The 57,671-nt window shown below is 73.0% G+C and carries 41 protein-coding genes (2 of these 41 running past the window's edge); 16 read left to right on the forward strand and 25 right to left on the reverse strand.

The window, feature by feature from the left end; genetic code table 11:
- The 8 genes from ABZ865_RS24750 to ABZ865_RS24785 all read right to left on the reverse strand — a co-directional run.
- Positions 1–1,386: the 5' portion of a DUF4157 domain-containing protein gene (locus tag ABZ865_RS24750; protein ID WP_361234222.1), read on the reverse strand. 5,229 nt of this gene lie to the left of the window's left edge; the window shows 1,386 of its 6,615 coding nt (coding positions 1–1,386); the start codon lies at positions 1,384–1,386; its stop codon lies beyond the left edge, outside the window.
- Positions 1,383–1,667: a hypothetical protein gene (locus ABZ865_RS24755; RefSeq protein WP_361234224.1), complete on the reverse strand. Its 285-nt coding sequence runs from the start codon at positions 1,665–1,667 to the stop codon at positions 1,383–1,385. Before ABZ865_RS24755 ends, ABZ865_RS24750 begins: the two co-directional genes overlap by 4 nt.
- Positions 1,658–3,622, reverse strand: coding sequence for an ATP-binding protein (locus ABZ865_RS24760; protein WP_361234227.1), 1,965 nt, complete (start codon positions 3,620–3,622; stop codon positions 1,658–1,660). Before ABZ865_RS24760 ends, ABZ865_RS24755 begins: the two co-directional genes overlap by 10 nt.
- Before the next feature lie 36 nt (positions 3,623–3,658).
- Complete coding sequence (locus tag ABZ865_RS24765) at positions 3,659–4,585, reverse strand: DUF4255 domain-containing protein (protein WP_361234230.1); 927 nt, start codon at positions 4,583–4,585, stop codon at positions 3,659–3,661.
- 96 nt (positions 4,586–4,681) lie between these two features.
- Positions 4,682–5,440 (reverse strand): hypothetical protein, encoded by a 759-nt coding sequence (locus tag ABZ865_RS24770; protein WP_361234233.1) that lies wholly within the window; start codon positions 5,438–5,440, stop codon positions 4,682–4,684.
- Positions 5,433–6,152 carry a hypothetical protein gene (locus tag ABZ865_RS24775; RefSeq protein WP_361234236.1) on the reverse strand — a complete coding sequence of 240 codons (720 nt, stop codon included), beginning with the start codon at positions 6,150–6,152 and terminating at the stop codon, positions 5,433–5,435. The genes ABZ865_RS24770 and ABZ865_RS24775 overlap by 8 nt, the downstream gene beginning before the upstream one ends.
- Before the next feature lie 33 nt (positions 6,153–6,185).
- Positions 6,186–6,710 carry a phage tail protein gene (locus tag ABZ865_RS24780; RefSeq protein ID WP_004003113.1) on the reverse strand — a complete coding sequence of 175 codons (525 nt, stop codon included), beginning with the start codon at positions 6,708–6,710 and terminating at the stop codon, positions 6,186–6,188.
- 34 nt (positions 6,711–6,744) lie between these two features.
- The gene (locus ABZ865_RS24785) at positions 6,745–8,604 is read right to left on the reverse strand and encodes a phage tail sheath subtilisin-like domain-containing protein (protein ID WP_361234239.1); all 1,860 of its coding nucleotides are present in this window, start codon (positions 8,602–8,604) and stop codon (positions 6,745–6,747) included.
- 580 nt (positions 8,605–9,184) lie between these two features.
- Here ABZ865_RS24785 and ABZ865_RS24790 point away from each other — a divergent pair.
- The 6 genes from ABZ865_RS24790 to ABZ865_RS24815 all read left to right on the forward strand — a co-directional run bounded on the left by ABZ865_RS24790 (position 9,185) and on the right by ABZ865_RS24815 (position 24,507).
- Positions 9,185–10,039, forward strand: a complete 855-nt coding sequence (locus ABZ865_RS24790; RefSeq protein WP_361234242.1) for a DUF4132 domain-containing protein — start codon at positions 9,185–9,187, stop codon at positions 10,037–10,039.
- Positions 10,036–15,036 (forward strand): hypothetical protein, encoded by a 5,001-nt coding sequence (locus tag ABZ865_RS24795; protein ID WP_361234245.1) that lies wholly within the window; start codon positions 10,036–10,038, stop codon positions 15,034–15,036. Before ABZ865_RS24790 ends, ABZ865_RS24795 begins: the two co-directional genes overlap by 4 nt.
- A 196-nt stretch (positions 15,037–15,232) precedes the next feature.
- The gene (locus tag ABZ865_RS24800; protein ID WP_361234248.1) at positions 15,233–16,402 is read left to right on the forward strand and encodes an AAA family ATPase; all 1,170 of its coding nucleotides are present in this window, start codon (positions 15,233–15,235) and stop codon (positions 16,400–16,402) included.
- Between the two features lie 5 nt (positions 16,403–16,407).
- Positions 16,408–20,145 carry a DUF5682 family protein gene (locus ABZ865_RS24805; RefSeq protein ID WP_361234251.1) on the forward strand — a complete coding sequence of 1,246 codons (3,738 nt, stop codon included), beginning with the start codon at positions 16,408–16,410 and terminating at the stop codon, positions 20,143–20,145.
- Entirely contained in the window at positions 20,142–21,950 is a 1,809-nt protein-coding gene (locus tag ABZ865_RS24810; RefSeq protein WP_361234253.1) for a hypothetical protein, read from the forward strand. Before ABZ865_RS24805 ends, ABZ865_RS24810 begins: the two co-directional genes overlap by 4 nt.
- Positions 21,951–22,344: 394 nt before the next feature.
- Positions 22,345–24,507: a SpoIIE family protein phosphatase gene (locus tag ABZ865_RS24815; RefSeq protein ID WP_361234256.1), complete on the forward strand. Its 2,163-nt coding sequence runs from the start codon at positions 22,345–22,347 to the stop codon at positions 24,505–24,507.
- A gap of 162 nt (positions 24,508–24,669) precedes the next feature.
- Here ABZ865_RS24815 and ABZ865_RS24820 read toward each other — a convergent pair whose 3' ends face one another.
- Positions 24,670–25,854 carry a type III polyketide synthase gene (locus ABZ865_RS24820; protein ID WP_361234259.1) on the reverse strand — a complete coding sequence of 395 codons (1,185 nt, stop codon included), beginning with the start codon at positions 25,852–25,854 and terminating at the stop codon, positions 24,670–24,672.
- 821 nt (positions 25,855–26,675) lie between these two features.
- Between ABZ865_RS24820 and ABZ865_RS24825 the strand changes: the two genes are divergently transcribed.
- A complete protein-coding gene (locus ABZ865_RS24825) occupies positions 26,676–27,566 on the forward strand; it encodes a hypothetical protein (RefSeq protein ID WP_361234262.1) in 891 nt (296 codons plus the stop codon).
- Between the two features lie 28 nt (positions 27,567–27,594).
- On the opposite strand, the gene ABZ865_RS24830 is transcribed toward ABZ865_RS24825, so the two are convergent.
- The 5 genes from ABZ865_RS24830 to ABZ865_RS24850 all read right to left on the reverse strand — a co-directional run bounded on the left by ABZ865_RS24830 (position 27,595) and on the right by ABZ865_RS24850 (position 34,811).
- Entirely contained in the window at positions 27,595–29,610 is a 2,016-nt protein-coding gene (locus ABZ865_RS24830; RefSeq protein ID WP_361234265.1) for a vWA domain-containing protein, read from the reverse strand.
- Positions 29,607–30,908: a hypothetical protein gene (locus ABZ865_RS24835; protein WP_361234268.1), complete on the reverse strand. Its 1,302-nt coding sequence runs from the start codon at positions 30,906–30,908 to the stop codon at positions 29,607–29,609. The genes ABZ865_RS24830 and ABZ865_RS24835 overlap by 4 nt, the downstream gene beginning before the upstream one ends.
- Positions 30,908–32,794 carry a hypothetical protein gene (locus ABZ865_RS24840; protein ID WP_361234271.1) on the reverse strand — a complete coding sequence of 629 codons (1,887 nt, stop codon included), beginning with the start codon at positions 32,792–32,794 and terminating at the stop codon, positions 30,908–30,910. The genes ABZ865_RS24835 and ABZ865_RS24840 overlap by 1 nt, the downstream gene beginning before the upstream one ends.
- A gap of 6 nt (positions 32,795–32,800) precedes the next feature.
- Entirely contained in the window at positions 32,801–33,784 is a 984-nt protein-coding gene (locus ABZ865_RS24845; protein ID WP_361234274.1) for a hypothetical protein, read from the reverse strand.
- A 604-nt stretch (positions 33,785–34,388) separates the two neighbouring features.
- The gene (locus ABZ865_RS24850; protein ID WP_361234277.1) at positions 34,389–34,811 is read right to left on the reverse strand and encodes a secondary thiamine-phosphate synthase enzyme YjbQ; all 423 of its coding nucleotides are present in this window, start codon (positions 34,809–34,811) and stop codon (positions 34,389–34,391) included.
- Positions 34,812–35,023: 212 nt separating this feature from the next.
- Here ABZ865_RS24850 and ABZ865_RS24855 point away from each other — a divergent pair, with 212 nt between their 5' ends.
- On the forward strand, positions 35,024–36,139 hold the full coding sequence (locus tag ABZ865_RS24855) for an NAD(P)-binding domain-containing protein (RefSeq protein WP_361234280.1): 1,116 nt from the start codon (positions 35,024–35,026) through the stop codon (positions 36,137–36,139).
- Positions 36,140–36,151: 12 nt separating this feature from the next.
- Here the strand turns inward: ABZ865_RS24855 and mltG are convergent, their stop codons facing one another.
- Both mltG and ABZ865_RS24865 read right to left on the reverse strand, forming a co-directional pair.
- Complete coding sequence (gene mltG, locus ABZ865_RS24860) at positions 36,152–37,060, reverse strand: endolytic transglycosylase MltG (protein WP_361234283.1); 909 nt, start codon at positions 37,058–37,060, stop codon at positions 36,152–36,154.
- Between the two features lie 202 nt (positions 37,061–37,262).
- On the reverse strand, positions 37,263–39,065 hold the full coding sequence (locus ABZ865_RS24865) for an ABC transporter ATP-binding protein (protein ID WP_361234286.1): 1,803 nt from the start codon (positions 39,063–39,065) through the stop codon (positions 37,263–37,265).
- A gap of 113 nt (positions 39,066–39,178) precedes the next feature.
- Here ABZ865_RS24865 and ABZ865_RS24870 point away from each other — a divergent pair, with 113 nt between their 5' ends.
- Positions 39,179–39,628: a MarR family transcriptional regulator gene (locus ABZ865_RS24870; protein ID WP_361234289.1), complete on the forward strand. Its 450-nt coding sequence runs from the start codon at positions 39,179–39,181 to the stop codon at positions 39,626–39,628.
- Positions 39,629–39,699: 71 nt separating this feature from the next.
- Here the strand turns inward: ABZ865_RS24870 and ABZ865_RS24875 are convergent, their stop codons facing one another.
- Both ABZ865_RS24875 and ABZ865_RS24880 read right to left on the reverse strand, forming a co-directional pair.
- Complete coding sequence (locus ABZ865_RS24875) at positions 39,700–41,337, reverse strand: peptide-N4-asparagine amidase (RefSeq protein ID WP_361234292.1); 1,638 nt, start codon at positions 41,335–41,337, stop codon at positions 39,700–39,702.
- 81 nt (positions 41,338–41,418) lie between these two features.
- Positions 41,419–42,183 carry a L,D-transpeptidase family protein gene (locus ABZ865_RS24880; RefSeq protein WP_361234295.1) on the reverse strand — a complete coding sequence of 255 codons (765 nt, stop codon included), beginning with the start codon at positions 42,181–42,183 and terminating at the stop codon, positions 41,419–41,421.
- Positions 42,184–42,469: 286 nt separating this feature from the next.
- On the opposite strand from ABZ865_RS24880, the gene ABZ865_RS24885 reads away from it, so the two are divergent.
- From ABZ865_RS24885 to ABZ865_RS24900, 4 genes are all read left to right on the forward strand, one after another.
- Positions 42,470–44,284: an ABC transporter ATP-binding protein gene (locus ABZ865_RS24885; RefSeq protein ID WP_361234298.1), complete on the forward strand. Its 1,815-nt coding sequence runs from the start codon at positions 42,470–42,472 to the stop codon at positions 44,282–44,284.
- Complete coding sequence (locus tag ABZ865_RS24890; protein WP_361234301.1) at positions 44,281–46,098, forward strand: ABC transporter ATP-binding protein; 1,818 nt, start codon at positions 44,281–44,283, stop codon at positions 46,096–46,098. The genes ABZ865_RS24885 and ABZ865_RS24890 overlap by 4 nt, the downstream gene beginning before the upstream one ends.
- A gap of 435 nt (positions 46,099–46,533) precedes the next feature.
- Entirely contained in the window at positions 46,534–47,004 is a 471-nt protein-coding gene (locus tag ABZ865_RS24895; RefSeq protein WP_361234304.1) for a DUF5709 domain-containing protein, read from the forward strand.
- A 42-nt stretch (positions 47,005–47,046) separates the two neighbouring features.
- Positions 47,047–47,310 carry a type B 50S ribosomal protein L31 gene (locus ABZ865_RS24900; RefSeq protein ID WP_361234307.1) on the forward strand — a complete coding sequence of 88 codons (264 nt, stop codon included), beginning with the start codon at positions 47,047–47,049 and terminating at the stop codon, positions 47,308–47,310.
- A 62-nt stretch (positions 47,311–47,372) separates the two neighbouring features.
- Here ABZ865_RS24900 and ABZ865_RS24905 read toward each other — a convergent pair whose 3' ends face one another.
- Positions 47,373–48,167, reverse strand: coding sequence for a metal-dependent hydrolase (locus tag ABZ865_RS24905; protein WP_361234311.1), 795 nt, complete (start codon positions 48,165–48,167; stop codon positions 47,373–47,375).
- 145 nt (positions 48,168–48,312) lie between these two features.
- Between ABZ865_RS24905 and ABZ865_RS24910 the strand changes: the two genes are divergently transcribed.
- A complete protein-coding gene (locus ABZ865_RS24910) occupies positions 48,313–50,826 on the forward strand; it encodes a DUF3516 domain-containing protein (RefSeq protein ID WP_361234314.1) in 2,514 nt (837 codons plus the stop codon).
- Positions 50,827–50,845: 19 nt separating this feature from the next.
- Positions 50,846–51,712, forward strand: coding sequence for an acyl-CoA thioesterase II (locus tag ABZ865_RS24915; protein WP_361234317.1), 867 nt, complete (start codon positions 50,846–50,848; stop codon positions 51,710–51,712).
- 31 nt (positions 51,713–51,743) lie between these two features.
- Here ABZ865_RS24915 and ABZ865_RS24920 read toward each other — a convergent pair whose 3' ends face one another.
- A complete protein-coding gene (locus ABZ865_RS24920; protein ID WP_361234320.1) occupies positions 51,744–52,742 on the reverse strand; it encodes a DUF6397 family protein in 999 nt (332 codons plus the stop codon).
- 124 nt (positions 52,743–52,866) lie between these two features.
- Positions 52,867–53,280 carry a roadblock/LC7 domain-containing protein gene (locus tag ABZ865_RS24925; RefSeq protein WP_361234323.1) on the reverse strand — a complete coding sequence of 138 codons (414 nt, stop codon included), beginning with the start codon at positions 53,278–53,280 and terminating at the stop codon, positions 52,867–52,869.
- 92 nt (positions 53,281–53,372) lie between these two features.
- Between ABZ865_RS24925 and ABZ865_RS24930 the strand changes: the two genes are divergently transcribed.
- Complete coding sequence (locus tag ABZ865_RS24930; protein ID WP_361234326.1) at positions 53,373–53,801, forward strand: PPOX class F420-dependent oxidoreductase; 429 nt, start codon at positions 53,373–53,375, stop codon at positions 53,799–53,801.
- A gap of 10 nt (positions 53,802–53,811) precedes the next feature.
- Here the strand turns inward: ABZ865_RS24930 and ABZ865_RS24935 are convergent, their stop codons facing one another.
- From ABZ865_RS24935 to ABZ865_RS24950, 4 genes are all read right to left on the reverse strand, one after another.
- Complete coding sequence (locus ABZ865_RS24935) at positions 53,812–54,414, reverse strand: ATP/GTP-binding protein (RefSeq protein WP_361234329.1); 603 nt, start codon at positions 54,412–54,414, stop codon at positions 53,812–53,814.
- 277 nt (positions 54,415–54,691) lie between these two features.
- Positions 54,692–55,105 carry a DUF742 domain-containing protein gene (locus ABZ865_RS24940; protein ID WP_361234332.1) on the reverse strand — a complete coding sequence of 138 codons (414 nt, stop codon included), beginning with the start codon at positions 55,103–55,105 and terminating at the stop codon, positions 54,692–54,694.
- Positions 55,106–55,124: 19 nt separating this feature from the next.
- Positions 55,125–55,562: a roadblock/LC7 domain-containing protein gene (locus ABZ865_RS24945; protein WP_361234335.1), complete on the reverse strand. Its 438-nt coding sequence runs from the start codon at positions 55,560–55,562 to the stop codon at positions 55,125–55,127.
- On the reverse strand, positions 55,559–57,671 hold the 3' portion of the coding sequence (locus tag ABZ865_RS24950; protein WP_361234338.1) for a nitrate- and nitrite sensing domain-containing protein. It continues 410 nt past the right edge of the window; the window shows 2,113 of its 2,523 coding nt (coding positions 411–2,523); the start codon falls outside the window, past its right edge; the stop codon is at positions 55,559–55,561. Before ABZ865_RS24950 ends, ABZ865_RS24945 begins: the two co-directional genes overlap by 4 nt.

Here is a 57,671-nt window from a genome sequence, read left to right on the forward strand (position 1 = left end):
CTTCAACTGCCGTCCGGACACGGCAGCTTCGGCCGCGCCCGGGCGGTTCTTCGCCGCCGACTCCTCCCTGCTCGCGGCGGGCGCCTCCTTGCGCTCGGTCTGCTCCCGACCGCCCTCGTCTCCCCTGCCCCCCTTGTCTCCCCCGTCTCCCTGCCTGCTGTTTTCCGCGCCCTCTCCCCGGCTCCCCGAGTCCGCGGACTTCCGCTCACCCTGCTGCCCGCCACCCGAAACCCCACCGGAGGGGGCCGACGACTGCTCCTGCCGGGATCCGGACGCCCCCGCACCCGACGCGGGCCCCTGCGCCGTACCCCGCCCGGAGCCGGACCCCCGTGCGCCGGGCGCCTCCTGCTCCGCGCCGCGTGGCGCGCCCCCGCCCTGCGGAGTACTCCCGTTCTCTCGCGTCCCGCCGTTCTGCGGCGTGCTGCCTGCCGCACCCTCCTCGTCGGTCTGCTCCTTCTCGGGCCCCGGCGCGAGGCCCGGCCGGTCCTGCTCCGCCCGTTGTTCCGAAGCCGTCCGCCGGGCGTTCTCGCGCTCGGTGCGCAGTTGGTCCGCCGCGTCCGGCTCGGTCTCCGGGGCGTCGTGCGCGTCGCGTTCCAGGTCCTGGGCGTGGTCGTCGTACGCCCCGATCTCGTCGACGAGGTCGAGCACGCGGTCGTGCTCGGGTGCGAGCAGCCGGTTCTCCAGGCGGACGAGGACGCTGTCGAGCAACTCCTCGGGCAGCCGAGCGAGTTGCTTGCGGGTGCGCTGGGACAGGTCTTCGGGGTCGCCGCGCAGTGAGCGCACGACCGAGTTGGCGAGGCGGTCGACGAGGGTCGCCGGGTCCATCGCCTCCGCGCGGTTGCGGTCGGCGTCCACGGTGGCGTACCGCAGCCAGCCCGGGGTGGCCTGGCCCTCCTCCACCTCGGGATCGGACTCGGTCCGCTCGGGCCGGACGAGCTCCCGGGCGGCCGACTCGGCCTCCCGCTCGATGGCCTGCTGGGGCAGGCTGACGGCGCCCGTCTCCCGCCCGGCCCGCAGGGCGCCGAGGCCGTGCGGGTTCTGCACGGTGTGCAGCAGTTCGTGGGCGAGGAGGCGGCGGCCCTCGTCGGTGCCGGGCTTGAAGGCGCCCTCGCCGAAGAGGATGTCCTGGCCGACGGCGACGGCGTCCGCGCCGAGCAGCTGGGTGAGCAGGCCGGCGTCGCGGCCGGTGTGCAGGCGTACCCGGCTCAGGTCGTGCCCGAGCTGCTCCTCCAACTCCCGGCGCACACCGGGGTCGAGGGGCTGTCCGGCGCCGCTGACGATGTTCTTCGGCTCGGGGGCGCGGGACTTGGCGGCCCGCTCCTTGCGCTTGCGTCGGCGCTGTTCGGCTGCCTGCTCGGCGCTCGCCTGCTGGGACCGGTCGCTCACGGTGTCACCTCCCCGTGGCCGCTGAGGCCTTCGTGCACCGCGCGGGCCAGCTCCTGCCCCAGGCGGCGCGCGGACAGCCCGGCCGGCAGCGCCGCGAGGCCGCTCAGCGCGTCGACGGTCACGGCGCCGTTCGCCGCCAGCGGCACGCCGTGCAGCCGTACCAGGCGGGTCAGTTCGCGCTCGAAGGCGGCGGAGACGTGGGCGGGGTCCGCCCGGAAGCCGTCGAGCACCAGTTCGCCGATCTCCACGCGTATCGCCGAGGGCCGTCCGCTCACACCCATCCGCGCACCTCCGCCGGGGTCAGCGAGCGCTCCAGCTTGAGGTACTCGGTGCGGGCGGCCGCGAGCATGTGCCGCATCTGCAACGGGTCGCCCTCCTCGGCGGCGAGGAACGCCCCGGACAGGGCGATGTTGCGGATCGAGCCGCCGGCGACGGTGAGCCGGGCGAGGAGGGCGGGGTCGATGTCCTTGACCGGCGCCTGCGGTGGCAGCACCCGGCGCCAGATCTCGGCGCGTTCGTGCTCGGCCGGGAAGGGGAAGTCGACCACGAAGCGGATGCGCCGCAGGAAGGCGGTGTCGAGGGCCTGCTTCATGTTGGTGGTGAGGATGGCCAGGCCCCGGTAGGCCTCCATCCGCATGAGCAGGTAGCTGACCTCCAGGTTGGCGTACCGGTCGTGGCTGTCCTTGACCTCGCTGCGCTTGCCGAAGAGGGCGTCGGCCTCGTCGAACAGCAGCAGCGCGCCGCCACGTTCGGCGGCGTCGAAGACCCGGCGGAGGTTCTTCTCGGTCTCGCCGATGTACTTGCTGACCACCTGGGAGAGGTCGACCACGAACAGGTCGAGGCCCAGCTCGCGCGCCATGACCTCGGCCGCCAGCGTCTTGCCGGTGCCGGATCCGCCCGCGAACAGCGCGGTGACGCCGAGGCCGCGGCGCAGGGTCGCGGCGAAGCCCCACTCCTGATGGACGGTCGCCCGCTGCCGCACGTGCGCGACGATCTCCCGCAGCACGGAGGTCTGCCGCTCGTGGAGCACGAGGTCGCCCCAGCCCGCCTGCGGCTCGATCCGGCGGCCGAGTTCGTCCATGCCGATCCGGGCCTCGTCCAGCCCGGCCCGCCAGGCGAGTTGGGCGGCGTCCAGCTCGTCCTCGTGGGGCAGCCGGCGGCGTACGGCGGCTGCGGCGGACCGTACGACGTGCGGGGGCAGCTGGAACTGGGCGACCAGGGCGCGGAGTTCGGTGTCGCCGAGGTCGGTGATCTCCTCGAACACCTGGGACCAGAGTGCGAGTTGTTCGTCGTCGTCGAGCCGGGGCACGGGCACGCGTACGCCGTGCGGGCGCTGGGTGCGCAGCGGGTCCTCGCCGGACACGACGACGGGTACGGCGGCCCCGGCCAGGAACGCCTCGGTCGCGGCCCGCTGGTCGCGGTCGAGTTCGCCGGCCTCCACCAGCAGGGCGGCGGGCAGCAGGATCGCCTCCCGCTGCCACAGCCGGGCCAGCCGGTCGCGTTCGGCGGGGTCGGTCGGGGCGTCCTCGGCGCTCATCGCGTACAGACCGAGCCCGCAGCGGGCGGCCGCGGCCGCGGCGATGTCCGCCCGGCTGCGCAGATCGCCGCCGGTCACCTCGACCAGCAGCGGCGCGTCGGGGTCCCGGCCGTCCTCGGTCCAGCCCTCGGCGAGCCGGCTCGCGGCCAGGTCGTACGAGGGCGGCAGCGTGTCCGGTGCCGGGGTGCGGCGCAGCCGGCCGTGCAGCCGGGTGTCCAGGTAGGGCGAGCCCAGCAGGAAGTGCAGGATGCGTTCGTCCAGCCGAAGCCGGGAGGCGGTCAGCCGGGTCTCGTCCTCCAGCTCCACGATCCGCCAGCGCCGCAGCGGTGCCACCGGGGTCAGGGCGCTCCAGTGCGGCCCGTCCAGGGCGGCGAGCGCGAGGGAGAAGGTGGGGTACGCGCGCTGCGGGTCTCCGGAGGCCGCGGCACAGCGCGCCGCGGTCGTCGGGTCGAGTTCGTCGGCGGCGGTGAGCAGGACGAGGTCGCGCTCGAAGGGGGTGAGGCCGAAGCAGGTGACGAGGGCGTCGAGAGGGGTGGCGGTCTCGGGCACGGGGACGACGGCGGTGTCGGTGTGGGTGTCGGCGGCCTGCTGCTCGGTGGCGCGTGCCGCGTGGGCGTCGACGCGGGCGAGGACGCGCCGGATCCCGGCGGTCAGCTCCGCGCTGCCCGCCTCCGTCGCACTCGGCTCGTACGTACCCATGTGTTCACCTGCCCCCGTCGTGTCGCCCATGCCGTCTCAGTTCTCCGTGCTCTCGCCGCCGCCCCGGCGCTCCGTCCTCCGGGCGGCGGGCGGCGTGGATCGGGCGGTCCGGGGCGTGCTCTTCCGGGTGCGCGCCGGAGCCTTGGCCTCGGTATGGGCAGTGGTCTCGGCGACGCTCTCGGTAGCGGTCTTCGCCGTGGTCTTGGCAGCGGTCTTCGCAGCGGTCTTGGCAACCGTCTTGGCCACGGCTTTGGTGGCCTTGGTCCGAGCGGGCTCCTCAGTGGTGACCTCAGGCCCGTCGGCGGATGGCTCATCAGGACGCGGCTCAGCCCCCGGAGGGACCGGTGCCCCCGGCGCCCCGAACGGCAGCACCCGCACCTCGGGCCGTTCGACCGGCGTCGCCGGGACGGGCGTCTCGAGGCCGTCGATGAACACGAGGGAGGCCTGGTAGACCACCGACAGGGCGTACGGGGTCTGGTAGAGCATCCCCCACAGCTTCGACGTCTCGTCGACGTCCATGACCGTCGGCGTGAACCGCACCCGCTGGGCCGCCTCCGCGAGGTTGCTGCCCGCCAAGTAGGGGCGTTCACCAGCGAGTTCGATGACGTCCTCGGGCAGGACCGGTATCTCGTGCAGCGTGCGCACCACCGAGCCGATGAGCCGCTGCCCGACCAGCTCGGTCTCGTCGCCGTACGCGCTGATCACGTAGTGCAGGTCGAGCGCGGCGGCGGCCCGGCGCACGAGCCTCCCGTCCGGCGCGCGGGTGGGCAGGTCGTTGTTGCGCTGGGAGGAGTTGGGGGTGACCTGGTACAGGAAGACGGAGATGGTGGGGTCCGTGGGCGGCTCGGCGGGCGGCTTGCGCGGCTCCACCTTGACGGCCATGTCGATCTCCGGCTGGAGGTGGGACTCGATCAGCAGGGCGAGGGCCTGGCTGACATGGGCGATGGCGAGTGCGTTGCTCATGACGTCAGTTCCTCGGTTCCTTTCGTGTGACCACTCGTCCGGCCCTTCGCGCGGCCTCTTGTCTTGCCTCTCCCGCCGCTGTCACTCCCGTGCGGCTCACTCGCGCCCCCGGGCCAGGTAGTCCGCCAGGCTGAGGGCCGCCCCCGGCCGCTCCGTGGGCCGCGCTGGCTGCCGTGCGCCGCCCCGCGACGGCGCCTGTCCGGCCGTGACCTCCAGCCGTCCGATCTGCACCTGCACCACCTGCTCGGGCGCCCGCCCGGGCCGGCGTGCGGCGGCCTGTCGTACGGCGTCGCGCGCCGCCGCCGTGTCCGCGGCGCTGGGACGCGGTGCCGCGGACACGACGGTGGGGGGAGCGGCGTCCGTTCCCGGGAGGGTGGGTACGGACGCCGCCGCCCGGTCAGCGCCCGGCTCCGGGCCTCCCCGCCCGGACATGCGCGCACCGGTCCGGGGACCCGCGGACGGCCTCGGCGCGAGGGGCGCGACGGGGCGCAGCAGCGGTGCCTCGGGCAGGGGCCGCGGGGCCGGGCGGGCCTGCGGTTCGGCGGGTGCTCGCTCCGTGTGGACGACGGTCCGCTCCCGTTCCGTGTGGTGGCGGACCTCGGCCGGGGCCGGCCGGGGCTCGTCCCGGTGCGGTGCGGGTGCGGGTGTGGCGGTGGGCCACAGCGCGGAGTCGGCGGCCTCCGGGTCCGGGGTGCGGGCCCGCACCGCCTCGACGCGTTCGAACGGTCCGGGCAGCCGGGGCCGTACCCGGACCGTGTCCGGTCCCGGGGCCGCGTGCCGGGCGATCAGCCGGTCGAGGAAGTCGGGTTCCGCCCCGGACGCCCGGGAGGAGTCGGACACAGAGGAGTCAGACATCCGCACACAGCTCCAGGTAGTAGCGGCGCCGCAGCGGGCTGAGCGCCAGGATCTCCGGCTCGCTCCAGCCGTATGCGGTGGCGAGCAGATGGACGTCGAGGAGCAGGTCCCTGGCCCAGGCGTCCAGTTCGGTCCACAGGTACGAGGCGATGTCGAGGTCGGCGCGGGTGGCCGTACCGCACTCGGGGCAGGCGATGTTGAGGGTCACGTCGGCACCGGGGTCGGCCGCCTCGACGGCCTCGGCGATCCGCCGCCGCACCGGCGCCGGAAGGGCATCGGCGGTCTGTGCCGTCCCGTGGTCCACGGCCGAGACCAGGCAGCGGGCGAGCAGCGCGGCACGCGGGTCCGCGGCCCGGGCCGCGGCCGTCAGGTCGGCGGCGGCGGGCAGCCGGAAGACGATCTCCCAGCCGCCCTCCGCCAGCCGTACGACCGGCTCCTCGGGTGCGCTCAGCGACCGGGCGAAGTCCCCGGCGTCCAGCTCGAACTCCATGTCCGCGCCGCACGCCCCGCACTCCAGCCGTACCTGCATCCGCTCCCCGAACAGGGCGCGGCGCAGGGCGAACAGGTCGGACTCGCGTGCGCCCACGGGCAGCGCCGAGACGTCGGTGTCCGGGCGCGCCGTGCGGTGCAGCAGCAGGGCGCGCCCGGCGGGCGCCTCGGCGAGCCCCGCCTCCCAGGTGGCCAGCAGCCCGGCCGCCCCGGTGATCGCCATGTGTTCCCCCCGGTCTTCTCAACTCACCCTGAATCAGGCCGGGTTGAGGAAGGAGGGCTCCTCGGGCTCGGGCACCTCGTAGTCCCGTTCCCAGCCCTCGCACTCGAGCTTCAGCGACTGGATGGCCACGGCGTTGGCGTTGGCGTCGAGTTCGCCGAGGACCTGGTACTCGCTGGGCCAGGTCCGGTAGAGCTTGTGCGAGACGGCGACCTGGCCGGCCTCGTTGAGGACCTGGATGACGATGTCCTTGCGGAAGTCGGCGAGGGACACCTCGGAGCCGAGGCCCGCGCCGACCTGCCAGACCTTGTTGGCCCAGCGGTCGAACTCGGGGTCGTGGGTGACCCCGCGCTCCAGCGTGATGCCTTCGAACTCGGAGCGGCCGGGCGACTTGCGCGGGGAGGAGGGGTCGCCGCCGTGCCGGTGCTTGACGACCTCGGTGGTGCGCTTCAGCGGACTGATCTTGCTGATGCCGGCGACCGTACGACCGTCCCACAGGACCAGGAACTTGAAGTTCTTGTACGGGTCGAAACGATGGGCGTTGACGGTGAACTCTGCCATCGGATTCCTTCAGCTCTCCAAGATTCCCGTGGGCCTACAGCTCGAACTGGCCGGACGTCTGCTGGATTTTGACGATCACGAACTCCGCCGGGCGGACCGGTGCGATGCCGACGAGGACGTTGACGACGCCGTTCTCGATGTCCTCGGCGGTGGTGGTGTCGCTGTCGCACTTGACGAAGTAGGCCTCGCGCGGGGTGCCGCCCTTGAAGGCGCCCTGCCGGAACAGCGTGTGCAGGTACGAGGAGGCGGCGAGGCGGATCTGCTGCCAGAGGTTCTCGTCGTTGGGCTCGAACACGACCCACTGCAGGCCGCGTTGGAGGCTCTCCTCGATGTGCAGGGCGAGCCGTCGTACGGGCACGTACTTCCACTCGCTGTCGAGCGCGTCGGAGCCTTCCAGGGTGCGGGCGCCCCAGACGGTCGGGCCGGTCAGCGGGAAGGTGCGCAGGCAGTTGACGCCGAGCGGGTTGAGCAGTCCGGTCTCACGGTCGGTGAGGCCCACGGTGAGGGAGTGGACGCCGGCGAGGCGCGCCTCGGTGCCGGCCGGTGCCTTCCACACGCCGCGCTCGGAGTCGGTGCGCGCGATGACGCCCGCGACGGCGCCGGAGGGCGGGAAGGAGCGCAGCCGCCCGGTGAGCGGGTCGGTGAGCTGCAGGTGCGGGAAGTACAGGGCCGCGTGGTTGCCGCGTACGGCGTCGAAGGCGGCGAGTCCGGCGCGTGCCGAGTCCACGCTCACCCAGGTGCCGGGGGCGTCCACGAGCAGGAAGATCCGCCGTTCCTGACACAGCCGCTGGGCGGCCGAGACGACGGTGACGGCGTCCTCGGTCTTCTCGTACGACGCCAGTTCGGGCAGGACGAGGAGGTTGACGTCGGCGACCTGGCGCAGGGCCTGGATGCCGGTCTTGTCGGCCTCGGAGCCGATGAGGTCGCGCGGTCCGGGGGCCTCGCCGTCCTCGCCGCCCGCGAGCGGGAAGACGGGCGGGTTGACGGAGGCCTCCAGGCCGAGGTCGTTGGCGCACTCGCCGAGGAAGCGGACGACGTCCTCGGGGTCGGTGGAGCCCGCGACGACCTGGATGCGGCGGCCGAAGGCGGTCACCTCGGCGCCCGCGAAGGCGTGCTTGCCCGGGGCGTCGGGCAGGGCGCGCAGCTTGCGTTCGAGCAGCAGCGCCAACTCGGCCACGGAGGACGGGGCTTCGCCGTCGCAGTCGGGGTCGTAGAGAGTGAACTCCCGCTCGACGTCGCCGATCTTGACGGTGAGGTCGACGGACAGGTCGGGCAGGTGGTGGCCGAACGGCTTGGAGACCGTCCCGGAGGGGTCGGGGCGGCCCTCGCCGACGACCTCGACGCGGATCAGGCGGGAGCCGGCGTTGATGACCGTGGGCGCGTAGCGGTCGTCGGACGGGTCCGTGGACAGGCCGGTGAAGCTCTCGCGGGCCTCGCCGCGGGCGTCGTACACGCGCAGGTTGAAGGTGTCGTCGGGGCAGGTGGTGTCCTGGTCGACGGCCAGGCGCAGGCCGTTGCCCCACACGCCGGGCTCCTTGGCGTGCACCTGGAGGACATCGCTGTCGCTGTGCCCCTCGGTGGACCTGAGGGTGACGCAGGCGGCCTTGCCGCTGCTGGCCCTGGTGACGCGGACGACGACGGCGACGGTGCCGCCGTTGCCGAAGAACTGGTGGACCGCGTAGCCGACGGCGCTGCGAGCGCTCAGCCCGCCGAAGCGGCGCTCGAACTCCGCGAAGCTGGTGACGCGTACCGGCTCGTTCAGCGGACCGCGCCGGGTGTGGCCCACGAAAGCGGTCACCGACGTGGTCAGGGTCGAGATGGTGCGGGTGCTGCTGGGAAGCTCTTCGACGTAGACGCCGGGGTACGTCGGCTTGGCGGCGCTCACCGCGCTCATCGGCTTTCCCCCTCCTAATCCCTGTCTCGGGCACCGGACGAAGACACCAAGAGACAGACAGCGGAGGGACATGTTCCGGTTCGGTGCGGCGGGCGCCCGCCGGGCTGGGCGGCAGCGGCCGGGCGCACCGCATCAGTTCCCCCGTCGGCGCCCGGGCGGTCGGTGCCCGGGTCAAGCAGTGCGCTTGCGACTCCTGATGCTCAAGTGCTCAATCCACCTTGTTGTGCGGTGAGTTGGACCTGCAAGGCGGGTTCCGGCCACGCAAGGCGAAGCTTTGGTGAAGGCTGCCTCGCGACATTCACACATCGCGCCCGCGCGCCCCGGACAGGGGGCGCACGCCTCCCCCACGGGGGGTCTCCGCACCTCGCGCGACCCGGTGCCCGGCGTGCGCGCCGTGCCCCGGACGCGCACCCCGGCCGCCCGCACGCGGCTCCGGGCCCCCCGAAGCCTCCCCGAGTCGTACACAACCCGTCGTGGCCGGTTCCGCCGGGGTGCGTGTCCGCCGGGGGAGCGAAAGGCGTTGTCAGTGGCCTCGCCTAGAGTTCCCGTCACTTGATCACTGCGGTGCGGGGAGGCACGTATGGGGTGGGTGTCGGCCGGCGACTACGAGGTCGCCCTCGACGGCGGAAAGGTGGTGTGCCGCAACGCGGCCGGGCGCCGGCTGAAGTCCGTGCCGCCGAAGCTCGCCGACGACCCGGCGGTCGTGGGCCTCAGGCAGCTCACCGAATGGCTGGAGCGGCACGAGCGGCAGTGTCTGGCCGACGTGGAGCGGTGGATGGTCCGCTCCCTGCCCGTGCCGCTCGACGTCGTCACCCGGGTGTGGCCCGACCCCGCCTGGCAGGCCGCCCTGCGCGACCTCGTCGTCACCGGTGCCGACGGTCGGGTCGCCGGATTCCTGCGGGACGCCGACTCCGGGCGCGGCCTTGGCCTGGTCGACCTCGACGGCGACACCGTGCGCATCGCACCGGGCCTGGTCCGCATCCCGCACCCGGTGCTCCTCGACGACCTGGAGGAACTGCGGGAGTTCGCCGTCGAGCTGGGCGTGGAGCAGCGCGCCCAGCAGCTGTTCCGCGAGGTGTGGCACCGCCCGGCCGGCCTCGACGCCGAGGGCACGTACGTCGAGGAGTACGCGGGCGGCTCGTACAAGGAACTCCGCTTCCTGCACGGCCGGGCCGCCCAGCTCGGCTACCGCGTGCGCGGCGGGCACGCCGTGTGCTCCGTCCTGGAGGACGGCCGCGGCGTCGAGGCCCGCGTCTGGGTCGGCGACTACGACGGCTGGGCCGAGACCGAGACCGGCCCGCTGGTGTGGACCGACGCCACCGGGCGGACGCTGAAGCTCGGTCAGGTCGGGCCGGTCGCCTGGTCGGAGGGCATGCGCATGGCCGCCGCGCTGTACGCCGGGCGGGACATCCAGGACGAGGAGCAGGCGGCATGACGACGTACGACGAGACCACCCTGACCGCACTGCTGGACGCCGGCGCCGTCCTGCCGCCCTGCAGCACCGCGCGCGAGGACGCCGACAGCCTCACCGTCCGCACCTACACCCACCCCGCCCTGGACGACCGCCCGATCGTGCGCCTGGTGCCGGGCACCCTCGGCGAGGCCGAGGACCTGGCCCTGGAGTTCCTGGGCCTCGCACGCGAACCCGAGGCGCCCGAGGTCGGGCAGGTCCGCAAGGAGACCCTCGGCTTCCCGGCCTGGGCGCTCGTCAACGACCCGGCGAACGGCCACCACGCCCTCGCCCTGGTCAAGGACATCGAGCGGCTCGCCCGGCAGGCCAAGTCCAAGCCGGGCAACGCCAAGGACGGCTTCGAGGTGCTCGGCGAGCGGCTCGGGCGGGCCGTGCCGCACTTCCTGCCCACGTTCTACGAGCAGGCCGCGCGGGTCTTCCTCCAGCACGAGAACACCACGTACGCCGCCGCCTTCTTCGGCAAGGCCCGCGAGGCCGAGCGGGTGCACGCGCTCGCGGTGGACGAGGAGCGGCAGCGTGCGGTGTTCCTGGAGTTCGCCTTCGCCGGGGCACTGACCGTCAAGGCCCTCAAGGAGCATGTCAAGGACCTCGCCCGGCGCCTCGACCCGGCCGCGGCCTGGGCGCAGTTCCGGCAGCTGACGGTGGAGCGCTGCGCGGCCGGCATGCCGCCGTACGCCTCGCTGCCGCAGGACGCGCGCGGGCTGATCAAGGCGGCGGGCCTGGACCGGGTCACCGAGGAGTGCGCCCTCGTCGCCGACCTGCTCGCCTCGCCCGCCGCGGTCCGGGCACCCGCGTCCTTCTGGAACTCCTACCGCGCGACCCTCACGGTCCTCGGCGAAGAACGGCCGGCCGTCCGGGCCCGCCTGCTGGAGATCATGCCGGCCGGGCTCGGCCGGGACGTCGAGGACGACGAGTTCTGGCTGACCCTGCTCGCCGAGTGCGGAGCCGAGCGGCTGCTGACCGACGCGGAGGCGGCCGGGGAGGCCGAGGAGCACGGCGTCGATCCCGCCGACTGGCTGACCCGGTGGGCCGCGTTCCGCAAGCACGGCGGGTCCTTCTCGCGCCGCTCGCCCGCCACCCTGGCCCTCGTCGCGCGCATGGCCCCGGGGCTGCGCGCCGCCGGGCGGCCCGTCGACCTGTTCGCCGGCCGCTGGCACGCCGGAGCCGACCTCGACCTGCTGGACCTGTGCGCGGCCGAGGGCATCGCGCTCACGGTGCCCGGCGCGGACGTGAACGTGCATCTGCCGCTCGCCGGCTGGCTGAAGGACACCGCCGCCGGCCGCCGGGACCTGGTGGCCGTCGCCGCCGACCCGCGCTTCCGGCGCCTGCTGCACCAGGCCGTCGGCGCGCTCGGCAACGAGTCACAGGCGTCACAGCTGCTCAAGGACGTCGCCGGACACCCCGTGCTGTCCGGCGTGCTGCGCGAATGGCTGGAGCGGCATGCCGAGTACTACACGCGCGCGACGGGGCTGCCCGGCGCGCGTGCCGCGCTCGACCGGCTGCGCCCCTACCGGACGACCGCCACCGGGACCGCGCCGGACGCCGTGGCCCGCGTCGCCGGACACGCCGTGGCACCGCTGCTCGGCCGCACCCTGCGCGCCGGGATCCTGGACGAGCTGGGCTGGCCCGCCCTCGACGAGGCGCTGACGCTCCTCGACACGGAGACCAGGAAGGGCGAGGACGACACGCTGACCGTCCACGAGGCCTGGCCCGCGCTGATCCTGCAGCGCCGGCACAAGGCGGTCGTGGTCGGTCCCGAGAAGGTGCTCCTGGAGCACGACCTGCGCCTCCCGGTCGAGCTGGACCGCTGGCAGCGACCCCGCTTCCACCACGTGGACGGGGAACTGCTGGTGATGTGGCGGCAGGGAGGCAAGCAGTACGGCTACTGGTCGGCCCGCCCCGCCGAGGTGTTCGAACTCGGCGGCGAACAGCTCCCCTCCTACTGGTCCGGGAACAACGCCGACACCCCCTCGATCCCGCTGCCCGGCGGCGGCCGCGCCACGGGCGGCCGCACTCTGCACGCCGGGGACACGGTCCTGCCGCCGAGCCGTGCCGTGATCGGCGACGGCACCTCTTTGTGGCGCCAGGGCAGGCAGGGCCGGGAGACGCTGTGGCTGGAGTACGACCCGGCCACCGGCACGCACGGCCGCGCCTCGCTGCCCGCGCTGCTGCGGGCCGGCATCCGCGAGGACGCGAGTCTGCTGCCGGCCCAGAGCGAGGTGCTGCCGCTCCAACCGGGGCTGGAAAACAGCCCGTTCGGCACCGACGGCACGGTGCTGGGGCGCTGGGTGCGCCTGGAGGGCAAGGGCGACGAGGCCCGGCGGGTCGCCGGCACGCCCGACGGGCGCACCGTCTCCATGCCGACCGCCCACCACGGCCGGTCGGGCGCCATGCCGCTCGGGGCGCTGCGGCTGCCCGGTGGCGCCGAGCCGGTCGCCGCGCAGATGTTCCGCCAGATCGGCCTGTTCGCCGCCGACGACACTTCTGACGGCGGCGAACTGGGCCGGGTCACGCCCGGCGAGCCCGGCCGGGAGTACGCCGCCGGGACGCGGCTGGTGCCGCCGCCGCCCTTCTGGCACGCCCTGCGCCCCCGCGACGAGCAGGGCTCGGCCGTGCTGCGCGCCCTGACCGACGAGCAGGCGGCCGAACTGCTGCGCGTCACGGCCCTGGCGCTGGCCGGCTGGCAGGAGGCGCTGGCCCAGGCGGGCGCGGACGAGGCTGCCAAGGCCGCCGTACCGCCCGCCGACGAGGTCGCCCTCGAGGCCGTCGCCAGGGCTCTGCCCGAGCTCACCGACGGCCGGCTGCTGGCCGGTGTCACCTCGCTGGTCCGCGTGGCGCTGCGGATCACCGAGTCGGCCACGGCGTTCGCGAACCCGCCGGAGGAACGGCCGCGGCAGCCGCGCAGCCGCACCGAGGGCATGTACGCCGACTACAGCCCGGAACACGGCGACGACCGCAGCCTGCACGACGCCCTCTCCGGGATCGTCGGCCTGCACGGCTGGTGGTACGGGCAGCGGTGGACCGTGCTGCGCCAGATCCGGGCGGTCAACCACGTGCTGTCCGGCAGGCCGGCCGACGGCAAGCCGCTGCCGGGCCGTGAGCGGCTCGGAGCCCTCTCCGACGGCTGGCACAGCGAGGAGTACACGATCCCCGAGATCGGCATGGTGTGGCCGGACGTCCTCGGCGTCCTGCGGGCGCTCGCGCACCGGGCGGCCTCGCCCGCCCTGACCGACGCCCGACGGGAGCCGCTGCTCCTGCTGTTCGAGGCGATCACCGAGGGACCGCTCCTCGCCGCCGACGGCACGCTCCGGCAGATCCTGCTGAGCGAGCCGCACGACCGGCAGCAGCGGGCCGGCCAGGTGCTGCGCCGGGACGGCCGCACGGTGGTGATCCTCGGCTGCCAGAGCATCGACAGCCGGCGGGACCGCGTGAACTGGCTGGCCCTGGACCACGACCCGGCCGGCGCGTTCGGCGCGGTCGCCCACTTCACCCTCGACCACGAGGTCCGGTATGAGCCGGGCATCACCGCCGACGACCTCGCCACCGTGACCCGGCTGATCCGGGACAAGGGCGCCGCGCCCTGGCAGGCCGAGGCACCGCAGGCGCTGGTCGCCGCCACGGGCGGTGGGCTCGGCCCGCTCCAGGCCGCCGCGCTGCTCGCCGGCCTGCTGCACGAACCCGGCGCCGAGGCACTGGCCGTCACCGGGCTGAAACCCCGCCAGAACGAGGCCGCCGTCGCCCGCGTGAACGGCCTCGGCCAGGAGGATCGGAACGCCCTCCTCGGCGCCCTGCTGCCCACGGACCCCGCCGGCCTGTGGACCTCCGGGCCCGACACGCAGGCTGCGGGCCGGATCTGGGCCGAGCGCCTCGGCTCGCTGGTCCGCGTACCGGAGGAAGTCGCCGCCGACCTGGTGGGAACGGGCGCCGGATACGCCGAGGACGTGCTCAACCCGGCCCGCACCCCCTGGCTCAGCCGCACCACGGTCGTACGCCCGGACAAGGACGGCCGGCCCGTCCCGGAGGACCCCACCGCGGTGCCCGGCCAACAGGTGCTGTCCGCCGTCGTGAACGGCCTCGCCGCACTGGCCTACGTCCTGCCCTACGGTCACCCGCTGCGCGCGCACCTGCCCGAGGGGCTGGCCGCCGTGCGCCGCCGGATGGCCGACCCGGAGCTGCTGCTCGACCTCGGCGTCGACTGGACGGAGAAGGGCGCCTCGACCGCCGCGGCACTCCGCGAGGCCCACGGCCTGCCCGAGACCGGAGGGGCCGACGCCCACGGCATGACCCGGGTCGGCGAGGCGATCGTGCTGTACCCCCACTACCGCGAGGCGGAGACGGTCCGGATCCGCCCGGCCGCGGTCACCGGCCCCGAGGACCCCGTGTTCGGGCTGCTGGAAGGCCTGGTGGGCCCGGAGCGCCGCACCAGCCTGGGCGCGCTGCGCGCCCTGCTCGACGCACCGCTGACCCGCGCCGTCGAGGCCGGTACCGACGACGGCCGCGAGGGCTACGCCCAGGACCCGACCGTGAGCGTGCCCGCGCTCGTCGCCGAGGTCGCGGCCGCGCAGGGCCTGAGCGAGGATGCGGCCGCGCTCTACCTCCAGTTGCTGGCCCTGCCCGACCCGACGGACCGCAACTGCGCCCGCTGGACCGGCTGGAAGCCCGCCCGGACGAAGAAGGCCCGGGCCGAGCTGGCCGCGACGGACCTGGTCGTGGAGGCGAAGCGGCCGCGCGCCGGGCGCACCCTGTTCCTGCCCTGCGGCTGGCACGACCTGAAGTCGCCCGCGCTTCCGGTGGAGACCTGGAAGGAGGGCCTCTACCCGCTCGTCGACCACCGTCGCGCCCTGCCCCTGCTGCCGGTGCCCGAGCTGTTCGCCCGCGCCTGGGACCGCGTCCGCACGGGCGACGCCCCGGCGTACGAGGAGCTGACGACGCGGGCGACGCGGAGGGGGCGCCGCCGATGAACCCCGCCTCGCCGACTGCTGCCTGGGGCAGTGGGCCTGCTCGGGCCGGTGACGCTGCCCCGGCTCCGGCCGCTGCCCCAGCTCCGGCTGATGTCGTTGCGCCGACTCCGGCCGGAACCGCAGTGCCGCCGCTCCCCGCTCGTACCACTGGGCCGGCCTCGGCCCGTACCACCGTGAACGTGAAGGACTCCCGCCGATGACCGCCGCCCTCATCCCCGACACGAGCCGCCAGATCGTCCCGCCCGAGGACCGGTACGCCACGGAACTGGCCTTCCTCGCCGCCTACGACACCGGCCCGCGCCCGCCCGCGTGGCGGCTCACGCCCCGCGCCGTCGTCACGTTCGTCATGGGCAGCGCCGGCCAGGCGCTGCGGCTGCCCGACGACGCGGCGGCGCCGGAGGACGTGCCGCGGCGCCTGGAGATCACCGGCAAGTTCGTCGGCGACCGCGCGCTGGTGGAGCGGTGTGTCGTCACGCTCGCCGGTGAGCGGGGCCTGCTGCTCGTCGGCGAGCCCGGCACCGCCAAGTCGATGCTGTCCGAGCTGCTGTCGGCCGCCGTGTGCGGGACCAGCGGTCTGGTGGTGCAGGGTACGGCGGGCACGACCGAGGACCAGCTCAAGTACGGCTGGAACTACGCCCTGTTGCTCGCGCAGGGGCCCAGCCGGCAGGCGCTGGTGCCGTCGCCGGTGCTCACGGCGATGACGCGGGGTGCGATCGCCCGGGTCGAGGAGGTCACCCGGTGCCTTCCCGAAGTGCAGGACTCCCTGGTGTCGTTGCTCTCCGAGCGGCGCATCGCGGTACCCGAACTGGCGGGCGGCGACGACGGGTTGGCGCACGCGGCGCCAGGGTTCAACCTCATCGCCACGGCCAACCTGCGCGACCGGGGCGTCTCCGAGATGTCCGCCGCGCTCAAGCGCCGCTTCAACTTCGAGACCGTCGGCCCCATCGCGGACCTCGACGCCGAGACCGCGCTGGTGCGCAGCCAGGCCCGGGCGTCGGTGGAGCGGACCGGGGCGCCGTTCCAGGTCGACGACGCCGTGCTGGAGGCTCTGGTCACCGCGTTCCGTGATCTGCGGGAGGGCCGGTCGGCGGAGGGCTGGGAGGTGGAGCGGCCGTCCACCGTGATGAGCACCGCGGAGGCCGTGTCCGTCGCGGGCGCGCTGGGGCTGGCCGCCGCGTACTTCCCGGGTGACCGTGACGTCCTCGGCCTCCTCCCGGGCCATATCCTCGGCGTCGTACGCAAGGACGACCCGGCGGACGCGGCTCGCCTGCGGGGCTACTGGGACGGTCCGGTGCGGCGCCGGGCCGAGCAGGGCTCCGCCACCTGGCGCACCCTGTGGGACCTGCGCACGGTGCTGGAGGGCTGAACACCGTGTCCCACGCATCCCCCGAAGCGGCCGTGGCGGCCCTCACCGACCCGGCGGCGCCCTACCTCATCGGCGTACGGCACCACGCGCCCTCGCTGGCCGCGGCGATGCCGGCGCTGCTGGACGCCGCCAAGCCGGACGTCCTGCTCGTCGAACTCCCCGCCGAGCTGCAGGACTGGCTGCCCTGGCTGGCCCACGAGGAGACCCGTGCGCCCGTCGCCCTCGCCGCGGCACCGGTGGGCGGGGCCGGGGGCAGGGACGGGGGCATCGGCGGGAGCGTGGGGCCCGCGTTCTATCCCTTCGCGGACTTCTCCCCGGAGCTGGCGGCCGTGCGGTGGGCGGCACGGCACGCGGTACCGGTCATCGCCTGCGACCTGCCGCTGGCCGACCGGGCCTGGACGCGGGACGAGCCCGGGCCCGGCGGCGGTACCGGGCACGACTCCCGGGCGGAGACCGGCGCACCACCCGGCCGGGACACGCCGGTTGCCGTCGACCGCACGCCGACCGGGCGGCGCCTGGCCGACACCCTCCGCTCCGGCCTCACCGGCCGCCCAGGGGACGACCTCTGGGACCGGCTGGTCGAGGCCGCCGCTCCCGGTTCCACGCCGGAGGCACTGCGGCGGGCCGCGCTGCTGACCGGGTGGGCGCTGCGCGAGGACGCGGCGGCCGGGGGCGGCGTACCCGGGCTGGACCTGCGACGGGAGCGATGGATGCGCTCCTGCCTGGCCGCCGCCACCGCGCACGGGGAGCGTGCCGCCGTGGTCGTGGGCGCCTTCCACGCCCCGGCCCTGCTGGCACCGGCGGACCTTGCGGGAGCCGAGGGCGCCGGGGGTGGCAGGGCCGCGTCGGCGGGCCCGGCCTGGACGACGTCCCTCATCCCCTACACCTACGCCCTCCTGGACGAGCGTTCCGGATACCCGGCCGGTATCCGGGACCCCGAGTGGCAGCACATGGTCCTGGAGGCGTCCGGTGATCCGGCGGCGCTGGAGGAGGCGCTGACGCGGGCGGCCGTGCGCGTGTGTGCGGCCTTGCGGGGGCTCGGGCATCCGTCGGGGCCCGCCGACGCGCGGGAGATCACCCGCCTCGCCGGTGATCTGGCCCGGCTGCGGGGGCTGCCCGCGGCGGGCCGGGGCGAGTTGGTGGAGGCCGTGCAGACGGTGCTCGCGCAGGGGGAGCCGTACGGGCGGGGCCGGGCCGTGGCACGGGCGATGGAGCAGGTGCTCGTGGGCACCCGCGCGGGGCGTCCGGCGCCGGACGCCCCGCGCAGCGGGCTCGCTCCGGCGGTCGAGGCCGAACTGGCCGCGCTGGGGCTGCCCGGCCCGGCGGACTCCGGCCCGGGCACCGCCCGCGACCTGCGCCTGGACCCGCTCCGGTCCGGCCTGGACCGCCGCCGCGAACTCCTGTTGCGCCGCCTGACGGTGTGCGGGGTGCCGTACGCGCAGCCCAAGGAAGTCGCCGGCGCGGGCGGGGCCGAGGCGCTGACGTCCCGTTGGGAGGTGCGCTGGACGCCCGCCACGGCGGCCATGCTGACCGCGGCCGGGGTCCGTGGGGTCACCCCGGCCCAGGCGGCCGAAGGCCTGCTGCGCGAACGGCTGCGCGCGGAGCGGGACGAGGGCGGCCCCACGGCGGCGCAGACGCTGCGCGGTCTGGAGCAGGCGGCCGAGTGCGGCCTGCCCGGGCTCACCGACGAGCGGCTGGACGACACCGCCGGCGTGCTGCCGAACTGTGGCACGCTGCCCGAACTCCTCGCCGGTCTGGCCCTGTTGGACCGGCTGAGCGCCGGTCACATCGCCGGGCTGGACGCCTCGGACGACCGTACGGCGCGGGCGGCGGCCGTGGCCGACCTGCTCACCGCCGCCGCTGTGCGCCAGGTCGACGGCCTCACCGGCTCCGAGGACCCCGCCGACGCCCACGCCCTGCTCGAACTCGCCCACCGCGCGGACCTGCTGGGCGGCATCCGGCTCACCGACGCGCTCGCCCGGCTGGCCGCCGACGGTTCCCCGCTGATGCGCGGCGCCGCCGGAGCCGTACGCGTGCTGCTGGGCCACGAGGATCCGCGGGTTCTCGGTGACCGGGTGGCGTCCTGGGTGGACGGGGCGGCGGACGCCGAATCCCGGTCGGCGCTCACCGCACGGCTCACCGGACTGCTCACGGCTGCCGGGCAGTTGCTGGAGTCGGCCGGCCCCGCGCTGGAACCGCTGCTGGGCCGGGTGTCCGGCCTGTCCGACCGGGACTTCCTGGACCGGCTGCCCGCCCTGCGCGGCGGCTTCGACACCCTCAGCCCCGCCGCGCGCGAGCGCCTGCTGTCCACCGTCGAGGAGCGCCTGGACGACCGTCACCTGGCCGACACCGGCACCGTCGACCCCGTGGCGCTGGCCACCTGGACGCGCGCGGACCTGGCGGCGCGTGACGTCCTCGGCCGGCTGGGACTCCTGCCGCCGACACGCCCGACCGATCCGACCAGCACGACCAGCACGACCGGCGCAACCGATCCGACCAGCACGACCGGTGCAACCGGCCCGACCGGCGCGGCCGACACGACCGGGGCAACCGGCCCGACCGGCACGACCGGGGCGGCAGAGGCAGTCGCGCCCGACGCCGACGGTCCCGCCACTCCCGCATCCGACCCGAACCGCCGTCTCACTCCCTCCGACCGCTGGCGTCTCGTCCTGGGCCGCCGCACCGATCAACTGCCGTCCCACGCCCACTCTTTGGCGACGGCACTCGACGAGCTGTACGGCAACGGGCGCGGTGAGGGCTCCCGAGGTGATCTCACCGGCCCCGGGCGTGGTGGCGGGCGGCAGGCGTCCTATCCCGGGGTGCGCGAGTGGTCCGAGGAGCTGGCGGCGCTCTTCGGGCCGGGAGTCCGGGAGGAGGTGCTGGCGGCGGCCGCCGCGACCGGGCGGGCGGATGTGTTCGCGGAACTCGACGCGGACACCGTACGGCCCTCGGTCGACCTGCTCCGCTCGGTGCTGCGACACGCCGGCGGGCTCCCGGAGGCCCGGCTGGCCGCGCTGCGTCCCCTCGTCCGGCGCCTGGTCGACGCGCTGACCCGGCAGCTGGCCACCCGGCTGCGCCCCGCGCTGCACGGCACCGCGCTGCCGCGCCCCAGCCGGCGCCCGGGCGGCGGCCTCAACCTGCCGCGCACGTTGCGGGCGAACCTGGCGACCGCGCGCCGCATGCCGGACGGCACGGTCCAGGTGATCCCTGAGCGTCCCGTCTTCCGCACCCGGGCCCGCAAGGCGGCCGACTGGCGGCTGATCCTGGTCACCGACGTGTCGGGCTCGATGGAGGCGTCCACGATCTGGGCGGCGCTCACGGCGTCCGTGCTGGCCGGGGTGCCCACCCTGTCCATGCACTTCCTGGCCTTCTCCACCGAGGTGATCGACCTGACCGACCATGTCGAGGACCCGCTGTCGCTGCTGCTCGAGGTCAGCGTCGGCGGCGGCACGCACATCGCGGCCGGGCTGCGGCACGCGCGCGAACTGGTCACCGTGCCCTCGCGGACCCTGGTCGTGGTGGTCAGCGACTTCGAGGAGGGCTACCCGCTCGGCGGGCTGCTCGCCGAGGTCCGCGCGCTGGTCGGAGCCGGCTGCCAGGTACTGGGCTGCGCGAGCCTCGACGACGCCGGCCGTCCGCGGTACTCCACCGGGGTCGCAGGCCAGCTGGTCGCCGCGGGCATGCCGGTGGCCGCCCTCAGCCCGCTCGAACTCGCCCGCTGGGTAGGGGAGAAGATCGCATGAGCCCACAGCTGCCCCCGGTCGCCCCGGCCGTGACCGCCGAACTCGTCGAGGCACTCTCGCCCCGGCTGCGCAAGCGCCTCGACGCGGGCGTCGCCAAGCTGGCGGACAGCCCCACGGTCGTGGACGGCGACACCGTACGCGTCGCCGTGGACGACACCACCCACGTCGAACTCCATGCCCCCGGCGGCACGGTGACCACCCCGGACGCCATCCGCTGCGGCTGCCTCCTGGCCCCGGCCTGCCTCCACCGGGCGGCCGTGGCCTCGGCGGCACCGATCGCGGAGCCGACGGAGGATCCGGCCGCCGACGAACCGGCAGCCGCCGTACCGGCCTCGGAACCGGCCCCGGCATTGGCACCGGAGCCGGAGCCGACCCTAGCCACGGCGAGGGCCGAGGACCCGGAGCAGGCACCGCCCGGCGCGGAGCCCGGGACGGCCGCCGCCACCGTCGCACAACGCACCGCCGCCCAGGCCCTGATGACCGCGGCGAGCGCCGTACTCGACGCGGGTACGGACGGTTCCGGAGCGGTGCTCCAGGCGGAGCTGCTTCGCGCCGCGCACACCGCGCGGCTCGCGGGTCTCCCCCGGGCCGCCGCCTCGGCCGTGTCGGTGGTCACCGCGCTCCGCGCGGCCCGCTCGGCCGACCCGGCGTACCGCCTCGCCGATCTCGTGAGCGCACTCGGCGACGTCCTGGCCGTGGCCCATCGCGTCCCGGACGCCGAGGGCGCCGAACTCACCGAGCTGCGCGGCACCTCCCGGCAGCCGTACCGCCCGGACGGCTCCCTGCGCCTCTACGGCCTCTTCTCCGAACCCGTGCTGACGGCGAGCGGCTACGCGGGTGCCGTCACCTGGACCGCCGACGCCGACGGCCGGCTGTACCAGGTGTCGGACGTGGCACCGGGCGGCGCGGGCCGGGTGGTGGGCGCGGCCGACCGTGCCGTACGCATCGGTGACACGGCCCTGACGCACCGCGAGCTGTCGCGGGCGGGGCTCGCGGTGTCCGGGGCCACGGTCTCGCCGACGGGCCGGCTGGGAGCGGGCGCACGGGTGCGGGCGGTCCGCGCGTCCGGTGTCGACTGGCGCGCGGAACCCCTGGACCGGCTCTGGGCTGTGCCCGTCGCCGAACAGGTGGCCCGCGCCCTGACCGGCGGTCCCGGCCTGCTCTTCCTCGACGTCACGCTGACGGGCACGGTCCGCGAGGCGACGGGCGACTGCCTGCTCGCCGAGTGCGGAGGTGTCGCCCTGCGCCTGACCGTCGCCCACGACCACCCCGCACTCCCCCATCGCGACAACCACCGCCTGCTGGCGGCGGCCCGGGGCAGCCGGCTCCGGATCGTCGCCCGGCTCACCCCGGCCGGGCACCCCCGGGCCACGCTCCTCGCGACCGAGCACCCCACCGCCCCCGGCACCCATGTCGATGTCGGCCTGGACCGCCTCCAGCACGCGGACCTCCCCGCGATGTCCCCGACTCCCGCATCGCCTCCCCTCACCGTCCCCACACCCGACGAGGCCCCGATCCACCTGCTGCGCCGCCGCGTGCACCAGGCGGTGTCGGGCGGCCGCCGGGTGCTGTCCCTCCCCGGCGGCACCACCACCGACGCCCGGCGGCTCGGCCGACACGGGCTGTCGACGGCGGGAGACATCCTGAGCGAACTCCACGCGGCGGCGGCGGAGCGCTCACGCGACGTCTTCGGCCGCCTGCTCCCCGCGGACACGGACCGCTTCGCCCGGGCGTGGCTGGCCGCGACCCGTTACACGGACGAGCTGGACCGCGCACTGTGCACGGCGGCGTGGACGCCGGCGTGATCACGGGGTCGAAGCCGACGACCACGACGCCGGCGAGGTTCCTCAGCTGCTTTCTCGCCCTGCCCGGAGCCGAGGAGGGCGTGGCTGTGGGCTTCAGGGCACTGGGACTGTGACACCGCATCCGCCCAGTGCGACTCACCAGAGCCGTCGGCGCCGGCCCCCGGTGGTCCTGCGGCGGTCGTCGCGTCCTGGCGGGCGACGGCCGGTGGCACAGTGCGCACGGCGCCGCCGGCCGCGGCACTGCTCACTGTCCGCGTTCACGGCGTGATCCGCTGATGTGGGCGAAGCGACTCCCGGTGTTATTCAATGAGGTATGCCGTCCGGGATCTCGGGCCCCGTCGGACGGGTCCGAGTACGGCCCCGGCGCCGCGCCGGGGATTGCTGAGAGGGCCGCATGGACTCCACACCCTCCGCATCGTCCTCTTCGCCGTTCGACCTGCTCAGCGGTGCGCTGGGGCGCTACATCCCGAGCGGCGGAGCGGCAGCGGCCGCCGGTCCCGCCGACGCGCGGGACGACCGCGCCACCGGCCGGCGCGTACCTGATGACGCGGCAGCCGGCCGTCAGGAGCAGATTCTCGGCGTGGTCAACCTGGACCGGGACCTGAGAATCACCCGCAGCAACCTGGACGCCCCCGTATTCGCGGGCGTGGACGCCGCGGCCGGGACTCCTTTCGTCGATCTCCTGCCTCCTGGAGACGTACCGACGGTCACACGGCGGTTGCGGCAGGTCCTGGAATCCGGCGAGGCGCACGTCGCCCGGATCCAGCGCCTGCGGCGCGGCGACGGGTCGGAGCTGGTGGTCTCGCTGAGCATCCTGCCCGCCGCGGCGCCTCAGGAGGGCCTGACCGTCTCCCTGATCGCCATGGCCCGCAGACTCCACCTGTACGCCGCCGAGACCGCGATCGGCTCCTCGCTGGACATCGGCGAGACCGCGCAGTCGCTGGCGGAGTCCCTGCTGGCCTGGGGAGACGTGGCCGCCGTCGACCTCGACTTCGCCGTGTGGACGGGCGAGGGAGTCATCGGGCAGACGCAGCGGCGCATCCGACTGCGGCGGGCGGCCCTGGTGCCGGACCGGGCGTGGCCCGAGGGCTATGCGACTCCGGGCGACGATCTTCCCAGCGACGCGAGTCGCCTTCTCGCGCAGGCGGTACGGCGGGACGACGCCCCGCAGGCCATCGTCATACCCGACCGGGCGGCGGTCGAGCGGGTGCTCGGCTGTCCGCGGCTGATACGTGCCCTGGTTCCCGGCAGCCGGTCGGCGGGTGTGGCCTGCATACCGCTGGTCCTGGACGGCGAGCCGCCCGTCGTGCTGGGGGTGGCCGAGGTCTGGCGGCGGGCGGACTGCCCCTTCCGCGACAGCGAGCTGCTCGACCTGCAGGAACTGGTGGCCAGGACCGTCCATCACGTCGACCTGGCCCGTCAGCACCAGCGCGAGCACACGCAGGTGCTGGCGCTGCAGCGCCGGCTGCTGCCCCGGACCGGCGGCGACACCATCGAGATAGCCAGCGTCTACCAGCCCGCCACCCCCGACAGCGCGGGCGTCGGCGGCGACTGGGTGAACAGCTTTCCGCTGCCGGACGGCCGTACCGCGCTGGTGGTCGGTGACGTCGTCGGACACGGCCTGGGAGCCGCGGCAACCATGGGCCAGCTGAGCATGGAGGCCCGCGCCCTGCTGTCCGCGGGGCTGGCGCCCGACGAGGTGCTGGAGCACCTGGACAAGACCGTGACGGTGCTGGACGACGCGGAGTCCGGGCTGGCGGCCGGCTACAGCGCCCTCGGGTCGACCTGCTGCATCGCCCTCTACGACCCGGTCAGCCACCGCGTGGCGCTGTCCAGCGCCGGCCACCTCCCCCCGGTCCTGGTGTCCCCGGACGGGCACGCGGCGCCGGTCGCGGTCCACCCTCATCCCGGCCTGGGCGCCGAGTTCGCGCTCCGGGAGCCGTTCGACGTGCACACCTTCCCCGCGCCCCCGGGTTCCCTGCTCGCCCTCTACACCGACGGCCTGGTGGAGGATCCGGCCACGTCGATCGAAGAGGGCATCGGCAGACTGGCGGACGCCGTGTCCAGGGTGCACCCCTGGGACGCCCTGCAGCAGGCCGCGCGGCGCGTCGTCTCCGCGCTGGCGCCCGTGTGCCAGCGCGACGACGTGACCCTGCTCCTGGCGCGAATGATCGGCTACCGCAAGGGGGACACCGCGACCTGGCGGCTGCCCGCCCGCGACGACGCGCCCGCCCGCGCCCGCGCGCAGGTCTGCGCGCTGCTGCGGCAGTGGCGCACCAGGGACGACACCCGGGACAACGTGTCGCTGCTGATCAGCGAGCTGGTCACGAACGCGGTGCGGTTCGCCACCGGTCCCATCACGGTTCGGCTGATCAGGGCCGGTCACGGCCTGCTGTGCGAGGTGGGTGACACCGGCAACGGCAGGCCGCGTCTGCGCCGGGGCGGCCTTCTCGACGACGGCGGTCGTGGCCTGCACATCGTGCACAGGCTCACCACCCGGTGGGGGGTGCGGTGGACGGACACCGGCAAGGTGGTCTGGGCCGAAGTCGCGAGGTGACACGGCCGCGGGGCGGGGCGCGGCCGACGTGGGGCGCGCCGCGAGGATACGGGCGGTGTGCGCGTCAGCCGACGCCCGCGACGGTACGGAAAGCGCCCTCACCGGCGCCGTGCCCCGTGCTGCGGGCGGCCCACTCGCCGGTGCGGGGGGCGCTGACTCGCGCTACAGCCACTCCCCCTCCAGGGCGGTGGCGGTGAGGCCCGGTGCCGCCGCGTACAGGACGGCGCGACTGCCCGGCTTCTGCCCGGCGTCGTGCGCCCGCCGCATGATGTCGAACACGGCGGCGCCTCCGCGGTTGCCGCTGGTGTAGCTGTCCCGGCTGTAGTCCAGCAGCCCCGACGGCCACGCGTCGGGCATCGTCTGCTCCATGTACTCCAGCACCCGGGTCCCGCCGGGGTGCGCCAGCAGCAGGTCGGGGTGCCAGGAGTCGGGGTCGTCCTGGTAACGGACGCGCAGCCACTCCCACATGGCGGTGACCGTCTCCTGTACGGCGCGCGGCCCCCGCCGGTCCATCACGAAGTGCGTGCCGTCCGCCCGCGTCTCCAGGCGGTGCAGGTCGTGGGTGCCGGGCAGGGTGTGGTGCCAGGCGGCGTCCAGCCGCAGCACCGACTCGCGCCTCGGGCGGCCCGTGACCACCGCGGCGACCGCGGTGTCCGCGAACAGCAACCGGACGATCAGGGACTCGAGGGTGTCGTCCGCGGGCTGGTAGGTCGTGCTCAGCGCCTCCGCGATCACGACCAGCACCACCCGGTCGGGGTCCGCGGCCACGAGGTCCGCCGCCAGGGCGAGGGAGCGGGTCCCCGCGATACAGGCCCACTGCGTGGCCGGCAGCAGCATCGCGTCGTTGCGGAGCGGGAGCCTGTTGGCCAGGGCGATGTCCAGACCCGGCAGTGCCGGCGTGGTGGAGTGACTGGTGATCAGGCAGTCGATGTCCGCCGCGTCCAGCCCGGCGATCTGCAGGGCCCCGCGCGCCGCGCGCTCCCCGTAGGACTGCACCGCCTCCCAGGCCGGTGCGGTGCGCTCCTGGACGGTCTGCGGCCCGGGTATCGCCTCGAGTGCGGCGATCACGCGGTCCACGTCCTGCTGGCTGAATCCGTCGCGCGCCAGCGCCTCTTGGGCCGACCCGATGCCGACACCCTGTAGGCCGCCGCCCTTGCCGGGCGCGACGGCGGTCTCCAGCGGCAGCATCCACCCACGGGTCTCGATGCCGGTGCTGGCCGCGATGCCGTCGATCCGCGGCGCCCACGCCGCATGCGCGTGCCGGTCGCGCACCTCCGCCACGATCTGGCTGGTCTCCACGGCGTGCTCGCCGTGTATCACGGCAGGAGGGCAGAGGTAAGCGGCCATAATGGGGCACCTTTCCAGGGAAACAGGCAGGAATGTCACGAGTGCTGTGTCATGGGTCACTTTGTGATGTCGCGCCCAAGAGGTTGCCGAAGGGCTCCACTTCGGGAGCCGATGTCCGTTTCGAGCATGGCCACTAAAGGGACATTTCCGCTGTGATGCACATAACTTAGGCAGCTCCGGGAATGCGTGACACGGCACACACCGCCGAGACAAGGGCACTCACAGCACTCCCGCCCGCCCTACCTGACGAACCGTCAGTCAGCTGCAGCTCCCACCGGCAGACCCTCGGGGGACGGGAAAACGCGCAGCGGAGCTCGACGCGGCCTGACGGCGTTCACTACAGAGCCGGTCGCCGAGCGCAACGGTGCGGACTCCTGCACCACAACTTCGAACGGTGTCAGGGCATCTGCGCGTCGCCATCGCCGGACTGCCCACGATCTGAGATCCATGGCACCGCCAACAACCCCTGGGATCACGACGGCGCGAGTTCGTCGGCCACGTCCGCGCCGCTCGCGGCGGCGGAAGTGATGCTCTGCCGGAACGCCGACCCCAGCGCAGGCGTGACCTGCGAAGTCACCACTCCGCATCGCTGCGCCACTTCGCGGGAAACGACCGGTGTTCACCATTCGCCCCGCTTCCGGGACTGTCCCGGACGGTGGATAGGGACATGGCAGCCGGCGCCGCACCGCGGGAGCAATCCGGTCTCACCCGTGGGTTCTCTTGGGCATCATGAGGGGTGCACGGTGGCGGCCTTCGGACCGGAACGGGAAGGACGGGACTTCATGGCGCGGAAACCGCGGAAGTCGGGAACGCAGCAACCGGTGCAGAGAATCGTCCTGCCCGTCGAGCGTGGCGCCACGCCGTCGAGCGGCGGCTCCTCGGCCGCACGCTCGGCCGCCGGTCCCGCGTCGCCGGGCACCCGCCCCCGTACCGGCGTGCCGGCGCCTCAGAAGATCCTGCTCCCGCAGGAAAAACCGCGCCCGGCGGGCGGGCCGCTCCAGCAGCAGACGGAAAGCGTCCGCCCCAAGAAGAAGAAGAAGTCGCCGCGCGTACCCGCCCCCAAGGCGCCTCCGAGCGTGCCCGTCCAGCACACGCCCCTCCCGGGCTCGGCCCCCGACCAGGCACAGCACCTGCGGCGCGTCATGGGCGAGGGCGACCCGCACATGCTTCGGCGCGACATTTCACGACTCTTCAGAAGCGGTCCCGCGCAGACCGCGAAAGTCATGAAGAACCTCACGGCCCGGAAGGACCGCCGACTGCTCGTACGGACCGTCCGCCAGGCCGCCGAAGACCTCGATCGGGCGCTGAAGGTCTACGACCATCTCCGGGTGTGCGGCGTGCACAACTGTGCCGTCGCGGTTCTCTTCGCCGCCGTGGAAGAGCGCCCCGCACGCCTCCCGGACATCCTCGAGCATCTGCGGCAGAAACAGCGGCACGAGGACGCCCGGCGGCTCCGCTCCGCGACCGCCGTCCTCGCGACAGGGCACACGGCTGCCACGATGGACGAGGAGGTGGCCCGGGTCCTGCAGTACACCTCGTACAGGGTCGCAGCAGAAAGGGAGTTGTCCCGCAGCAGGCGGCAGAGGAGAGAACAGGCAGCGCGCGAGAAGGCCGCGAAGGCTCCGTCTCCCGTGCCCGGCACGGGAGACGGACGGTCGACGTGGCGGCGGCTCCTGCGATGGGTCGCCGCACTGTTCCGGCAGCGAGCCTGAGGGAGTCCGGTCGGCCGGTGGCCGTCGGTCACCACCCTTGCTGCACGACACGTACGCCCTCGAGGGCGGCCGGGGGCGCGGACGGCGCAGGGGCGGCGGGCGCGGCCGGCTCGGCGGGGGCAGGAACGTGCTCCCCCTGACCCGGCGGTGGGGAGACCAGCAGTTCGAGGACTTCACTCAGCACCGCCGACAGGTTGCGGAGCAGACCTCCCTGTAGCCGCTGCCAGCCCTCGGCGTCCTCCTCACCCACCGCGTACATTCCGGTGTGCTTCAGAAGCACCTCGCCGACCTGGCGGTTCTGCTCCTCCGTCCGCTTTTCGTACTCCGGGTTGTGGAGGAAGAAATTGCGCAGTCCGTGCACTTCTCCCAACCGCCCGTCCCACAAGGGTTCCACCAGTGCGGGCAAGGGGAGTTTCGCCGCGTACTTCGGGTCCGACTTGGGGAAACGGACGGATTTGTGGATGCGCTCGTGGAACACCTTGTAGGCGGCCGCCAGCCAGGCGGTGAAATCCATATGGCTCACGGCGATCCGTCGCAGCCGTTGCAGGTCGACCGGCGGCGCCGCGTCGAACAGCGCGTAACCGAGCCGGGGCACCGACGCCGCGCAGATCTCCGAGTAGAGCCCGAGGGCGGTCTCCACCTGTGTCTCCCACCGCTCCCGCCGGGACGGGTCGACCACCGCGCGACGGGGCGCGACGGTGACGGCTGCGGGGTCGAGCTGCAGCGCGGGCAGCCGCCTCTGCGCCGGGGAGCCGACGGACCTGGCGACGCCGCTGCCCAGCTCCGCGAAGTACTCCTCGAGCACTTCCACCCCCCCGATGCGGTGCCGGTCGCCGCCGGCGACGTCGACCAACTGCTGCAGCAGTTCGTGGTTGGGGACCAGGTGCTGGGGCGGCTGGAGACGGACCTTCTGCTGCTTGCAGTAGTCCTCCCACCAGCGACCGAAGAGCGTCTGGTCGCTGATCCCCACCGCGTGGAGCCGGATGCCGAGCTCCGTGTGGAGTTCCTCCATCGTCGACACCGGGTCTTCCGTGCCCACGACCGACTCGCCGCTGCGGTCCTCGCTCAGCGGCGCCCAGTGCGCGCCGTCGCTCACGAGGACGATGAGCTTGTCGTTGTCGGGCACGCCGTGCCGGTAGAGCAGCTCCCCCGCCCGGTGCAGGGCCTTTCCGATGTCGGTGGGCTGGTCACCGTGTTTGAGCAGGGTGACGGCACCTCTCAGCTGCTCCAGACTCCGGTCCCCGGGAGCGGTCGTCACCTCGGCCATGCCGTCCCGCCCGGGGAAGAGCACCTGGGTGGTGAGGTCGAACCGGACGAGGGCGAACCGCGTGACCAAGCCGTCCACCTGAGCCCGCGCGTCGATCATCGTGCGCAGGGCCCTCTTGAGAGCTTCCATCCGGGTCACTCGGAGGTCCCTTCGGACACGGAAGCCTTCGCGTACGTCGGGGATGTCATCGGCCCCCATGGAGCCGCTGCAGTCGGCCAGCACCACGATGTCGACAGCGCTCCGCACACCCGGGGCGAACACGCTGATCCTCGTCGCCGCGCCGATGCTCAGCAGTCCGTCCAGCGGCTGCCCGGACCGATCGGTGGCGGAACGCACCCGGAAGGGGTGGCCCCCGACGTCGATCCACTCGTCCGCGTGTCCTTGACCGTCCCCGTGCACGAAGACGTGGCCGGACAGCAGCGTCGAATTCTGTACACGTCGGGTGGCCTCGTCCAGGGAGAGTTCGGCCGGTGATTCCAGCTCCACTGCCGCCGGCACCGCCGCTTCCACGGGGTTCAGACTCCACGGCGCCTCCGCCAGCCCGTACTCCAGGGCCAGCTGTTCCGGAACGACCAGCACGTCCTCGGGCAGCTCGGGGACGGGGACCAGCCGTACGGCCACGGACCGGTCGGAGCCGGTGCCGCGCGGCAGGAGCACACCCGCGGTCTCCGCCGAGACCCGGCGCGCGGACAGGGCCAGTCGGTTGCCGGCCACGAGCCCCTGCCCCGTCGCCGTGATCAGCCGTGTGTTGTCCGGCGCAAAACCGGGGACACTCATTCCCGCTCCAATTGAATGTTGATACCGAGCCGCGTCCGCAGATCCTTGACCACCGCGCCGCCGGTACCGATGAACCGGCTGCGCATTTCCTGGGGGACCCGCACGAAGAGGATGTTGCTCTTGCGCCTGTAGTCGGAGAACGTGACGGCATCCGCGAGCTCGTGCTTTCCGGACTGCTGCAGCAACGTCCGCAACCGTGCGAAGTGCCCGCGTCCTTCTTCGTGGCTGTCGCGGAACCGCTGCACGTCCTCGCGCCGTGACGCCGCCTGCTCGTCGAGCAGGCGGAGAGCGGTCTGCACGAGGTTGCCGCCGTCCCTGGCGCCGCGGCGTCGCAGGTCGTCCTGGAGCCGTACGAACAGGGCGTCGACGGCCCCCATGTCGAGGACGAGCTGGCGGGTGTTGATGAAGATGTGCCGAACGATGCCGATACGCGGCAGGAACGCCGCCCTGCGTCCGCCGTACCGGCTACCACGGCGGGCCTGGGAACGTGCCACGGTACCCGCCACGACGAGGGCGACCAGGGCCTCGGGAGCGGACCCACGCAGATCCCTGTGGTGTCGGCTGCACAGCGCGAGCCCCTTGCTCCGCGATCCGTAGATCTGCCACCGCATGACGTGCTCGCCGCAGACCCGGCGGCCGCAGGCGCGCGCGTCGTCCAGGGTGCGGTGCTCGCAGCGGATGTGCCCCGTGGCCGGGCAACCGGCCCGTTCGCAGGCGGGAAAGCGGTCGGCGTGGCAGTCCACGCAGTAGGCCAGGGAGGCATCGCCGGGGTGCGCGACGAGATGGTCACCGCACCACGCCCGCCCCGACCGGCAGCGCGGGCCCCCGCACCAGCTACGGGCCGGCCGGCCGCACCGGCAGGTGGGTACGTGCCGGGCGCAGGACGCCCGGAGACTGCCTTCCAGGAAGACCGCGTGAGCGTCGCATACTCGGCCGGGTCTCTCCTTGGTGCCGCAGCCGGTGCAGGTGAACGGGGCATAGGTGGTCGTTCCGGAGGCCCGGCACGTGTCGCAGGGGTACCGGACCGCCGGCGGCTCCAGAACCCCACGTACGGCGAAGGGCGTTGCCGCGCTGAAGGGCACAGGCGCCGTGGCCGGGCTGAGGAACCAGACCCCGACCTCTCCTTCCTCGCCGAAGTCGAGCCGCACCCGCGGCCCCGACCGGGGGTCGACCGTCACCAGGACGGGCTCCAGTCGCTCCCACAGCTCCACGTAGCCGTCGGGCGATCCGGGCACCTTCCGGTGGGCCCGCAGATCCAGCATGACGGGCACGGCGGCCGCGACATGTGCCGTGGTCATCAGGTGGCCTCCTCGGTGGCGTCGGTCGTCCTGTCCCCCGCCGGCGCGACCAGCAGGAGCTCTACCGTGCCGCGGCGTTCCTTCGCCTTTCCGGTGTACGTGGTGTCGGTGAGCAGGATGGTTCTGACGCCGCCAGGTGGCCGACCGAGCGCGCGAAGTCCCGCGCGTACCCGCGAGCGGTCGGCTTCGGGTACGTCCCAGTGCAGGAGCGCGAGTCCCGACTCGCCGGCGCTGCTCAGCGCGCGACCGGCCGCGGGTTCGTCCCACGACGACAACGGGCTGTCGCAGCTGACCTGCTGGGCGCGCCGCGGGCGCAACACACGGCGCAGGGCTTTCGCCTCCTCGCGGTCCCGCTGCCGCAACGGCCGGGTGAGATCGAGGACGGTGGCCGAGCGGCAGTACACGCGCAGTGCCTCGACGATCTCGTCAGGCGTCCGGTCGGCACCCGCCACTACGTCGAGGAGCCGCTCGGCGGACAGACCGGCGTGGGGCCTGCTGCGTTTGTCCGAACGAGACGCCGGGTGGCTGGCCGCTGCGTCCGTCCGGCGCTGTCCCGACGTTCCGGTGGTCTTCTGCCGGTCCGGCACGGCACGTGCGGGGTCCAGCTGCTCGGCCAGCCAGACGCGGGCGGCCGAGGTGCTGCCTGCCGCACGGTCCAGGTTGGCGGCGCTGACATGATCCTTGATCAGCCACTCGGGTGACCTCAGCCCCTTCGCCAGCCGGTCGGCCGCGAGCAGGCCGGTGTCCTGCGCGTGCCACCTGGCGAGAAGGTCGTTCTCGTTGCGCACGAAGCCGTCGGAGGACGCGTCGACGGTGAGCTCCAGACCCAGAAAGATCTGGGAGAGCTCGTCGGGGTGGGCATCGAGCTGCCGGAAGTACGGCAGGAGTTCAGCGAGCATCGCCGACGCCGCCTGCCGCGCCGTGACCATCGCGGTCGTGGTCGTACGAGCACCGTTCGGCTTCGCTGGTCCGCCGGCCGACGACCGCTGCTCGACGTCGAACTGTGCGGCCAGCCCGTGGGCGATCGCCCGTGAGCGATTGCGCTCCAGCACGGGCTGCGGGACGGAGCGCACCCGCTGGCCCGTTCGTTCCAGGTCCCGCACCCGCATGGCGATCGCCTGCGCGACGAGTGCGTGCACCATGGTCGAAGAGATCGACATCTGGGCGTCGAAGAGGCGGAGGGCCACGTCGCCCTCCGCCGCCAGGCTCGCCTCACCCAGCGGGTTGACGTCCATCGCCTCGAGCCGGGCCAGCCGCTCGTTGCGCCGCAGCCCGGCCCGTACACGGTCGAGGTGCTGAGACGAGAAGGAGGCGATGTAGCGCGTCGCGACCTGGTCGGTGGCCCGGGAGAGGCGAGCTGAACCCCTGGGCGAGGCACCCGCGGGACCGTGGAGTTGGCGTGCTGTCAGGGAGATCAGGGACGGCGAGTACTCACGGACCAGATTGCAGAGCAGTTCGCGCTGTACGTCACTGACCACTTCGAGGGAGTGCAGGTCCGCGCACAACCCACCCGCCGGGTCGTCACCTCCGCCGGGAACCCAGCCGCTCGGCATCAGGAGACCGCCGGCCTTCCGCGTCTCGTCGGCCACGACGGCGACGGCCTCGGCCAGCGCCCCGGCCACGGCCCTCCGCATGGCCTGGTCGTGCAGCACGATATGTCCCGTGTCGATCCACACCGCGGCAGGGGCCCGGGGGATGCTACGCAGGGTCAAGGGCACACCGGTGGGCAGGACGGGTAACCGGGGCGGCTTGGCCAGCAGCCGTGCCGTGAGCGCCGCCCGGGTCTCCAGGCCGTACTGGTCCCGGTCTCGGGGCCGGCCGGTCACCATGTACCCCTTGGCCAGCCGCTGCCTGAGCGGTCCCGAACGGTAAAGCGAGACGAGCAAGGGAAATCAGTCCTCCGGCCTTCGAAGTTCGGCGGACGCGAGCTCCCGCAGGGCGGGGATCGCGATGAACAGCACGACCGTCATCACGAGCGCCGTGAGCGTGCTGAACAGCAGCGTCTTCGGCCCGGGCTCCCCCCACAGCGCCCCGGCCGCATAGGCGACGGCGAACGGTAGCCCGATGGTGGACAGCAGCCCGACGGCGAGCCCATTGCGCCGGGCCCGGGCGGTCTCCACATAGCGGGCGGCATCGGCGAGCGCTGTCCCGGCCTGTGTGAGGAGTCCTGGCAGTCGGTGCTGTTCCTGGAAGCGCTCGAGGAGCGTGTTGGCGTTGCCGTGCGCGGTGATGTGGGAGGACCACAGCGCCCGCCGCAGTTCGATTTGCTTGCGCTCCAGGTCGAGCAGGCGTCGGGCCTCCGCCCGTCGCGCGGGCAGCCGGGCCAGGGCATTGGCCAGAAAGTTGACGCCCAGCACCTGCAAACGTCCGAGGAGGAACGCATCGAGGTAGATGGTGTGGACGAGCGACTCGGCCCTGGGGTGGAAGCCGGCGTCGTCGCCCGAGTCCGGTGAGATACCGACGAAGGCCGCGCCGTCCCGTAGCACCAGCGCCTGCCAGTCCGCGGAGAGCCGAACTCTCCCGGCGAACAGCCCGTCGTCCTCCGGATCGGGCGGGAAGCGATCGACCGGCGTGGCGGACGCCGACAACCACAGCCATTGGTCGCGGGCACCCCACCCCGCGTACGCCGGCGGCATCACTTCGGGCAGGACTCCGTCGTCGAACGTGACGTGCGACAGGACCCATGCCTTGCGCTCGGATTCGAGGGGCCGGACCCCGGCGGGCAGCAGTCGCGCGTACTCCACGCGCATCGCTGTCAGGTCGCGGAGCCGCGGAAGGTCGTTCAGCGGATCGCCGGACAGCCGCACGTGCAGCACGACGACGGCCCGCCGGGGCGCGTCTGAGGCCAGGACCGGGGGCAGGCGCAGCACCTCCATCGCCTCCACCACGGGTGCGGCGGGCGTCCCGCCGGGAGCATGCGGGAGAGGGGGAACGGAACGGTGCCAGCGGGAAGGGTGACCGATCGCGCCGTAGAGGGACTCTCCAACGCGCGGCTCGAAGTACGTCATCCGCCGTTCCCGGTCGGCCACTCCGGCGGCTAATCGCACCGGCAAGGGGCCCTCCGCCCAGTCAGCCGCCGGTGGTCCGTCCGCAAGCGTCTCAACATCGAAAACGACACACGCCGTCCCCCGTTGTACGGACACGTAACCCCCCACCGTTGGTTCCGGCTCCTGTGACGCATGCTACTGCCGTTTCTGCCATCTGTTCTCCGGATCGGATGGGAGCCGGAGAGTCCGAATCGGCTCGGGACCAGTAGGCGGTTATCGAGGAGCGTTCCGCAGCTGCCAGGTGGGCGGCGGAGGCGAGCCAGGCCCGGGTACAGCCGTCTGCCGAGGGGCCGACGCGGCTGTTGTGACAGAAGAACGGCGCGGCCCGGATCCACTGGCCGGGCACGCTCACCGCATCCGCGCCTCGCCGTTCAGGTTCCGGGTCGTTTGGCGCGGCTGGACCTCGCCTCTACAGTCCCACCGAAGCGAATCCCTAGCCGAAGAAGCTCAGCCGCACCTGACGGTTGGCGTTGTCCTTGTTGGTGTCGACCAGGCACACGGACTGCCAGGTCCCCAGTTCCAGGCGGCCATCGATCACCGGGAGGGTGGCATGGGGCGGGACGAGGGCGGGCAGGACGTGGTCGCGGCCGTGGCCGGGGCTGCCGTGCCGGTGCTGCCAGCGGTCGTCGCCGGGAAGCAGGGTGTGCAGGGCGGCCAGGAGGTCGTCGTCACTGCCGGAGCCGGTCTCGATGACCGCGACACCGCAGGTCGCGTGAGGGACGAAGATGTTGAGGAGACCGTCGCGGCCGGCCGCCGCCTCGCTCAGGAAGTCCTCGCAGTCGCTGGTGAGGTCGACGACCCGTTCCTGGGTCCCGGTGGCGACATGAAGCACTCGCGTGGTGAAGGCATCTGACATGCACTCCATCCTGACCCATACGCCGTGCTTCAGCGGACTTCGCGGGACCGTTTCCTGAAACGCGGGGCGCTCGCCTCGCCGGGCCGAACCGCGCGACTCGCGGACGACCTGATCGGTGACGGTTGGCGCTGCCGTCGGACACGCGGACGACCGATGCCCGGACGGGACGACCTCTCGGGAAGACCGACGCCCGGCCCGCTGTTGGTGCAAGCGTGAACGATGTACGCGAGGTCGAGGTAGTCGTCATAGGCGCTGGACAGGCAGGACTGTCCAGCGCCTACCACCTGCGGCGCACCGGTTTCGAACCCGGCCGCGACTTCGTGGTGCTGGACCACTCCCCCGGCCCGGGCGGCGCCTGGCAGTTCCGCTGGCCGTCACTGACGTACGGCAAGGTGCACGGCATGCACGCGCTGCCCGGCATGGAGCTGACGGACGCCGATCCGGCGCGGCCGTCGGCGGAGGTGATCCGCGAATACTTCGACCGGTACGAGCGCACCTTCGACTTGCGGGTACGGCGCCCCGTCGACGTGACGGCCGTACGGTCCGCGGGCGAGGGCGGGACCGAGGACGACGCCGGCGACGTCCGGGCCGGGCGGCTGCTCGTGGAGACCTCGGACGGCATCTGGTCCGCCCGGGCCCTGATCAATGCCACCGGCACCTGGGACCGGCCCTTCTTGCCGCGCTATCCCGGGCAGGAGGACTTCCGGGGGCGGCAGCTGCACACCGCGCAGTACGCCGGGCCGGAGGAGTTCGCCGGGCAGCGGGTCGTGGTCGTGGGCGGAGGGGCGTCCGGCACCCAGCACCTGCTGGAGATCGCCCCGTACGCGGCCGCCACCACCTGGGTCACCCGGCGGCCGCCCGTCTTCCGGGAAGGCCCGTTCAACGAGGAGGCGGGCCGGGCGGCCGTGGCGCTGGTGGAGGAGCGGGTACGGCAGGGGCTGCCACCGAGGAGCGTGGTCTCCGTCACCGGCCTGCCGCTCAACGACGCCATCCGGCAGGGCCTGGCCGACGGGGTCCTCGACCGGCTGCCGATGTTCGACCGGATCACCCCGGACGGAGTGGAATGGGACGACGGACGGCACGTGAACGCCGACGTCATCCTGTGGGCGACCGGGTTCCGGGCCGCGCTCGACCATCTCAGGCCGCTGCGGTTGCGCGAGCCCGGCGGCGGGATCCGGGTCGAGGGGACCCGCGCGGTCGCCGACCCGCGGATCCACCTCGTCGGCTACGGCCCCTCGGCCAGCACCATCGGAGCCAACCGTGCCGGACGCGCGGCCGTACGGGACATCAGGCGGCTGCTGGCCACCGAGGAACCGGTCGCCGCTTGACGTCCCGCCGGCTCACGGGGATGGCTGATTACCCGGCGACTGCCGCGGGGCGGTGCTCCGCTGTGGGCTCTGGCTCGGCGTCCGCGACTGCGCCTTGGCGGCCTGGAAGGCGTTGAAGTCGGCCACGTTGCGCTGGTGCTGGGCATAGTCGGCGGTGAAACGGGTGTCACCTGGCTTGACCGTGACGAAGTACAGCCAGTCGCCCGGCGGTGGGTTGAGCACGGCGCGCATCGCGTCCTCGCCGGGGTTGTCGATCGGCGTCGGCGGCAGGCCCAGGCGCTGGTAGGAGTTGTACGGGCTCTCGATCTGGGTGTCGTCGGCGGTGGTGTGGATCGTGTTGCGGTTCAGCGCGTAGTTGAGGGTGGAGTCCATCTGCAGCGGCATACCGCGCGCCAGCCGGTTGAGGACGACCCGGGCCGCCTTCCCCATGTCGGCCTGCGTGCCGGCTTCGGCCTGGACGATGCTCGCGATGGTGACGGCCTGGTAGACGTTCATCGCGTTGCGCTGGGCCCCGGCCGCGACCGGCGCGGCGTTGAACCTCTTGTTGGCGGTGTCGACCATGAGCCGCAGCACCGACTCCGGGGTGGCGCCCTTGGCCAGGGGGTAGGTCGCCGGGAAGAGGTAGCCCTCCGGGTTGCCCTCGGCGGCGTTCGGCAGCTTCAGGCCGGCCTTGGCCACGGACTTGCGGGTGCTGCCCGCGGGCAGTTTGAGGGCCTTGTCGACGGCGTCGTAGATCTGGCCGGCGCGCCAGCCCTCGGGGATGACCAGTGTGGCGGTCTTCGCCTCCCCGTGACCGCCGTCCATGACCAACAGCGGCACCGCCACGGCGGTGCCGGCCAGGGCGGCGCCGGCGACGACGAGGACGATTTTGCCCCGGCGCGTCAGCCGCATCGTGCTCCGTGGCGGAGTGTTCTTCTGCATGCGGGCACGGTAATACGTATATCGCCGTAAACCCGACATATCGTCAGCTTGTCGACTCCGGTCGTGCGACAGACCTCGGTGACGGCCGTTACGCCGGCCCGCCGGTCCCGGTCGCACGTCGGCCCGCCGGTCCCCATCGCGTATCGGCCCGCCGTCCCAGTGATGCGTCAGCCGACCGGACCGACCGGGGTCTGGTCGTGCGTCAGCTCGCCGGCTCCAGGTGCGCGTCGCGCCGTACCAGGGCCGCGTACCGGCCGTCCCGCTCCAGCAGTTCCTCGTGCGTGCCCCGTTCGGCGACCCGGCCGGAGTCCAGGACGGCTATCTGGTCGGCGTCCCGGACGGTGGACAGGCGGTGGGCGATGGTGATGGTCGTCCGGTTGGCCGACAGGGCGTCGATGGCGTCCTGGACGGCGGCCTCGGTACGGGTGTCCAATGCGCTGGTCGCCTCATCGAGGATGAGGACGGGCGGGTCGCGCAGGATGGTGCGGGCTATCGCGAGGCGCTGCTTCTCGCCGCCGGAGAAGCGGTGCCCGCGTTCGCCGACGACCGTGTCGTAGCCGTCGGGCAGCGCGGCGATGTGGTCGTGGATCTGCGCGGCCCGGGCCGCGGCGTGCAACTCCTCGTCGGTCGCGTCGGGCTTGGCGAAGCGGAGGTTGTCGGCGACGGAGGCGTGGAAGAGGTACGTCTCCTGCGAGACGACGCCGACCGCGCGGGCGAGGGTGTCGAAGTCGAGGTCGCGGACGTCCACGCCGTCCAGGGTGACGCGGCCGCCGGTGACGTCGTACAGCCGGGGCACCAGATAGCCGAGGGTGGACTTGCCGGCGCCGGTCGGGCCCACGAAGGCGAGGCTGCCCCCGGCGGGCACGGTGAGGTCGATGCCGTCGAGGACGGGACCGCCCTTGTCGTCGTAGCGGAACTCGACATCCTCGAAGCGGACCTCGCCCTTGATCTGGTCGAGGTGGACGGGCTCCTCACGCTCGGTGATGTCGATGGGCAGGTCCAGGTACTCGAAGATGCGCTGGAAGAGCGCGAGGGAGGTCTGGATCTGGACGCCGGTCGCCAGCAGGCTCACGGCGGGGCGGAACAGGCCCTGCTGGAGCGAGACGAAGGCGACGATCGTGCCGAGCGAGACCTGGGGGCCGCCGAACTGGAGGGCGAGGCCGGCGGTCCAGTAGATGACGGCGGGCATCGCGGCCATGACGATCGTGATGACGGCCATGCGCCAGCGGCCGGCCATGTTCGACCTGACCTCGAGGTCGACCAGGCGCTCGGACTCCTCCGCGAAGCCCGCGGTGAGCGAGTCGGCGCGGCCCATGGTGCGGCCGAGCAGGATCCCGCTGACGGACAGCGACTCAGTGACGGTGGCGGCCATCGCGGCCATCTGTTTCTGGCGCTGGGTGGTGATCTTCTTGCGCTCGTTGCCGACCCGGCGGCTGATCCACACGAACACCGGCAGCAGGAGCAGCGAGACGATCGTGAGCCGCCAGTCCAGGGCGATCATGGCGACGATCGTGGCGACGACACTGGTGACGTTGGAGACCAGGGAGGTCGCGGTGGAGGTGACGGTGGCCTGCATGCCGCCGATGTCGTTGGCGATGCGGGACTGCACCTCGCCGGTGCGGGTGCGGGTGAAGAAGGCGAGCGACATGCGCTGCAGGCGGCCGTAGACGGCGGTGCGCAGGTCGTGCATGACGCGCTGGCCCACGGTGGTCGAGATCAGCGTCTGGAGCACACCGAAGACACTGGCGAGGACCGCGCTGAGGATCATGCCGAGCGCGAGCAGGCTCAGCAGGCCGGTGCGGCCCTGCGGGATCGCGACGTCGAGGGTCTCCTTGAGCAGGAACGGCGTGGCCACCGAGACCAGCGAGGAGGCGCCGACCAGCAGGCCGACGATCGCCAGCCGCCCACGGTAGGGGCGGAAGAGCTTCAGGATGCGGCGCACCTGCCGGGGCTGTTCCTCGGCGTCGGCAGGCGGGGTCCAGGAGAGTTCACGGTCGGGATGCATGGGCTCCTACGGAGGTGAGGGCGCCGGCCCGGAGATCGGTCGACGATGACTGACGGATCGTAGCTCATTGTTACCTATACTCACAATGAACGGCATCCTGATATTGTTCCCGCATGAGCGCCCCCGATCCCGACGGCCTGCTCGCCGAGCAGTTGCTGCGGCTCACCCGCCGGGTGCACCGCATCCAGAAGCGCCACCTGGAGCGGCGCGACGTGGGTGTCACCCCGGCCCAGTCCCGGCTGCTGCGCACCCTCGCGCACTACGGCTCACCTCCGCGGATGGCCGATCTCGCCGAGCGCCTGGAGGTGGTGCCGCGGGCGGTGACGACGCTGGTCGACGGGCTGGAGGCAGGCGGCAAGGTGCGCCGGGTGCCGGACCCGACCAACCGCCGGGTGACCCGGATCGAGCTGACCGACGAGGGGCGTGCGACCCTGCGCGAGCTGCGCGGCGCGCGCCGGTCGGCCGCCGAGGAGATCCTCGCGCCGCTGACCGACAAGGAGCGGCAGGTGCTCGGCGTGCTGCTGGACACGCTGATCGACGGAGAGGCGGCCAAGGGCTGCTGAGCGGACGCGGCCCCGCTCCGGAACCGGAGCAGGGCCGCGAGTCATGAGTGGCGCGTTCCGCTTCGCCGGACTCAGCAGCGGCTGCGGTCCTCCGTCAGCACCCCCTGGGCCGTGGCCAGCGAACGGTCGTAGCAGCCGTCCGAGCCGTACAGGCGGTAGCGCTCGCTCGACGTGCCGACCGCGTGCCGCTGATCGCGCGGGACGTTGAGCGTGTACGTCGCGTCGCCGCTGTAGGTGTCGTCGAGCCGCGACCAGCGGGTGCGCCGGCCGTCCCGCAGCTCCACGACCGTCGCCCGGTCGCCGAGGGTCAGTTCCGTGCGCAGCCGGTCGTCCGTGCCGACGGTCGTGGCGCCGTTCATCGTGTAGGTCCGCTGGGTGCGGGTCGTCCGCGCGGGGCCGTGCGAGCCGGCGGTGGTGACCGTCTCGTCGTCCGACCAGGTCGCGTCGAGTCCGTCGGTGTTCTCGCCGTCGGTCCAGCGGTGCGCCGAGGTGTTCGCGAGTGCCCGGGTGACGGTGGTGGTCACGCGGCCGTGCGAGGTGTCGAGGTACCCGGAGACGGTGAGCCGGTGTCCGGCCCGGGTGTCCACGCGGTTCTCCGCACCGGGCGTGTACGTCGAGGAGTTGGTGGCGCCGGCCGCCTCGTCCCGGGTGAGCGCGCCGGGGACGTGGGCGCGGTGGGCGTCCTGCCAGACCAGGACGTTCACGGGGGCGCTCCAGCCGGCCTGCCCTGCGGGCACGCCCACGACGGAGACCTCGACGCGGTGCGGGCGGCCGTCGTTCAGGAGCCCGGCGAAGGGCGTGAGGTCGTACTCGATGGGCCTGACGTCGAAGGCGCGCGGGCCCGGGACGACGTACCAGAGGAAGGGGTTGGACCAGCCGCCGGTCCACACGTTCGGGAACGGCGCAGCGATTCCGGCGAGTTGCCCGTCCACCGTGATCTGCACCTCTCGGTACGGCCCGTGGTCCGCCTTGCAGGAGTACGACGCCGGGTCGGCCACGGTCAGGTACCAGAACTCCTCGCAGCCGCCGCCGGATCCGGTGGCGTACACCTCGGCGACGATGCGCTCGCTGTTGCGCGGAGTGGTGAGGGTCGTGCCGTCGGCGGTGTCGGCGAGAGTGAGCACGCGGTCCGGGGCGCTGGTCGCGGGGCGTCCCGCATAGAAGGTGAGAGTCGCCTTGACGTCGATCACGCCGGTGTAGGTGGCATCGACAACGTTGCCGATGAGCATCTCGACGTCCTGCGGGCCGCGGAAGGTGTCGCTGTAGCGGGTGACGTCCTTCTCCACGTGCCACTCGATGCCGTCCGGCGACGGCTCGGGGGTGGACGTGCGCAGGATCTCCACTCCGCCCACGTGCAGATAACCGAGACGGTCGTACTGACGTCCCTTCACCTTGCCGTCGAGCCGCAGGACGACCTTGCTCCAGTGGTCTCCGCAGCCCTGGGGTGGGGTGTACGTGCCCCGGTAGGGGGTGAAGTCGCGGAACTGGGCCTGGGCGAGCGTGACCTCGCACGCTGTGGTGTGCGGGCGGTCGACGGGCGGGGCGGCGGTCACCGGGTCGTGCCAGTCGGTGCCGAACTCGGCGGGCACCTCGGCGGCCTGGGTGTCCGCCCGGGTGCCGGCCTGAGCGGCGGCGGCTCCGGTGCCGAAGAGCGTGCTCGCCAGGAGGGTCGCTCCGGCAAGCATGGACATGACTATCCGTCTTCTCATGGGCGGTGTTCTACGGGGGACGGGCCCGCAGTGCAATGACGCCTCCCGCGGATCGGCCGGTCCGATCCGCCGAGGCGCAGGTCAGGCGCGCAGTTCCGCCACGTTCCCCATGACCGCCACGGGATGCCGGGCGGGGTCGAGTGTGCGCAGCAGGTACCTCATGGCCTGCTTGGGCAGGCTGATGCACCCGGAGGTGCCGCCGCCGTGGTCGAGGTGCAGCCAGATGCCGCCGCCCTTCTCCACGCCCTCGGGACGCGTGGTGTCGTGCGGATGCGTGCCCTTGACGCGGTTGTAGTCGATGGCGATGACGTAGTCGAAGTCGTGCTGGTGCGTCCCGTCCCATCCGTCGGGGGGCGCATAGGCGCCCTCGTCGTGGTCGTAGGGCAGCCGGGTGCCCGGGTCGGGGAGGACTCCGCCCGCGTCGGAGAGGGTGAATACGCCGACCGGGCTGCGCTCGTCGTCCATCCAGTGGTCGGTCGTCCAGCCGTTGCGGCCATTGTGGGCGTGCCAACTCCTCGTCTGATGCCACTCGACGCCGTGCCGGGTGTAGAGCACGACCGTGGAGCGGGCCGAGTTCCTGCCCTCGCCGTAGACGACCAGGACCTGGCTCGAACCGGCCGGAATCCGCTGGTACAGACGGTCACCGAGGCCCGGGATACGGGTCGGATCGACGGATGGGTCCTCGGGTGCGCCGGGGCTGTGCACGGCCCGGCCCTGCGGGGCCGGCACGCCACCTGCGTGCGTCGCGCCCGGTTCGGGGGCGGCGCCGCACGCGGAGAGCGCCGAGAGCAGGGCTCCGAACGCCGCCAACACGACCGTCACGCACCGCACACCGTCGATCTTCACCCGATCATCGTGGCATCACATTCCGGCCGATGATCGGGCGTTTCGGACACTCGGAGTAGCGGCCTCGGGTCGGTCGCCGGGCCGCGGCAGGGGCCCAGGACACCTGACCTGAACGCGACGGTTTTCGCTTGCCGTCGGGAAAACCGGTTGATATTCGCCGCGCTGCGACGCGACCCTTTCACAGCCCGTCACCGCTTCACGCCTTTTCCTGCCCCTCCCCGGCCCCGCCGCCCTGCTCTACCCGATCTCTCCGCCTCCCCTCCCTGACACGAGCCACTGGGACGTCATGCAGATCCAAGACCTTCCGTATTCCGACCCGGGCGTACCGGACGCGCGTTCGGGTCCTCGCTTCCTGTGGTGGCTCTGGCGCAACCAGGTGGGCGGCCAGCTCAAGGCCCTGGCCTGGGGTGTGCTCCACTTCGTCGCCGTCTCCGCGCTGCCCTTCTGCGTGGGGCTCGCCGTCGAGGCGGTCGTCGACCGCTCCGGTGACCGACTGGCCCTGACCGGCGGCCTGTTGCTGCTGTGCGGGACGGGCATCGCCGTGGGTGACACCTTCCTGCACCGCGCCGCCGTCACCAACTGGATCACGGCCGCCGCCCGGGTGCAGCAACTGCTGGCGCGCCAGGCGGCCGTGCTGGGCTCGGCACTGACCCGGCGGGTCGCGGCCGGCGAGGTGGTGGCCGTCTCCACCGGTGACGTGGAGAAGATCGGCTGGTTCGTCGAGGCCGTCTCCCGGTTCACCGCGGCCGCGCTGACCGTCGTCGTGGTCTGTGTCGGCCTGCTGATCTACCAGCCCGCACTCGGTGTCGTCGTCGCCGTCGGTCTGCCGGTCGTGGCGCTCGCGGCGCTGCCGTTGCTGCCCCGGGCCACGCGCCGCGCCGACGCCCAGCGCGAGAAGGCCGGCCGGGCCACCGAGCTGGCCTCGGACACCGTCGCCGGGCTGCGGGTGCTGCGCGGCATCGGCGGCGAGGAACTGTTCCTCGACCGCTACCGCCGTGCCTCGCAGGAGGTGCGGCACGCGGCCGTACGCAGCGCTCGGATGTGGTCCCTGATCTCCGCGATCCAGGTGCTGCTGCCCGGGCTGCTGCTGATCGTGGTCGTCTGGCACGGCGTCCACCTGGCCCGCCAGGGCCGGATCACCGTCGGTGAACTCGTCACCGTCTACAGCGCGGTCATGATCCTCAACTACCCGCTGCGGCACTTCGAGGAAATCGCCATGGCGTACTCCTTCTCCCGTCCGTCGGCGAAACGGGCCGCGCGGGTGCTGTCGCTCCAGCGCACCACGAACGCCGAGGGGGCCCGCGAGGCCGAGTGCCTGGACGGCGATCTGTACGACCCCGCCACCGGTCTGCTCGCGCCCGCCCGCCGCTTCACCGCCGTCGTGTGCGGCGACCCGGACGCGGCCGGCCGGCTCGCGGAGCGCCTGGGCGGGCACCCCACCGAGCCGGGCCCCTCGGTACTGCTCGGCGGCGTACCGCTCGACGACGTCCCCCTCGACAGCGCCCGCACCGCCGTCCTCGTCCAGGACAAGGACCCGGTGCTGCTCTCCGGCACCCTGCGCGAGCTGCTCGACGTGCCCGCCTCGGGCGCCGTACGGGCCGAGGACGCACTCGCGGCCGCGCAGTGCGGGGACGTCCTGGACGCCCTGGTGCAGGGATCCCTGGACGCCGCCGACCCGATGGACGCCCGCATCACCGAGCGCGGGCGCTCCCTGTCGGGCGGCCAGCGCCAGCGGCTCGCCCTGGCCCGGTCCCTGGTCACGGACCCGGAGGTGCTGGTGCTGGACGAGCCGACCTCCGCGGTCGACTCGCACACCGAGGCACGGATCGCGGACGGACTGCGCCGGCTGCGGTCGGGACGGACGACGGTGGTGTTCACCTCCTCCCCGCTGCTGCTGGACCGAGCGGACGAGGTCGCCCTGGTCCACGAGGGCAAGGTCGTGGCGGTCGGCGGGCACCGCGAGCTGATCGACACCGAGCCCCGGTACCGGGCCGTGGTGACGCGGGAGACCGAGGACGAGCAGGCCGTGAGCGATCGGGACACCCTGCTGGGCGCTCTCGGACCGCTGGACGAACTGGAAGAGATCGAGGAGAGCGCATGATCGGCGTTGCGCCACCGGCGTACGACCCGGCGGCCCCGACGACCGCCACCACCCTGCCCGTCGGCGCGGCCGCCACCGTGCGTGCCTACGTCACGGAGCTGTTCCGCCGACACCGCCGGGCCTTCCTGCTGCTCATCGCGGTCAACACCGTGGCCGTCGTCGCCTCCATGGTGGGCCCGTACCTGCTGGGCGGGCTCGTCGAGCGGGTGTCGGACCGGGCGCGGGAGCTGCACCTGGGCCTGACGGCCGGGCTGTTCCTGCTCGCACTGGTCGTGCAGGCCGCTTTCGTCCGGGAGGTGCGACTGCGCGGCGCGATGCTCGGCGAGCGCATGCTGGCCGACCTGCGCGAGGACTTCCTCGTCCGCTCGGTGGGGCTGCCGCCGGGCGTGCTGGAGCGGGCGGGCACGGGCGACCTGCTCTCCCGCATCACCACCGACATCGACCGCCTGGCCAACGCCATGCGGGAGGCGGTGCCGCAGCTGGCGATCGGTGTCGTGTGGGCGCTGCTGCTGCTCGGCGGGCTCGTCGTGACGGCCCCGCCGCTGGCGGCCGCCGTGCTGCTCGCGGTCCCGGTGCTGGTGGTCGGGTGCCGCTGGTACTTCAAGCGGGCCCCCTCGGGCTACCGGTCCGAGTCCGCCGGCTACGCAGCCGTCGCCGCCGCGCTCGCCGAGACCGTGGACGCGGGCCACACCATCGAGGCGCACCGCCTCGGCGGCCGCCGCGTCGCCCTGTCGGAGCGGCGGATCAAGGAGTGGACCGCCTGGGAGCGATACACGCTGTGGCTGCGCTCGGTGCTCTTCCCGGTGATCAACGCCGTCCACGTCATCGTGCTCGGCTCGGCCCTCATGGTCGGCGGTGTCTTCGTGCTGCGGGGCTGGATCGGGGTCGGACAGCTGACCACGGGCGCGCTCATCGCCCAGATGCTGGTCGACCCCGTGAACCTGATCCTGCGCTGGTACGACGAGGTGCAGGTGGCCCAGGTGTCGCTGGCCCGGCTCGTCGGGGTGCGGGACATCGAGCCGGACGCCGGGGACGCGGCGCTGGCTCCGGAGGGCCGGGACGTGCACGCCGACCGGGTGCACTTCGGCTACCGCGAGGGCGTCGACGTGCTGCGCAAGGTGTCCCTGGAGGTCGCTCCCGGCACCCGGCTGGCCCTGGTCGGCCCCTCCGGCGCGGGCAAGTCCACGCTGGGCAGGCTGCTCGCCGGCATCTACGCGCCCCGGGACGGCCGCATCACCCTCGGTGGCGCCGAGCTGTCCCGGATGCCCGCGGAACGCGTCCGCGCGCATGTCGCCCTCGTCAACCAGGAGCACCACGTCTTCGTCGGCTCCCTGCGGGACAACCTCCTGCTGGCCCTCCCCCAGTCCGGGCTTGGCCCGAGCGCGGGAACTTCCGTCGGCGCGCGGGACGCTGAGCTGTGGGCGGCGCTCGGCGCGGTCGACGCGGACGGCTGGGCGCGGGCGCTGGACGACGGCCTGGACACCGAGGTCGGCTCCGGAGGGCTCGCGCTGACCCCGGCGCAGGCCCAGCAGATCGCGCTGGCCCGGCTGGTGCTGGCCGACCCGCACACGCTGGTCCTGGACGAGGCGACCTCGCTGCTCGACCCCCGCGCGGCACGCCACCTGGAACGCTCCCTGGCCCGCGTCCTCGACGGCCGCACCGTGGTCGCCATCGCCCACCGCCTGCACACCGCCCATGACGCCGATGTGATCGCGGTCGTGGAGAACGGCCGCATCAGCGAGCTGGGCAGCCATGACGACCTGGTGGCGGCGGACGGGGCGTACGCGGCGCTGTGGCGGTCGTGGCACGGCTGACGGATGCCGCTGCGGCACGGTCGGAGGGTGCGGTGACGGCACGCGCGAGGGGTGCGGCGGCGGGACGAGCGAGGCATGCAGCGGCGGCAGGGGCGAAGGGTGCGGTGATGGCACGCGCGAGGGGTGTCGCGGCGGGACGGGCGGAGGGTGCGGTGACGGCCCGCGCGAGCGGTGCGGCGGCGGGACGGGCGAGGCATGAGGCGGCGGGACGGGCGAAGGGCGCCACCGCGGCCCCCTGGGGAGCCGTTCGGCCCCAGGACAGGCGCCGTGCCGTTGCGCGGTGCCGAACAGGGGTGGAAGGCTGGATAGCGGCACCGGTACGGGAAACGGCCGGGAACCTTCCGGTTCGCGGCGCGCGCACCCCGTGCCGAGCGTGCCGACGGGCCGCCGCCCCTCGCGGTGGCGCGCGGCCGTGCTCACTACATGGAGGTTCCCGTGAAGAGCGCCGACGGATGGGGGGATGACGTCTACCAGCCCGATGCCTCCGAGATCCGGGAGGACACGGGTGTGCTCGACGTCGAGGACACGCTGGACTTCGACGGCGTCGACGACCCTCTCGACCGGGGCTGGTCGCCTCCCGAGCGGCCCTGGGCGGTGGAGCACGCCGGCGTGACGGCGGCTGAGCGCCAGGCCGGGGAGACGCTGGACCAGCGGCTCGCCGAGGAGCTGCCCGATCTGGCCACTGCCGACGGCGACGGCATCGGTGACTGCACCACCACCGACGGGGAACTCCTGGACAACGAGGTCGGCCACATGCGCTCGGGCCGCCTGGTCGCCCCGGACGAGGGGGCGCACGAGGACGAGGAGAGCGCCCTCGTGGCCACCGACGTCGGCATCGACGGCGCCGCCGCGTCCGCAGAGGAGGCCGCGATGCACATCGTCGACGAGGACTCCCTCTCCGGCTGACCCGGACGCCCCCTGCCCCACCGCCCCGCGCGAGGAGCCGCCATGCAGCAGGACAAGCACCCCGACTACCACCCCGTGGTCTTCCGCGACCGCGCCGCCGGCTACGCGTTCCTCACCCGGTCCACCGCGAGCAGCGAGCAGACCATCGAGTGGGACGACGGCGAGACCTACCCGGTGGTCGATGTGGAGATCTCCTCGGAGAGCCACCCCTTCTACACGGGCAAGGCCCGCACGGTGGACACCGAGGGCCGCATCGCCCGGTTCGAGCGCCGGTACGGCGGGGCGGAGTCGGACGAGGCGACCTGAGCGGGAGCGGTACGTCGGACCCCTGCGGGAGCCCGCCGTCGGACCACGGTGGGGGTGGTACGTCAGATCACGTTGAGGGCCGCCGCGCAGCCCACTCCGCCGAGCAGCATGAACACCGGCATCAGCACCTTCAGCTCCACCCAGCTGCCGGCCCGGAATCGCAGCGCCTTCGGCGGGCCCACCGGGTACCAGCGCTTGCGGCCCAGGGGGATCGGCCACAGGATCGGGCAGCCGGAGACGGTGAGCGCGTCCCCGATGTCGTGCACCAGCGCGCCCAGCACGATCGGCAGCCCCAGCCACAGGTACTCCTGCCCGGGCGCGGTGAACAGCCAGTCGGAGCCGTTGCCCGGCTTGTCCAAGACGCCCGCGAGGATCCACGCGCTGGTCGCGGCGAGCAGCCAGACCAGGACATCGCTGCTGGAGCCCCGCGCCGCCCTCCACAGCAGGCCCTCGATCGCCAGAACCATGTGCACGAACAGGATCGCCAGCACCGCCCAGCGCCCCCCGGTGATCGCCAGTGCCGAGCTGCCCGCGCCGACGAGGACCGCCCACAGCCAGGTGTGCGTGAGCGTGCGGTGACCGCCCGTGCGGCGCGCGTCGCCCTTCTTCCTGGTCGACTTGTAGACGGCGTAGGATAGCTTGTCCACGATCTCGCAGATCCATCGCGAGATCGGTCCGAAGGCCCGCGAGATGGTGGCCGCCTTGTGGTCGAGGTCCGGGGCGAGAGCGGCGCCGGCGCAGATCAGCGCGCCCACCAGCAGGACCGGCCAGGGCATCGAGTGCCCGGCCGCGGCGGCGGCCGCTCCGACGCCGAGCCAGGCCGCAGCCCCTGACAATGAGTGTGCTGGTCCCATCATGGCCGCTTCCCGCCCCGTTCCTCGTGTGCCGCTGTCCAGTTGACCCGGTGCACTGACGCTCCGTCGGCGCCACAGCGTAGCGGCCGCGATCTTCGTACCCGAAGCCGATTCCCCTCAAGGGGAGAAGGCCAGGCAAGATGGGTGCGTGACCCTCATCGATCAGCTGCCGCCGACCGCCGACCCCGACGCCCTGTACGAAGCCTTCGAGTCGTGGGCCCTGGAGCGCGGCCTCACCCTCTATCCCCATCAGGAGGAGGCGCTGATCGAGGCGGTCTCCGGGGCGAACGTGATCGTCTCGACGCCCACCGGCTCCGGCAAGAGCATGATCGCCGCGGGCGCGCACTTCGCCGCGCTGGCGCGCGACGAGGTCACCTTCTACACGGCCCCGATCAAGGCGCTGGTGTCGGAGAAGTTCTTCGAGCTGTGCAAGCTCTTCGGCACCGAGAACGTCGGCATGCTCACCGGCGACGCGTCGGTGAACGCCGACGCGCCCGTGATCTGCTGCACCGCCGAGGTTCTGGCGTCCATCGCCTTGCGTGACGGCAAGAACGCGGACGTCGGCCAGGTCGTGATGGACGAGTTCCACTTCTACGCGGAGGGCGACCGCGGCTGGGCCTGGCAGATCCCGCTGCTGGAGCTCCCCCAGGCACAGTTCATCCTGATGTCGGCCACTTTGGGCGATGTGTCCTTCTTCGAGAAGGACCTCACCCGCCGCACCGGCCGCCCCACCGCGGTGGTCCGCTCGGCGACCCGCCCGGTGCCGCTCTCCTACGAGTACAAGCTCACCCCGCTCACCGAGACGCTCACCGACCTGCTGGAGACCAAGCAGGCACCGGTGTACATCGTGCACTTCACGCAGGCGCAGGCCGTGGAGCGGGCGCAGGCCCTGATGAGCATCAACATGTGCTCGCGCGAGGAGAAGGACCAGATCGCCGAGCTGATCGGCAACTTCCGCTTCACCACCAAGTTCGGCCGCAACCTCTCCCGTTACGTCCGCCACGGCATCGGCGTCCACCACGCCGGCATGCTGCCCAAGTACCGGCGCCTGGTGGAGAAGCTCGCCCAGGCCGGCCTGCTGAAGGTCATCTGCGGCACCGACACCCTCGGCGTGGGCGTCAACGTGCCCATCCGCACGGTGCTGTTCACGGCCCTGACCAAGTACGACGGCAGCCGGGTGCGCACGCTGCGCGCCCGCGAGTTCCACCAGATCGCGGGCCGCGCCGGCCGCGCCGGCTTCGACACGGCGGGGCTCGTCGTCGCGCAGGCCCCCGAGCACGTCATCGAGAACGAGAAGGCCCTCGCGAAGGCCGGCGACGACCCGAAGAAGCGCCGCAAGGTGGTGCGCAAGAAGGCCCCGGAGGGCTTCGTCGGCTGGACGGACAACACCTTCGAGAAGCTGATCGCCTCCGAGCCCGAGCCGCTGACGTCGCGGTTCCGGGTGACGCACACGATGCTGCTGTCGGTGATCGCCCGGCCCGGCAACGCCTTCGACGCGATGCGCCACCTCCTCGAGGACAACCACGAGCCGCGCAAGCAGCAGCTGCGGCACATCCGGCGCGCGATCGCGATCTACCGCTCGCTGCTGGACGGCGGGATCGTCGAGAAGCTCGACAAGCCGGACGCCGAGGGTCGCATCGTCCGCCTCACGGTCGACCTGCAGCAGGACTTCGCGCTCAACCAGCCGCTGTCCACGTTCGCGCTCGCCGCGTTCGAACTCCTCGACCCCGAGTCGCCGTCCTACGCCCTCGACATGGTGTCCGTGGTCGAGTCCACGCTGGACGACCCGCGGCAGATCCTCGTCGCCCAGCAGAACAAGGCCCGCGGCGAGGCCGTCGCCGCGATGAAGGCCGACGGTGTCGAGTACGAGGAGCGCATGGAGCGCCTCCAGGACATCTCGTACCCGAAGCCGCTGGAGGAGCGGCTCTTCCACGCGTACAACACCTACCGCAAGAGCCACCCGTGGGTCGGCGACCACCCGCTGTCGCCCAAGTCCGTCATCCGGGACATGTACGAACGGGCGCTGTCCTTCACCGAGTTGGTGTCCTTCTACGAGCTGGCCCGCACCGAGGGCATCGTGCTGCGCTACCTTGCCAGCGCCTACAAGACCCTCGACCACACCATCCCGGACGACCTGAAGTCCGAGGATCTCCAGGACCTGATCGAGTGGCTCGGCGAAATGGTGCGCCAGGTGGACTCCAGCCTGCTGGACGAGTGGGAGCAGTTGGCCAACCCGGAGGAGATGACCGCCGAGGAGGCCCAGGAGAAGGCCGACGAGGTGAAGCCGGTCACCACCAACGCGCGCGCCTTCCGCGTCCTCGTCCGCAACGCCCTGTTCCGCCGCGTGGAACTCGCCGCCCTGGACCAGGTCGAGGAACTCGGCGAGATGGACGCCGACTCCGGGTGGGACGCCGAGGCGTGGGGCGAGGCGATGGACAAGTACTGGGACGAGTACGACGACCTCGGCACCGGCCCCGACGCCCGCGGCCCCAAGCTGCTGGTGATCACGGAGGAGCCGGAGAACGGCCTCTGGCGCGTCCGCCAGATCTTCGACGACCCGAACGACGACCACGACTGGGGCATCAGCGCGGAGGTCGACCTGGCGGCCTCCGACGCCGAGGGCCGTGCGGTGGTCCGCGTCACCGATGTCGGCCAGCTGTGACCACAGGAGAATCCCCCCGATGACGAACCCGGCCGAGCGACTGGTCGACCTGCTCGACCTGGAGCAGATCGAGGTCAACATCTTCCGTGGCCGCAGCCCGCAGGAGTCCCTCCAGCGGGTCTTCGGCGGCCAGGTGGCGGGCCAGGCGCTGGTCGCCGCCGGGCGCACCGCGGACGGCGACCGACCGGTGCACTCCCTGCATGCGTACTTCCTGCGCCCGGGCCGGCCGGGCATACCGATCGTGTACCAGGTGGAGCGGGTCCGCGACGGACGCTCGTTCACGACGCGCCGGGTCACCGCCGTGCAGCAGGGCCGCACGATCTTCAATCTGACCGCCTCCTTTCACAAGCCTGAGGAAGGACCGTTCGAGCACCAACTACCGCCGGTCCGCGAGGTGCCGGACCCGGAATCGCTGCCGACGGTCTCCGAGGAGATCCGCAAGCATCTGGGCGCACTGCCGGAGCAGTGGGAGCGGATGGCGCGCCGCCAGCCCTTCGACATCCGGTACGTGGACGGGCTGCGCTGGCACGCCGAGGAGATCGAGGGCGCCGAGCCCCGCAGCGCCGTGTGGATGCGGGCGGTCGGACCGCTCGGGGACGACCCGCTGGTGCACACCTGCGCGCTGACCTACGCGAGCGACATGACCCTGCTGGACGCGGTCCGCATCCCGGTCGAACCCCTGTGGGGCCCACGGAACTTCGACCTCGCGTCCCTGGACCACGCCATGTGGTTCCACCGGCCCTTCCGCGCGGACGAGTGGTTCCTGTACGACCAGGAGTCCCCGATCGCCACCGGCGGACGCGGTCTGGCCCGCGGGCGCATCTACGACCGGCAGGGGCAGCTGCTGGTCTCGGTCGTCCAGGAGGGCCTGTTCAGGTCCCTGTAGGTGGTGCGGGTCCGGATTCCAGGACTCGGGTTCAGGCCTCTGCGGGCCGGCGGTTTCTGGCTCGCAGCCAGGCACGCAGGCCTCGGGGTGTGCGCGGCGCTTCTCGCATGGACTCGTGGGCGACGACGGGGTCGGGCTCGGGCTCGGGCTCGGCAAGCAGTACGGGCGTCCGCGCTTCGGGCACGCCCGAGGGTGCGGCTTTCGGCGGAGCGGGCACCGGCGATGTGGGCCGGTGGTGCCGTGGGGCAGGACGGGCGGCCGGTGCCTGGGTGCGGGCCTCGTCCACCGCCTGCGCGAGGTCGCTGCGGAGCCACTCGATCTCGTCCGGATCGTGCGCCGTCATCAGTTCCTCGGCGAGGTACGCGGAAGGTGATCCCGGCACTCCCTGATCGGGCGGCGTCGGCCGGAACCGGTTCAACTGGGCCCGCTCGTAAGGATCCCTGACCACGTCCGCCACCTCGACGGGCGAGAGGAAGGCCGCCACGGCTCCGGCTCGCGCCCAAGGGTCCTCGGCCTGCCGCAGCAGGAAGCCGAGGTGCCGTCCCCTCCAGTTGCGGGCGCGCAGGTCCACGCCTGCCGCCACCTGACTCCTCAGGGTCTCGGGTGTACGCCCCTTGAGCAGGTGCGCGTTCTCCTCGCCCGCCGCGAACTGCCGGAGTTCCTCGGCCAGATACAGCCAGACCACGGCTCGGTAGCGGTTCAAGTAGAAGCGCACCGGCACCAGCAGCCCCAGACGAGCAAGCCGGGTGAACCTGCCCGCGGAAATCTCCATGAGCGCGGCGCCCTCCGCGGTGCCCACGACCCGAACGCGCTGCCGGAGGGTTTCCGGGAAGCCGTCCTGGGCGCGCAGCCGGTCGAGTTCGGTCCGCTCGACCCGGCGGCCTCCGCCGCCGCCCTCGTCGGGCACGGTCCGGATGCGGCCGAGATGGACGGCGAGATCGAACTCGCCTCGTTTGAGCCCCAGTTCCCGAGCTGCGCGGCTCGGAGTGCAGGTGATGGGGCGGGGTGGGGTGCAGGTGCTTCCCGGCATGGTCGTACTCCCCCGTGGAGTGGTGCTCACGCCCTCTGCGTTCGCAGTGCACACACCGTAGCCGGTTTCGAGCAAGCCGCGGCGGGCCTGTGGATAACTCCACGGGAGGAGACGAAAGCGCAGGTCAGAGGTCCACTGTCGGGGTGCGCTCGGGCCGGCGGGCGTCCACGCCGAGGTGTTCGCCGACGCGGTTGACGAGCAGGGTCATCTCATACGCGATCTGGCCTATGTCGGCCTCCGCGCCGCTGAGCACGCACAGGCAGCTGCCGGCGCCGGCGGCGGTGACGAAGAGCACGGCGTCGTCGTACTCGATCATCGTCTGGCGCACCCCGCCCGCGCTGAAGTGGCGTCCCGAGCCCTTGGCCAGGCTGTGCAGTCCGGACGCGACGGCGGCCAGATGCTCCGCGTCCTCGCGACGGAGACCCGTACTCGCTCCGGTGACCAGCCCGTCGTTCGACAGGACCAGCGCGTGCCGCACGTGGTCCACCCGTTCGGTCAGATCGTCCAGGAGCCAGCCGAGTCCCTGGTTCTGCGCCATGTTCCGTCTCCCCGTGCGACCTCTCCCCCTGGCCGGAGGACTTCCCCGCCAGCCTTCCCCACCTCCGGCGTCCGGGCAAGCACGATGGGCGTATGGCACAGAAGATGACCGACGAGGAATGGCGGGCGTTCGTCTCGCACGGCACCCGAACCGGCAAGCTGGCGACGGTCCGGGCCGATGAGAGCCCGCACCTCGCCCCGATCTGGTTCCTGCTGGACGGGGACGAGCTGGTGTTCAACACCGGCAAGGAAACCGTGAAAGGGCGCAATCTCGCCCGTGACGGACGGATCGCCCTGTGCGTGGACGACGACCGGCCACCGTTCTCCTTCGTGGTGCTGAACGGCCGCGCCCGGCTCTCGGAGGATCTGGAGGAGATGCGTCACTGGGCCACCCGGATCGCCGCGCGGTACATGGGCGAGGAGCGCGCGGAGGAGTTCGGCGCGCGTAACGCGGTCCCGGGTGAGCTGCTGGTCAGGGTCTCGATCGACAAGGTGGTCGCGGTGAAGGACATGACAGGCTGAGGGGCGGGGTTCAGCTCACCGAGTCGAGGAGCCGGGCGGTGTGCATGCGCCCGGCGTACTCGACGAGGCGGATCAGCACCTCCTTGCCGGAGTCCCGGTCCCGTGCGTCGCACAGGACCACGGGTGTCCCCTGGTCCAGGTCCAGGGCTCGGGAGACGTCGTGGGCATCGTAGGCACGCGCCCCCGGGAAGCAGTTGACGGCCACCACGAACGGGATGTGCCGGTGTTCGAAGTAGTCGACCGCCGGAAAGCAGTCCTCCAGCCGTCGGGTGTCCGCGAGGACCACGGCTCCGAGGGCGCCCTGCGACAGCTCGTCCCAGAGGAACCAGAAGCGGTCCTGGCCCGGTGTCCCGAAGAGGTACAGCGAGAGGCCGGAGCGGATGGTGATGCGCCCGAAGTCCATCGCCACGGTCGTGGTGACCTTGTGGTCCACGCCGTCGGTGTCGTCCACCAACTGTCCGGCTTCGCTGAGCAGTTCCTCGGTGCGCAGCGGCCGGATCTCGCTGACGGCCCCGACCAGGGTCGTCTTGCCGACGCCGAATCCGCCGGCGACCAGTATCTTCAGTGCCAGGGCGGAGGCGTCGCCGGCGGCTTCGGAGTGCTCGGAGACCATGATCACTTCTCTCGGATGGGCCGGCTGCGGTCGAGGGGGGCGGCGGACGAAGTCAGCATCATGACAACTCCGCCGCCACCGCGGGGGTTCGGACTGAAATGCGCCTGATGTGACCGACTCGCGCCCGGTTGGTTGCGGGATGCGTGTGGAACGGTGTGCGGGGTGGCGCCCGGTTGGCCGTGTGCGTTCATCTGCCGTGTGCGTTCATTTTGCTGTACTCGTTCATCTGCTGCGCTCGTTCATCTGAATGCGCTCGTTCTTCTGGGCGTGCGTTCGTCTACAGGGCCCGCAGCCCCTCGATGACCTCGCGCAGGATCCTTTCGTCCGGGAGGCGGGCCGGAGGCACCGGGCGGCTGATGGTGACGCAGCCCATTTCCAGGAGGTCGCCGAGGAGCACCCTGACCACGCCCACGGGGAGGTCCGCGTCCGCGGCGAGCTCGGCGACCGACTGTGTCTCCGTGCGGCACAGGTCGATCAGGGTGCGGTGTTCGGGGCCGAGCGCGGTGTCGTCGTCCACGAGCGGTGCCGCGGGATCGAGGGTGACGAGCGCGATCAGGTCGAAACGTACGCCCGTGGGGCCGGGCTGTGTGCGTCCGCCGGTCATGGCGTAGGGGCGGACGAGGGGCCCGGCCTCGCCGTCGTACCACTGGCTGCCCGGCTCCCGCGGGCCGTCGGTCGGGTTCTGGGTCATCGGTGGCGCTTCTTCCGGCTCATCCGGCGGCGGGCGGCTGGGCGGCGAGGCGTGGGGGCGTGTAGAGGTGTTCGCCCACCCGCTTGACCAGGCGTGCCATCTCGTAGGCGACCAGGCCGATGTCGGCGGTCACCGCGGTGAGGACGGCGAGGCAGGAACCATCGCCGGCGGCCGCGACGAAGAGGAAGGCGTCGTCCATCTCCACCATGGTCTGGCGTACGCCGCCCGCTCCGAAGTGCCGTCCCGCGCCCTTGGCGAGGCTGTTGAAGCCGGAGGCCACGGCGGCGAGATGTTCCGCGTCCTCCCGTGCGAGGTCGGTGGAGGCGCCGACGGCCAGGCCGTCGTTGGACAGCACCACGGCGTGCCGTACCTCGGTCACCCGCATCACCAGGTCGTCCAGCAGCCAGTCGAGTTCGCCGGATCGCTGGGCGGTACTCATGTTGGGGTCCTGGATCATGCCGGATCTCCTTCGGTCCTGTCACTGCCCGTTTCGGGGTTCGGGGCGGCGCCGCGGCCGGGCTGCCTGCCCCCGCCGCGTACCCAGCCGTCGCGGTAGGCCGCCATGCGGTCCCGTGCGAGTTCGGGGGTGCGCCGCTCGTCGCTGCGCGGTGCGGGTTGCCGCTCGGGTTCGTCGGTGCGCTGCCGGCGAAGCTGGGGCGCGAGGCTCGCCTGGCGCACCCGGCGCGGGAGGTCCTCGGAGGACTCGGAGTCGCTCGGCGGGCGGTGCAGCCTCAGGGTGGTGACCCCGGGGGGCGGGGGTTCGTGCGCGGGGGGCGAGGGGGGCGAGGGGGCCGGGGCGGTGGCCGCCAGAGCGGCCCGGCCGGCCTGTGCGGTCACGGCGGAGGGGGGCGGGGGCGCGTCGGGCACGCGCGCGTAGGCGCGTTCCTCCTGCGGACGTGCTTCCGCCTCCTGGGCCGGGCGTTCCGCGGTGCCGTTGTGCAGCAGGACGGTGGGCAGCAGGACGACGGCGGTGGTGCCTCCGTAGGGGGAGGTGCGCAGGTGCACCTTGATGTCGTGCCGGGAGGCGAGCCTGCTGACCACGAAGAGTCCGAGACGGTCGCTGTCGAAGAGGTCGAGGGCCTCGGACTGTTCGATGCGCCGGTTGGCCTCCCCGAGCGTTTCGGCGCCCATGCCGAGGCCCCTGTCCTCGACTTCGAGGACGTAGCCGTTGCCGACGGGTTCGCCCGTGACGCGCACGCGCGTGTGGGGCGGCGAGAACTGGGCGGCGTTCTCGACGAGTTCGGCGAGCAGGTGGGTGAGGTCGGCGACGGCCGCGCCGATGACGTACGCCTCGGGGAGCTGGCGTACCTCCACGCGCGCGTAGTCCTCGACTTCGGACACGGCGGCGCGTACGACGTTGGTCAGGGACACGGGCATGCGCCAGGCACGGCCGGGTGCCGCTCCGGAGAGGATGATCAGGCTCTCGGCGTGGCGCCGCATCCTGGTGGTGAGGTGGTCGAGACGGAACAGGTCGCTCAGCTCGTTGGGATCGTCGGAGCGGCGCTCCATGCTGTCCAGAAGGCTGAGCTGGCGGTGGACCAGCACCTGGCTGCGCCGGGCGAGGTTGACGAAGACTCCGGAGATGCCGCTGGCGAGTTCGGCGCGCTCCACGGCGGCGCTCAGGGCGGCGCGGTGCACGGTCGTGAGGGCTTCCGCCACCTGGCCGGTCTCGTCCTCGGCGGGTGGTCCGGCGGGTGCCTCGGCCTGGATGTCGATCTCCTCGCCCGCGCGCAGTTTCCGCATCGCCGCGGGGAGTTTGCGGCGGGCGATCCCCAGGGCGTCGTTGCGCAGGCTCACCAGCTCGACCACGAGGCCGCGTCCGATGCGGACGGAGATGACGAGCGAGGCGGCGACGGCGGCGAGGCCGAAGAGCACGGCGGCGCCCGCCGGGCTGAGCAGGCCTCGGGTGTACGGGTCGGCGCGGCCGGCGACGGCCCGGCCCGTGTCCGCCGCGACGGTGCCCATGCCGTTCTGCACGCGCGCGTGGGCGATGGTCCACTCGGACGTGGGTGACGTGTCGACGGCCTTGGCCGCGGAGCCGGCGGTGAGGATCTTCTCCTCGGCGGCGGTGAGGGCGGTGTAGGCGCTGCTGTCGGTGAGGCGGCGCCAGGCCGCGCGTTGTGCGGCAGGCAGGTCGGGGACGGCCGTCTCGGTGAGGGTGCGGCGCGTGGCGACGGCCGCGTCGAACAGCCGCAGTCGCTCGCCCTGGAGGCCGTCGGCCGGGCGCGCGCTGCCGAGGACGGCGTCCTCCTGGGCGAGCGCCTCGGCGGCGCGCGAGAACTCGAGCAGCACGCGCGCGTCGGAGCCCACTTCGGCCTGCTGGATGTCGGTGAGGGCGCCGTCCACCGCGAAGGCGGCCGCGATGGTCTTGGTGTACTGCACGTACGCCGCGTTCCATCCGGACTTGCGGTCGACCACGGCCGTCCGGAGCGCGGGCAGGTGTGCGGCGCCGTCGACGAAGGCCTCGAGGCGTCCGGTGACCCCGGCGGGCAGTTCCTGGCTGTCGGCGACGGTGCCGTCGTGACCGAGCCGCAGCTTGGCGATCGCCCGGTCGGTACGGGCCGCG

Origin of the sequence: Streptomyces sp. NPDC047085, from assembly GCF_040643735.1 — a bacterium.
Lineage (GTDB): Bacteria > Actinomycetota > Actinomycetes > Streptomycetales > Streptomycetaceae > Streptomyces.

Excerpts from the sequence above, each read along its gene's own strand:
- ABZ865_RS24755 (WP_361234224.1), bottom strand. The coding sequence starts at position 1,667 with ATGGGTGTGAGCGGACGGCCCTCGGCGATACGCGTGGAGATCGGCGAA.
- ABZ865_RS24760 (WP_361234227.1), bottom strand. The coding sequence starts at position 3,622 with ATGGGTACGTACGAGCCGAGTGCGACGGAGGCGGGCAGCGCGGAGCTG.
- ABZ865_RS24765 (WP_361234230.1), bottom strand. The coding sequence starts at position 4,585 with ATGAGCAACGCACTCGCCATCGCCCATGTCAGCCAGGCCCTCGCCCTG.
- ABZ865_RS24770 (WP_361234233.1), bottom strand. The coding sequence starts at position 5,440 with ATGTCTGACTCCTCTGTGTCCGACTCCTCCCGGGCGTCCGGGGCGGAA.
- ABZ865_RS24775 (WP_361234236.1), bottom strand. The coding sequence starts at position 6,152 with ATGGCGATCACCGGGGCGGCCGGGCTGCTGGCCACCTGGGAGGCGGGG.
- ABZ865_RS24780 (WP_004003113.1), bottom strand. The coding sequence starts at position 6,710 with ATGGCAGAGTTCACCGTCAACGCCCATCGTTTCGACCCGTACAAGAAC.
- ABZ865_RS24785 (WP_361234239.1), bottom strand. The coding sequence starts at position 8,604 with ATGAGCGCGGTGAGCGCCGCCAAGCCGACGTACCCCGGCGTCTACGTC.
- ABZ865_RS24790 (WP_361234242.1), top strand. The coding sequence starts at position 9,185 with ATGGGGTGGGTGTCGGCCGGCGACTACGAGGTCGCCCTCGACGGCGGA.
- ABZ865_RS24795 (WP_361234245.1), top strand. The coding sequence starts at position 10,036 with ATGACGACGTACGACGAGACCACCCTGACCGCACTGCTGGACGCCGGC.
- ABZ865_RS24800 (WP_361234248.1), top strand. The coding sequence starts at position 15,233 with ATGACCGCCGCCCTCATCCCCGACACGAGCCGCCAGATCGTCCCGCCC.
- ABZ865_RS24810 (WP_361234253.1), top strand. The coding sequence starts at position 20,142 with ATGAGCCCACAGCTGCCCCCGGTCGCCCCGGCCGTGACCGCCGAACTC.
- ABZ865_RS24815 (WP_361234256.1), top strand. The coding sequence starts at position 22,345 with ATGGACTCCACACCCTCCGCATCGTCCTCTTCGCCGTTCGACCTGCTC.
- ABZ865_RS24820 (WP_361234259.1), bottom strand. The coding sequence starts at position 25,854 with ATGGCCGCTTACCTCTGCCCTCCTGCCGTGATACACGGCGAGCACGCC.
- ABZ865_RS24830 (WP_361234265.1), bottom strand. The coding sequence starts at position 29,610 with ATGAGTGTCCCCGGTTTTGCGCCGGACAACACACGGCTGATCACGGCG.
- ABZ865_RS24835 (WP_361234268.1), bottom strand. The coding sequence starts at position 30,908 with ATGACCACGGCACATGTCGCGGCCGCCGTGCCCGTCATGCTGGATCTG.
- ABZ865_RS24845 (WP_361234274.1), bottom strand. The coding sequence starts at position 33,784 with ATGGAGGTGCTGCGCCTGCCCCCGGTCCTGGCCTCAGACGCGCCCCGG.
- ABZ865_RS24850 (WP_361234277.1), bottom strand. The coding sequence starts at position 34,811 with ATGTCAGATGCCTTCACCACGCGAGTGCTTCATGTCGCCACCGGGACC.
- mltG (WP_361234283.1), bottom strand. The coding sequence starts at position 37,060 with ATGCAGAAGAACACTCCGCCACGGAGCACGATGCGGCTGACGCGCCGG.
- ABZ865_RS24865 (WP_361234286.1), bottom strand. The coding sequence starts at position 39,065 with ATGCATCCCGACCGTGAACTCTCCTGGACCCCGCCTGCCGACGCCGAG.
- ABZ865_RS24870 (WP_361234289.1), top strand. The coding sequence starts at position 39,179 with ATGAGCGCCCCCGATCCCGACGGCCTGCTCGCCGAGCAGTTGCTGCGG.
- ABZ865_RS24875 (WP_361234292.1), bottom strand. The coding sequence starts at position 41,337 with ATGAGAAGACGGATAGTCATGTCCATGCTTGCCGGAGCGACCCTCCTG.
- ABZ865_RS24885 (WP_361234298.1), top strand. The coding sequence starts at position 42,470 with ATGCAGATCCAAGACCTTCCGTATTCCGACCCGGGCGTACCGGACGCG.
- ABZ865_RS24890 (WP_361234301.1), top strand. The coding sequence starts at position 44,281 with ATGATCGGCGTTGCGCCACCGGCGTACGACCCGGCGGCCCCGACGACC.
- ABZ865_RS24900 (WP_361234307.1), top strand. The coding sequence starts at position 47,047 with ATGCAGCAGGACAAGCACCCCGACTACCACCCCGTGGTCTTCCGCGAC.
- ABZ865_RS24905 (WP_361234311.1), bottom strand. The coding sequence starts at position 48,167 with ATGATGGGACCAGCACACTCATTGTCAGGGGCTGCGGCCTGGCTCGGC.
- ABZ865_RS24915 (WP_361234317.1), top strand. The coding sequence starts at position 50,846 with ATGACGAACCCGGCCGAGCGACTGGTCGACCTGCTCGACCTGGAGCAG.
- ABZ865_RS24920 (WP_361234320.1), bottom strand. The coding sequence starts at position 52,742 with ATGCCGGGAAGCACCTGCACCCCACCCCGCCCCATCACCTGCACTCCG.
- ABZ865_RS24925 (WP_361234323.1), bottom strand. The coding sequence starts at position 53,280 with ATGGCGCAGAACCAGGGACTCGGCTGGCTCCTGGACGATCTGACCGAA.
- ABZ865_RS24930 (WP_361234326.1), top strand. The coding sequence starts at position 53,373 with ATGGCACAGAAGATGACCGACGAGGAATGGCGGGCGTTCGTCTCGCAC.
- ABZ865_RS24935 (WP_361234329.1), bottom strand. The coding sequence starts at position 54,414 with ATGGTCTCCGAGCACTCCGAAGCCGCCGGCGACGCCTCCGCCCTGGCA.
- ABZ865_RS24940 (WP_361234332.1), bottom strand. The coding sequence starts at position 55,105 with ATGACCCAGAACCCGACCGACGGCCCGCGGGAGCCGGGCAGCCAGTGG.
- ABZ865_RS24945 (WP_361234335.1), bottom strand. The coding sequence starts at position 55,562 with ATGATCCAGGACCCCAACATGAGTACCGCCCAGCGATCCGGCGAACTC.